At 31.8% G+C, this 57,671-nt stretch carries 52 protein-coding genes (2 of these 52 running past the window's edge); 1 reads left to right on the top strand and 51 read right to left on the bottom strand.

What is annotated here, in order from left to right; genetic code table 11:
- From AYC65_RS00815 to AYC65_RS00570, 49 genes are all read right to left on the bottom strand, one after another.
- Positions 1–5, bottom strand: the 5' portion of a protein-coding gene (locus AYC65_RS00815; protein WP_034870777.1) for an O-fucosyltransferase family protein. Its footprint begins 787 nt before the window's first position; only the first 5 of its 792 coding nucleotides appear in the window; its start codon is at positions 3–5; its stop codon lies beyond the left edge, outside the window.
- On the bottom strand, positions 5–1,078 hold the full coding sequence (locus AYC65_RS00810; protein WP_034870778.1) for a GDP-L-fucose synthase family protein: 1,074 nt from the start codon (positions 1,076–1,078) through the stop codon (positions 5–7). Before AYC65_RS00810 ends, AYC65_RS00815 begins: the two co-directional genes overlap by 1 nt.
- A gap of 3 nt (positions 1,079–1,081) precedes the next feature.
- Positions 1,082–2,143: a GDP-mannose 4,6-dehydratase gene (gmd, locus tag AYC65_RS00805; protein ID WP_059333915.1), complete on the bottom strand. Its 1,062-nt coding sequence runs from the start codon at positions 2,141–2,143 to the stop codon at positions 1,082–1,084.
- 6 nt (positions 2,144–2,149) lie between these two features.
- A complete protein-coding gene (locus AYC65_RS00800) occupies positions 2,150–3,151 on the bottom strand; it encodes a mannose-1-phosphate guanylyltransferase (RefSeq protein WP_059333916.1) in 1,002 nt (333 codons plus the stop codon).
- Positions 3,152–5,533: a GumC family protein gene (locus AYC65_RS00795; protein WP_034870780.1), complete on the bottom strand. Its 2,382-nt coding sequence runs from the start codon at positions 5,531–5,533 to the stop codon at positions 3,152–3,154. It lies immediately after the preceding gene.
- 11 nt (positions 5,534–5,544) lie between these two features.
- A complete protein-coding gene (locus AYC65_RS00790) occupies positions 5,545–6,342 on the bottom strand; it encodes a polysaccharide biosynthesis/export family protein (RefSeq protein WP_034870781.1) in 798 nt (265 codons plus the stop codon).
- A 44-nt stretch (positions 6,343–6,386) separates the two neighbouring features.
- A complete protein-coding gene (locus AYC65_RS00785) occupies positions 6,387–8,321 on the bottom strand; it encodes a polysaccharide biosynthesis protein (RefSeq protein WP_078674683.1) in 1,935 nt (644 codons plus the stop codon).
- A gap of 189 nt (positions 8,322–8,510) precedes the next feature.
- The gene (locus AYC65_RS00780; RefSeq protein WP_034869264.1) at positions 8,511–8,978 is read right to left on the bottom strand and encodes a regulatory protein RecX; all 468 of its coding nucleotides are present in this window, start codon (positions 8,976–8,978) and stop codon (positions 8,511–8,513) included.
- Between the two features lie 85 nt (positions 8,979–9,063).
- Positions 9,064–10,332, bottom strand: a complete 1,269-nt coding sequence (gene glyA, locus AYC65_RS00775; RefSeq protein WP_034869265.1) for a serine hydroxymethyltransferase — start codon at positions 10,330–10,332, stop codon at positions 9,064–9,066.
- Between the two features lie 54 nt (positions 10,333–10,386).
- Positions 10,387–11,274, bottom strand: coding sequence for a DUF72 domain-containing protein (locus AYC65_RS00770; protein WP_034869266.1), 888 nt, complete (start codon positions 11,272–11,274; stop codon positions 10,387–10,389).
- Between the two features lie 123 nt (positions 11,275–11,397).
- Positions 11,398–13,767: a GumC family protein gene (locus AYC65_RS00765; RefSeq protein ID WP_034869267.1), complete on the bottom strand. Its 2,370-nt coding sequence runs from the start codon at positions 13,765–13,767 to the stop codon at positions 11,398–11,400.
- A 7-nt stretch (positions 13,768–13,774) separates the two neighbouring features.
- A complete protein-coding gene (locus AYC65_RS00760; protein WP_234300209.1) occupies positions 13,775–14,572 on the bottom strand; it encodes a polysaccharide biosynthesis/export family protein in 798 nt (265 codons plus the stop codon).
- Positions 14,573–14,576: 4 nt separating this feature from the next.
- Entirely contained in the window at positions 14,577–15,506 is a 930-nt protein-coding gene (locus AYC65_RS00755) for a hypothetical protein (protein WP_034869268.1), read from the bottom strand.
- A 9-nt stretch (positions 15,507–15,515) separates the two neighbouring features.
- Positions 15,516–17,138 (bottom strand): ABC transporter ATP-binding protein, encoded by a 1,623-nt coding sequence (locus AYC65_RS00750; protein ID WP_034869269.1) that lies wholly within the window; start codon positions 17,136–17,138, stop codon positions 15,516–15,518.
- 6 nt (positions 17,139–17,144) lie between these two features.
- Entirely contained in the window at positions 17,145–18,236 is a 1,092-nt protein-coding gene (locus AYC65_RS00745) for a nucleotidyltransferase domain-containing protein (protein ID WP_034869271.1), read from the bottom strand.
- A 5-nt stretch (positions 18,237–18,241) separates the two neighbouring features.
- On the bottom strand, positions 18,242–18,511 hold the full coding sequence (locus tag AYC65_RS00740) for a PqqD family protein (protein WP_034869273.1): 270 nt from the start codon (positions 18,509–18,511) through the stop codon (positions 18,242–18,244).
- A gap of 4 nt (positions 18,512–18,515) precedes the next feature.
- A complete protein-coding gene (locus tag AYC65_RS00735) occupies positions 18,516–18,956 on the bottom strand; it encodes a S24 family peptidase (protein WP_034869276.1) in 441 nt (146 codons plus the stop codon).
- A gap of 195 nt (positions 18,957–19,151) precedes the next feature.
- Positions 19,152–20,267 carry a glycosyltransferase gene (locus AYC65_RS00730; RefSeq protein WP_059333925.1) on the bottom strand — a complete coding sequence of 372 codons (1,116 nt, stop codon included), beginning with the start codon at positions 20,265–20,267 and terminating at the stop codon, positions 19,152–19,154.
- Positions 20,268–20,286: 19 nt separating this feature from the next.
- Positions 20,287–21,402: a glycosyltransferase family 4 protein gene (locus AYC65_RS00725; RefSeq protein ID WP_034869278.1), complete on the bottom strand. Its 1,116-nt coding sequence runs from the start codon at positions 21,400–21,402 to the stop codon at positions 20,287–20,289.
- Complete coding sequence (locus AYC65_RS00720; RefSeq protein WP_034869280.1) at positions 21,399–22,535, bottom strand: glycosyltransferase family 4 protein; 1,137 nt, start codon at positions 22,533–22,535, stop codon at positions 21,399–21,401. Before AYC65_RS00720 ends, AYC65_RS00725 begins: the two co-directional genes overlap by 4 nt.
- A gap of 13 nt (positions 22,536–22,548) precedes the next feature.
- Complete coding sequence (locus tag AYC65_RS00715) at positions 22,549–23,670, bottom strand: glycosyltransferase family 4 protein (RefSeq protein ID WP_034869282.1); 1,122 nt, start codon at positions 23,668–23,670, stop codon at positions 22,549–22,551.
- On the bottom strand, positions 23,667–24,953 hold the full coding sequence (locus AYC65_RS00710) for a hypothetical protein (protein ID WP_068801184.1): 1,287 nt from the start codon (positions 24,951–24,953) through the stop codon (positions 23,667–23,669). Before AYC65_RS00710 ends, AYC65_RS00715 begins: the two co-directional genes overlap by 4 nt.
- Positions 24,954–24,964: 11 nt before the next feature.
- Positions 24,965–25,993, bottom strand: a complete 1,029-nt coding sequence (locus tag AYC65_RS00705) for a glycosyltransferase family 2 protein (protein WP_052114662.1) — start codon at positions 25,991–25,993, stop codon at positions 24,965–24,967.
- A 7-nt stretch (positions 25,994–26,000) separates the two neighbouring features.
- On the bottom strand, positions 26,001–26,993 hold the full coding sequence (locus AYC65_RS00700; RefSeq protein ID WP_034869285.1) for a glycosyltransferase family 2 protein: 993 nt from the start codon (positions 26,991–26,993) through the stop codon (positions 26,001–26,003).
- The gene (locus tag AYC65_RS00695) at positions 26,994–27,917 is read right to left on the bottom strand and encodes a glycosyltransferase family 8 protein (protein ID WP_034869286.1); all 924 of its coding nucleotides are present in this window, start codon (positions 27,915–27,917) and stop codon (positions 26,994–26,996) included.
- 14 nt (positions 27,918–27,931) lie between these two features.
- Complete coding sequence (locus AYC65_RS00690; protein ID WP_034869287.1) at positions 27,932–28,921, bottom strand: glycosyltransferase family 2 protein; 990 nt, start codon at positions 28,919–28,921, stop codon at positions 27,932–27,934.
- A 43-nt stretch (positions 28,922–28,964) separates the two neighbouring features.
- Positions 28,965–29,900, bottom strand: a complete 936-nt coding sequence (locus tag AYC65_RS00685; protein WP_059333920.1) for a glycosyltransferase family 2 protein — start codon at positions 29,898–29,900, stop codon at positions 28,965–28,967.
- Complete coding sequence (locus AYC65_RS00680) at positions 29,893–30,729, bottom strand: glycosyltransferase (protein WP_034869291.1); 837 nt, start codon at positions 30,727–30,729, stop codon at positions 29,893–29,895. Before AYC65_RS00680 ends, AYC65_RS00685 begins: the two co-directional genes overlap by 8 nt.
- Before the next feature lie 29 nt (positions 30,730–30,758).
- On the bottom strand, positions 30,759–31,370 hold the full coding sequence (locus AYC65_RS00675) for an acyltransferase (RefSeq protein WP_108721292.1): 612 nt from the start codon (positions 31,368–31,370) through the stop codon (positions 30,759–30,761).
- Positions 31,371–31,503: 133 nt separating this feature from the next.
- The gene (gene rffA, locus AYC65_RS00670) at positions 31,504–32,649 is read right to left on the bottom strand and encodes a dTDP-4-amino-4,6-dideoxygalactose transaminase (protein WP_034869294.1); all 1,146 of its coding nucleotides are present in this window, start codon (positions 32,647–32,649) and stop codon (positions 31,504–31,506) included.
- Complete coding sequence (gene purN / locus AYC65_RS00665; protein WP_052114664.1) at positions 32,646–33,314, bottom strand: phosphoribosylglycinamide formyltransferase; 669 nt, start codon at positions 33,312–33,314, stop codon at positions 32,646–32,648. Before purN ends, rffA begins: the two co-directional genes overlap by 4 nt.
- A 2-nt stretch (positions 33,315–33,316) precedes the next feature.
- Positions 33,317–34,015, bottom strand: coding sequence for a WbqC family protein (locus AYC65_RS00660; protein WP_059333921.1), 699 nt, complete (start codon positions 34,013–34,015; stop codon positions 33,317–33,319).
- Positions 34,016–34,033: 18 nt separating this feature from the next.
- Complete coding sequence (locus AYC65_RS00655; RefSeq protein WP_059333922.1) at positions 34,034–35,338, bottom strand: glycosyltransferase; 1,305 nt, start codon at positions 35,336–35,338, stop codon at positions 34,034–34,036.
- Positions 35,339–35,342: 4 nt separating this feature from the next.
- Entirely contained in the window at positions 35,343–36,578 is a 1,236-nt protein-coding gene (locus AYC65_RS00650; RefSeq protein ID WP_034866502.1) for an ABC transporter ATP-binding protein, read from the bottom strand.
- A gap of 17 nt (positions 36,579–36,595) precedes the next feature.
- Positions 36,596–37,447 carry an ABC transporter permease gene (locus AYC65_RS00645; protein ID WP_034866663.1) on the bottom strand — a complete coding sequence of 284 codons (852 nt, stop codon included), beginning with the start codon at positions 37,445–37,447 and terminating at the stop codon, positions 36,596–36,598.
- 29 nt (positions 37,448–37,476) lie between these two features.
- Positions 37,477–38,541: a GDP-mannose 4,6-dehydratase gene (gmd, locus tag AYC65_RS00640; RefSeq protein WP_034866503.1), complete on the bottom strand. Its 1,065-nt coding sequence runs from the start codon at positions 38,539–38,541 to the stop codon at positions 37,477–37,479.
- A 21-nt stretch (positions 38,542–38,562) separates the two neighbouring features.
- The gene (locus AYC65_RS00635; protein WP_034866504.1) at positions 38,563–39,516 is read right to left on the bottom strand and encodes a GDP-L-fucose synthase family protein; all 954 of its coding nucleotides are present in this window, start codon (positions 39,514–39,516) and stop codon (positions 38,563–38,565) included.
- Between the two features lie 184 nt (positions 39,517–39,700).
- Positions 39,701–40,618, bottom strand: a complete 918-nt coding sequence (locus AYC65_RS00630; protein ID WP_034866506.1) for a glycosyltransferase family 2 protein — start codon at positions 40,616–40,618, stop codon at positions 39,701–39,703.
- Positions 40,619–40,672: 54 nt separating this feature from the next.
- Positions 40,673–41,614 (bottom strand): hypothetical protein, encoded by a 942-nt coding sequence (locus tag AYC65_RS00625; protein ID WP_034866508.1) that lies wholly within the window; start codon positions 41,612–41,614, stop codon positions 40,673–40,675.
- Between the two features lie 9 nt (positions 41,615–41,623).
- Positions 41,624–42,724, bottom strand: a complete 1,101-nt coding sequence (locus AYC65_RS00620; RefSeq protein ID WP_034866510.1) for a DegT/DnrJ/EryC1/StrS family aminotransferase — start codon at positions 42,722–42,724, stop codon at positions 41,624–41,626.
- Between the two features lie 8 nt (positions 42,725–42,732).
- Complete coding sequence (locus AYC65_RS00615; RefSeq protein ID WP_034866512.1) at positions 42,733–43,443, bottom strand: class I SAM-dependent methyltransferase; 711 nt, start codon at positions 43,441–43,443, stop codon at positions 42,733–42,735.
- A gap of 4 nt (positions 43,444–43,447) precedes the next feature.
- The gene (locus tag AYC65_RS00610) at positions 43,448–44,083 is read right to left on the bottom strand and encodes an HAD family hydrolase (protein WP_034866514.1); all 636 of its coding nucleotides are present in this window, start codon (positions 44,081–44,083) and stop codon (positions 43,448–43,450) included.
- Positions 44,037–44,987, bottom strand: coding sequence for an ATP-grasp domain-containing protein (locus AYC65_RS00605; protein ID WP_059333923.1), 951 nt, complete (start codon positions 44,985–44,987; stop codon positions 44,037–44,039). The genes AYC65_RS00610 and AYC65_RS00605 overlap by 47 nt, the downstream gene beginning before the upstream one ends.
- Positions 44,984–45,400 (bottom strand): sugar 3,4-ketoisomerase, encoded by a 417-nt coding sequence (locus AYC65_RS00600; RefSeq protein ID WP_034866519.1) that lies wholly within the window; start codon positions 45,398–45,400, stop codon positions 44,984–44,986. Before AYC65_RS00600 ends, AYC65_RS00605 begins: the two co-directional genes overlap by 4 nt.
- Positions 45,401–45,684: 284 nt before the next feature.
- Complete coding sequence (locus AYC65_RS00590; RefSeq protein ID WP_034866523.1) at positions 45,685–46,644, bottom strand: NAD-dependent epimerase/dehydratase family protein; 960 nt, start codon at positions 46,642–46,644, stop codon at positions 45,685–45,687.
- 4 nt (positions 46,645–46,648) lie between these two features.
- On the bottom strand, positions 46,649–47,797 hold the full coding sequence (locus AYC65_RS00585; protein ID WP_034866665.1) for an MraY family glycosyltransferase: 1,149 nt from the start codon (positions 47,795–47,797) through the stop codon (positions 46,649–46,651).
- 174 nt (positions 47,798–47,971) lie between these two features.
- Complete coding sequence (locus AYC65_RS00580; protein WP_034866525.1) at positions 47,972–48,877, bottom strand: DUF5106 domain-containing protein; 906 nt, start codon at positions 48,875–48,877, stop codon at positions 47,972–47,974.
- 219 nt (positions 48,878–49,096) lie between these two features.
- Positions 49,097–50,854: a fibrobacter succinogenes major paralogous domain-containing protein gene (locus tag AYC65_RS00575; RefSeq protein WP_236887496.1), complete on the bottom strand. Its 1,758-nt coding sequence runs from the start codon at positions 50,852–50,854 to the stop codon at positions 49,097–49,099.
- A 41-nt stretch (positions 50,855–50,895) separates the two neighbouring features.
- Positions 50,896–51,090: a hypothetical protein gene (locus tag AYC65_RS00570; RefSeq protein WP_034866528.1), complete on the bottom strand. Its 195-nt coding sequence runs from the start codon at positions 51,088–51,090 to the stop codon at positions 50,896–50,898.
- A 990-nt stretch (positions 51,091–52,080) separates the two neighbouring features.
- On the opposite strand from AYC65_RS00570, the gene AYC65_RS00565 reads away from it, so the two are divergent.
- Complete coding sequence (locus AYC65_RS00565; RefSeq protein WP_034866530.1) at positions 52,081–55,269, top strand: TonB-dependent receptor; 3,189 nt, start codon at positions 52,081–52,083, stop codon at positions 55,267–55,269.
- Between the two features lie 566 nt (positions 55,270–55,835).
- Here the strand turns inward: AYC65_RS00565 and AYC65_RS00560 are convergent.
- Both AYC65_RS00560 and AYC65_RS00555 read right to left on the bottom strand, forming a co-directional pair.
- The gene (locus AYC65_RS00560; RefSeq protein ID WP_034866532.1) at positions 55,836–57,491 is read right to left on the bottom strand and encodes a ribonucleoside-diphosphate reductase subunit alpha; all 1,656 of its coding nucleotides are present in this window, start codon (positions 57,489–57,491) and stop codon (positions 55,836–55,838) included.
- 55 nt (positions 57,492–57,546) lie between these two features.
- Positions 57,547–57,671: the end of a hypothetical protein gene (locus tag AYC65_RS00555; protein ID WP_034866534.1), read on the bottom strand. It continues 163 nt past the right edge of the window; the window shows 125 of its 288 coding nt (coding positions 164–288); its start codon lies off the right edge, out of view; its stop codon occupies positions 57,547–57,549.

The following is a 57,671-nucleotide window of genomic DNA, read 5'->3' as shown; positions in this document are numbered from 1 at the left end:
TTCATTAGGAATGTTGAATATACCAGTCAAAAATTTTCTTAACTCCATCCGATATCTCAATCGAATGTTTCCAGCCTAAACTATTTATTTTGGATACATCAACGAGTTTTCTCATGGTACCATCCGGTTTTGAATCATCAAAAGAGATTATCCCATCATATCCAATTGTATGAGCAATCATAGTGGATAGATCTTTTATACTTATATCATTTCCTGTACCGATATTAATATGGGTATTTCTGACTTCTTTTCCTTCTGGTGTAACATTATTGAAATTGATATTTTCCATAACAAAAACACAAGCGTCTCCCATCTCCTCACTCCATAAAAACTCTCGCATTGGTTTTCCTGTACCCCACAATTCTAGCCTATCTTTATATATACCATATTTATTTAATATTATTTCTATGTCTTCCTTAATATGATTACCAGAAATACCTTCGATTGGTCTTTTATGTAAATCTTCTTCTATAATATCCCAATCATTATTCTTCAAAGCCTTAGCTAAATATATTTTCCGGATCATTGCTGGTAAAACATGACTTTTTTCAAGATCAAAATTATCATTCGGACCGTACAAATTGGTGGGCATTACAGAAATAAAATTAGTCCCATATTGCAGATTAAAACTTTCGCACATTTTAATCCCTGCAATTTTAGCAATTGCATAGGGCTCATTCGTGTATTCTAAAGTATCCGTCAATAACTCATTTTCATTAATTGGTTGATGTGCATTTTTCGGATAAATACAGGTACTACCTAAAAATAATAATTTTGTGACATTATTTTTATAAGAATTATAAATTACATTCTGCTGAATTTGAAGATTTTTATATATAAAATCAGCTCTGTATACATTGTTAGCCATAATACCCCCAACATAAGCAGCTGCTAAAAAGACATATTCTGGTTTCTCCTTTTCAAAAAAATTTGCAGTAGCTATTGGATCCAATAAATCTAATTCTTTAGATGTCTTTCCAATAAGATTAGTATATCCTTTAGCATTAAGGTTTTTCCATATAGCAGAGCCTACCAAACCTTTATGTCCTGCTACATATATTTTACTATCTTTCTGCATAACCTATCTATTTTTCTGTGCTAATGCTAAGTCATGTTTTACCATTATTTCAACCAACTCATCAAAACTTGTTTTTGTAGGGTTCCAACCTAATAAAGTCTTCGCTTTTGTAGGGTCTCCAAGTAAAAGTTCCACTTCAGCAGGGCGGAAATATTTAGGATCAACCTCTACCAAGATTTTTCCTGTAGCTTTATCAATACCTTTTTCATTTTCACCAGTTCCTTCCCAAACGATTTCAATACCAGCTACTTTAAAGGATTTGGTAATAAACTCTCTTACAGTATGCATTTCACCTGTTGCAATAACAAAATCTTCAGGGACATCATGCTGTAGCATCAGCCACATACATTCTACATAATCTTTTGCATATCCCCAGTCTCTCAATGCATCTAGATTACCCATATATAATTTTTCTTGAGTACCTGCTACAATTCTTCCCACTGCCAATGTTACTTTTCTTGTAACAAATGTTTCTCCTCTTCTCTCACTTTCATGATTGAACAATATACCGTTTACAGCATACATACCGTATGACTCTCTGTAATTTTTTGTAATCCAAAAACCATATTGTTTAGCAACTCCATAAGGAGACCGCGGATAAAATGGAGTTGTTTCTTTTTGAGGAACCTCTTGTACTAAGCCAAATAATTCTGAAGTTGAGGCTTGATAAATTCTTGTTTTATTTTCCATTCCAAGAATCCTTACTGCCTCTAAAAGCCTAAGAGTACCAACAGCATCAGTTTCTGCTGTATATTCTGGCACATCAAAACTCACTTTAACGTGACTTTGTGCAGCAAGATTATAAATCTCATCGGGTTGAGTAATCTGAATGATACGCATTAATGAGCTTGAATCAGTCATATCTCCATAATGGAGATTAACAAGTCTTTTTTGATGCATATCTCTAACCCATTCATCAAAATATAAATGTTCAATACGATCAGTATTAAAAGAAGAAGACCTTCTTATAATACCATGTACTTCATATCCTTTTTCAATTAAAAATTCTGCCAAGAAAGAACCATCTTGTCCTGTTATACCTGTTATTAAAGCTACTTTTCCCATGTTATTTTATTTTATTAGATTAGAGTTTTTCTGCTCTAACTTTTCATATACTTTTTTTACTTCTTGTGATTTATCTTTTTTAAGAATTAATATTGCATTATCCGTATTTATAAAGATAACTTTTTTTAACCCTAAAAATTCTGTATGAACATCTGTTCCTATTACCATATTACCATATTTATCTACAGGATATCCATTATTTATGAAATAATTATAAAGAGATTCAAACGATCCCATATCAGACCACTGAAATCTTGCTTTAACTGCTTTTATCAACTTAGTTTTTTCTAGTACAGCATAGTCTACTGAAATTGATGGTATTTTTAAACTATCTTCTAATGGAATTAAATTTTTATCTTGAACGTTGAATGCCTTGCATGCTTCTTCATAAACAAAAGGAGCATATTTTTTTAATTCTTGTAAAAATATGCCTGCTTTGAAGCAAAACATTCCAGAATTCCAATAAAAATCACCACTTTTCATAAATTCCTGAGCTGTCTCAAGATTGGGTTTCTCTCTAAAACTTAATACTTCTCCATTTTTAATTTGTATATACCCAAAACCAGTTTCTGGCCTAGTAGGTATTAAACCAAAAGTTACGATATAATTTTCTTTAGCTAATTCAACCGCTTCCAAAACAGATTTCTCATACTCACTTCTACCTTCTATTAAATGATCTGATGGAGTAACTAAAAGAATATCATTTTCTCGTGCAGCAAATGCAGCAAATGCAATAGCAGCCGCGGTATTTCTAGGTGTTGATTCTATAATTTGAGTATATTGATCATATGAAATTTTAGACAGCGCCTCATCAGAAAGTTTGTAATTTTCAATATTACCTAAAACAAAAGCTTTATCACATAATGACTTATTTCTCAAAGCAGTTAGTTGAAACAATGACTTATTATTAAATAAATCAAGATATTGTTTAGGCTTATTCTTTCTGGAAAGAGGCCATAACCGACTTCCTACACCACCTGATAGAATTACATTTATAATTTTAGACATTTATAGCTTATCTTTTATCTTTTCAATCCAGTTTTTTTCTTTAACTCCATAGCCATAGCCATATTTATTTCCATAACCAAAATCATTTCTACCAACATCATTTAAAACAAAACCTACATTTTTGATTTTCGCTTGATCAATATTACTATTTGCAAATTCTATCAAAGCCTTTTCAGTATATTTAGAGCGTGTAACATAAATCGTAGTATCTGCCAGATCTGAAATTAAAAAAGTATCAGTTACTAACATTAGTGGAGCAGTATCAACAATTATATAATCATATTTTTTTCTTAACTCTTCTAACAATTCGTTATAACGTCCATTAGTTAATAACTCTGTTGGATTTGGAGGTATCATTCCTGAATAAATAACATCTAAATAGGGATTAAATGTAGACACATGAATAATATCTTCAAGACGAGTTTGATCTGAGTACAAATATTCAGTAAGTCCTTTTAATCCTTTTCTTGCTGTATTATAACGCTGTAGTTGTGGATTTCTTATATCCGACCCAATAATAATCACCTTTTTATTAGGTGTTGCTAAAGTCAATGATAAATTTACAGATGTGAAAGTCTTCCCCTCACCCTTAACAGTAGAGGTAACAAATATAACCTTACCTTTTTCCCTTTTCGGCAATATAAAATTCATATTTGTAATGAGAATTCTAAAAGCTTCAGCCATTGGAGATAAATCATTCATTTGAACAATATCCGATTCTCCTTTTTCTATACTAGGTATTTCACCAAGTATTGATGCATGAGATAATTTTTCCAAATCATGCTTAGATTTTATTTTATTATTAAAAAGCTCGGATAGATAAATTATAGCAAATGGCAGCAAGATCCCCACAAGAAGCCCTCCTAATAAAAACATTATTTTTTTTGGAGATACAGGTTCTTCTGAAGCATAGGCTTTATCAATAATTCTTGCTTTATCTGCAGTTATTGATTGAGAAATTGCAGTTTCTTCTCTTTTTTGTAATAATAACAAATATAAGTTTTCTTTAATTTGCTGTTGTCGTTCAATTCCTCTAAACATTTTTTCAATAGAGGGTAATTTAGAAATTTTTCCGGATACTTTATTTTGCTCACCTACATATTCGTTTCTAGCCAGCTCTAATCCATTCTTATTTCTCTGTAAGCTTTGCATTACAGATGAACGCATATTATTAATTTGCTTTGTGAGATCTATCACTATGGGATTCTCAGTTGTTGCTGATTCTAACAATCGATTTCTTTGTAATACCAATTGATTATATGCAGAAATACCAGCTATAGCTTCCGGGTTAGCTAAACCAACATTTGAAGGTAAAACCTGATATTGTCCTTGATGAGATACATAGTTAATTAGAGCATTGGTTAATTCAAGTTGTCCATCTAATTCTAATTGCTTAGCTCTGGCTGCAGCAGAACTCTCTAAACTGATTTTGGCTTCAGTTTCTATATCTGTTAATTGGTTTTTTGATTTAAAATTTTCTTTCTCATTCTCTACTTGTCCTAACTCTCCTGATAATTTTTTTATTCTCTCTTCAATAAAAGCTAACGTCTTACTGGATTCAGAATTTTTATCCTGAATTGCATCGTTATTGTATGCTACAACTAAAGCATTCAGAACATCCTTTGCTTTCTGAATCTGAGCATAATTCATTGATAGCCGGATAACTGTAGTTTCTTTACTTGTAAGATTAACCCCTAATAATTTTTGCATATTGGTAACCTTATTCTCCAACGTAATAACATTAAGTTCAAGGTTATTTATATTATCTATATCTTTTATACTTTGTGCATCATATTTATCATTTTTCATAATGATAATATTAGCATATGGTAATCCTATAGTTTTACCGAAGGAAGCTACAATATCTTTATCTAGCTCACTAGAAGAAATAAATAATTGATTACCTTTAATTTGTAATTTCAGTGGCTTTTTAGGAAATTTGACATTTTTCTTCTCATTAACAATTCTGACTTCTATTGGAGATGTTGATTTATATAATTCAACTTTTTTAAGCCCTGCATGAGCAAAAATATCAGTTTGCAAGTTTAAACGATCTACTACATCCTGCATTAATTTTTTAGATTTAAAAATCTCAATCTCGTTATCAACACTATTAGTTTTCATACCTCCAAATCCAGAAAGATCTTGAAGAATATTCATTTCAGCCCCCCCTTGTGCAGAATTATTTTTTGCATCTTTTATTAACACAGTAGATTGAATCTGATAGACAGGAGTTATGAATTTCAATACAAAAAAAGCAATAATTGAAGCTAGAATAGCACAAATAATAAACCATGGCCATCTAAGTAAATATGGTTTAATGATCTCATTAATGTTAACTTCTTTGTTTGTATATTGATTATCTTGTGACGGTGCACTCATTATGCTAAAAATTATTTTTTAAATACTAAGGCTAAAATAGTTACGACAATACTGGCGACTGATATATAAATAGGCATATTTGGATCCAATCGGGATGTTTTCTCTTTAGTTTTATTTGCAGAAACATAGATTACATCTCCTTGTTTTAAATTGTAATATGGAGATTCCATGAAATCAGAACGTGTTAAATCAACACGCACTTTTTCTATTTTACCATCTACAGTTCTAACCAATAAGACATTATCTCTCACACCATATATCGTTAAATCTCCAGCCAATGCCAATGCTTTCATAAAATTAGTTTGTCCATCAGTAATAACGTATTCTCCCGGACGAACAACCTCCCCCATCACTGAAACTCTAAAGTTATTCAACTTAACACTGATAGTTGGTTCTTTAATATAGCGAACAAGTTTATTATATAAACTTTGTTTGAATTGCTCAATAGTCATTTCCTTTGTGTTCAGTTTTCCTAACACCGGAAAATCTATTTCTCCATTAGAATCAACAACATAAGAAGGTCCGGATGCTGTAGGCGTGGTAGGACTTACATTACCTGTTAATTGAGGATTTTGTAGTATTTGGCCAGATGAATAGTTTTGATTAAATGGCTTTACTACATCTAAATCTTTTGCCATAACATTAATTACTAATTGATCTCCTGGCTGTAGAGTATTATTCTCCATTCGGAGTGCCATTTCCGTTGCTGTTTTATCAACATCCTGCAAATAATTAATATCATTACGGGTACGACATGAAACAATTACTAGGGTGGCTAACAACAGCATTAAAAAGCTTCTGATCTTCATATTTTTCTTTAAAATCGAATATTTGCAAATATACAGTTTTTGACTTATTGTTTATCCAGAACTTCAAATATTGAATTGTTACTTTTAAACTCAGGTACAATTATCTTTAATTGGCGCACCACTTCTAATTTATCTCTCCTCACTGCTGCTTTAGTCACCTGATTAGCCAATAGTTCAATATTTTTATATTCCATATTAGGATCTTTAGAAATCATAATTTTCTCATTATGAGTGGGTAGGTTTTTTGTATTATCACTCAATAATTCTTCATACAGCTTTTCTCCAGGTCTTAATCCTGTATAAACAATTTTTATGTCAGTCTCTGGTTCAAAACCCGATAACTTAATCATACGTTTTGCAAGATCTAAAATTTTAACTGGTTCTCCCATATCAAAAACAAAAATCTCACCCCCTTGTCCCATTGTACCAGCCTGTAATACCAACTCACAAGCTTCAGGAATAGTCATAAAATAGCGTACAATTTCTGGGTGCGTAATGGTTATAGGACCACCTTTCTCTATCTGCTTTTTGAAATGAGGAATAACGGAGCCATTTGACCCTAATACATTACCAAAACGGGTTGTAATAAATTTCGTTGTATTTCCTTCAGTATGTTGTAAGGCTTGCACAAAAAGTTCGGCTGTTCTTTTAGACGCTCCCATTACATTTGTAGGATTCACTGCTTTATCAGTAGAAACCATTACAAAGCGATTCACTTTATATTTACTTGATAAACAGGCTAAATTCTTAGAACCTAAAACATTTACCAGTATAGCCTCATGTGGATTTTCTTCAATAAGAGGTACGTGCTTATAGGCTGCAGCATGATACACCATAGAAAACTCATACTTCTGAAATAGTCTTTCTAATCTGTGTCTATTTGAAATATCTGCTAAAACAAATCTAAACTGTACGTGAGGGAACTTTTCTTTCATTTCCAGTTCAATTTCATACAATGGTGTTTCCGCCTGATCCAATACGACAATTAATGAAGGATTAAATTGAGCAACTTGGCACACAATTTCACTTCCAATAGAACCTGCTCCTCCAGTAACTAAAACGCATTTATTAAAATGCCTTTTCTTTACCTCTTCATTATCTAATTTTATAGATTTTCTATTTAAAAGATCTTCAATTTGAAGACTTTTTATATTTGTTCCCAGATCATTTTCTCTCATTTTTTGGACAGAAGGTGCTTTAAGGATCAATAATCCTTTTTCCAAAAATAGATTAACCCACATATTCATTTCATCACGGGTAAGATTCTCTTTAATGATAAGAACTCCTTCAACATCTAAGTCATCTATAGCTAAAGACTTTAATTTATCTTTAGTATATATTGGTTTACCTAATATTTTGGCATTAGTTGTATCATAACGTTGCGTTAAAAAACCTTCTACATAATAAGGCAAGCTAGAATTATCCAAAATAGCGCCAGCCATTGCAATAGATTCTTCCCCAATGCCTAATACTAATATTCTTTTTTTAAGAGAACTTCTTTTATATTCTCTTAACATATGGAAAGACTCTTTAACAACAAGTCTAAATAAAAACAGAAAAGCAAAAGATGTTGCAAAATAAAATCCCAAAAGAGGAATCAGAATAAGATGTTTACCTGTTATAGTAAAATAACTATAATTAATAACAATTACTACTATTGTTGTACAAACGCTTGCCGTAAACAATTTAAACAAATCCATAAAAGTAGAATGTCGAATAATTCCTGAATACGTTTTAAACATATACATAAACAGAACATTCACTGAAATAACCATCAAAAATTTCTGAAAGACACTTATTGACGGATATGGTTTAACATTTAGAGCTTCAACAATAACAAAGGAAAGTGCAAGTGAGAAAATAAGGATAAGGACATCAATAAATAGAACTATCCATCTTGGCAGATATCGTATATCCGTAAGATTTACCAGGTTATTCCCTGAATAAATCTTACGTTGCACATTTTTTATTTTATTCATTAATTTGGTTAGTGTTTGTGTGTGTTTTTAACGTTAAATTGTCAAATATATTTTCTAATATTAAAAATTTTATTTAACAAAATTTACACCAAAAAAACATTATTCTCAAGACAATACTTGTTCTTTTTACAAGTAGATAATACTTGAGTCTATTAGCGTGTAAAGATACATATAATTTGGTATTTTTACTTATTTAGTAATATTTTCTATAATCAACTCATATTCATAACCTTTTGTCACTAGAAAGCGAATTAATTTATTTTTCTTTTGAAAATCATTGAGCCCTTTATAGGTAGGCAATAGTTTTTCAGCGAAGATTTGTATCTGTTTTGTATAGTCATCCTCATAAATTTCATCCATACAATTCTGAATTAATTTTTCAGAAATGCCCTTCATTTTAAGTTGCAGCTTGATTTTTTGTTTTCCCCAGTGCTTTATATAAAATTTACCTCTAATATAGCTTCGTGTAAAGCGTTCTTCATTTAGATAATTTTCATTTATCAGATATAATAATATTTCATCTTTAGCTTCAGGAATCAGTAAAAAACTCTGCATCTTTTCCTCCACTTCTTTATGACATCTATCCTGATAAACACAGTAATTCACCAACTTTTGTTTAATCTCCTGAAAAGTAAAACTTGTGTGTTCGTTTTGCATTTTTTAATCTTAATCTCGGTCAAGAAAAATAAAAGAACAGCCGCAAAGCTATTCTTTTATTTATAGATAAATATATTAAGCTTTATTAATAATTAAACAAAGACTTTCCTTCCATTAATTTATTTACTTTTCCCTTTACAGCATCTAGCACTTCATCATTCTTTATGTTATCTACCACTTCTGAAATTAATCCAGCAATAGTTTCCATATCATTTTCTTTTAGACCTCTTGTTGTAATAGCAGCAGTTCCTAAGCGGATTCCTGAAGTAGTAAATGGTGATTTATCATCAAACGGAACCATATTTTTATTACAAGTAATATCAGCTTTTACTAAAGCTTTTTCAGTTTCTTTACCATTAACATTTTTATTACGAAGATCGATTAGCATCAAGTGATTATCAGTTCCACCACTTACAATATCAAAACCATTATCTATCATAGCTTTTGCAAGAGCTTGTGCATTTGATTTAACTTGCTTTGCATACACAGTAAACTTATCATCCAGAGCTTCTCCAAAAGCAACAGCTTTACCAGCAATAACATGCTCTAGTGGCCCTCCCTGAATTCCCGGAAATACAGCTCCGTCCAGAACCTGACTCATCATTTTGATCTCTCCTTTTGGCGTTTTATGTCCATAAGCATTTTCAAAATCTTTCCCCATCATAATCATACCTCCTCTTGGACCTCTTAGTGTTTTATGAGTAGTAGTGGTTACTACATGACAGTGCTCAAATGGGTTATTTAATAAACCTTTTGCAACTAAACCAGCAGGGTGAGCAATATCAGCCCATAGCGTAGCTCCGATCTCATCTGCGATTTCTCTGAACTTTACATAATCTAGATCTCTTGAATAAGCCGAAAAGCCAGCAATCATCATTTTTGGTCTTTCTCTAAGAGCGACCTCCCTCATTTGATTATAGTCTATAAGCCCTGTTTCTTTTTCAACTCCATAAGAAACAACTTCGTATTGTATTCCTGAAAAATTCACAGAAGAACCATGAGTTAAGTGTCCTCCCATGGACAAATCCATTCCCATTATTTTATCTCCAGGCTTCAGAACTGCTAAATAAATTGCAGCATTAGCCTGAGAGCCTGAATGAGGTTGAACATTTACATATTCCACACCAAAAAGCTCTTTTGCTCTATTAATTGCCAAAGTTTCGACCTCGTCTACCACTTCACAACCTCCGTAATATCTTTTTCCGGGATAGCCTTCTGCATATTTATTTGTCAACACACTCCCCATTGCTCTCATTACATTATCCGAAACAAAATTCTCGGAAGCAATAAGCTCCAGTCCGTGGCTTTGTCTCTCTCTTTCTTTTTCTATCAGGTCAAAAATGATATCACTCATAATTTAATTTAGGTATTTCAAGTTTTAATATTTCAAAATTACTGATTATTTTTATTAAAATAAAGTCGGTTGTGAATCTGCCATTTTTGGAATTAAGAGTTCAGATCCAATTTCTTTATTTAGATTATCTATAAAATGTGCCGACAAAAGAGGAGATGCTTTTTCTATATTCTGATGAATAAAGAAATATAAATTGAGCAAACCTTCTCCTTTCCATTGTGCAATCTTTTGCACCCATTCATCAAGACGGCTATAATCACTATCTGCATTAGCTCCAACATAACGAACAAAAGCAGTCGGAGTTGTTAGTCGCATATGCATCATATCTCTGCGTCCTGCTGTGTCAACAATAATATTTGTAATATTATGTCGTTCAAATAATTCACAAGTTTCATTAAAAATGTTTTCATCTGTAAACCATTCTGCATTTCGTAACTCTATTGCCAAAGGAACCTCAACAGGCCAATCTTTTATAAATTTCTTTAGACGATCAAAGTCTTTGGGTTTAAAATTGTCATGCAACTGCAGAAACACCATTCCAAGCTTTTCCTCAAAATTCATGATAGCTGAAGCAAACTGCGTAACAGGTTCCGTTACATCTTTTAGTCGTCTGAAATGAGATACAGTATTTGTTATTTTTGGGAAAAATTTAAATGAATCCGGAGCCTTATTCTTCCAAACAGTTACCTGATCTGGAGTAGGCATCCCATAAAAAGTAGCATTCATTTCTATAGAATTAAATTGTGTGGAATAATAGCTTAACTCATCTTTCGTCCCTTTAGGATAGAATCCTTTAAGATCAGTTTTATTCCATTTAGCACAACCTACAAATATTTCTTTAAGACCTTCTTTATTCTTTTCTAATACTAATGACGTATTTACATGATCTTGTGGAATAGTAAAATCTATTAAAGAAGGATTCTCTACTTGCCCGAATTTCATTTTTTTCGATCTTAAAAATTAACGTTTAAAGGTAAGGATTTATTAAAGAATATAAGTGTTTTAAGATTCAAAAAGGGAGCAACGCGATTAAATTGCTCCCTTAATATTCAAATAGAATTATTTCTATAGTCTTTTAAACCAATCAAATATAGTTTTCTTCTTCTCCTCACCATAGCCGTAACCATAACTTCCATAACCATAACTTCCATAACCATATCCATAACCATTTAACTTAAGTCCATTTAATACTATTGCCAGATTCGAAAGTTTTTTCTCTTGGTAAATTTTTTCAATTTCCGGAAGTTGTCTACGATCCATCTTACCTATCCTGATAATAAATAATGTAAGATCTGCCACACGATCTATAATACTTGCATCAGCTACTATTCCTACTGGAACACCATCAATGATTACATAATCATAGCGTGCCTTTAACTCATTAATCAATTCATCTAAGCGTTTACTTAGTAATAATTCAACAGGATTCGGTGCTATAGCTCCAATAGGTATAAAGTCAACACCATCAACAATATCACTCTTATGTATTATTTCATCAATACTAATAGATGGACTTGAAAGATAATGACTGGTTCCTTTTCCATGTAAAAGATCTACGCGAGAACTCAAGGTTCCTTTTCTCAAATCTAAATCAATGGCTATTACTTTTTTATCCAAATAAGATAACGTTGTGGCAAGATTTAAAACACTAAATGTTTTCCCAACACCTGCACTAAATGAGGTAAATGTAAATACCTTTGGAGGAGCCCCATCTTTTGCCATAAAACTGATATTGGTACGTAAAATCCGGAATGATTCTGTTATAGGATCACGTCCCGATTTACTTACCAGTACATCTCCCTTACTTTGTTTTTTATTTCTAACCAAAGGTATTTCACCTAAAAACGGAACACTCAATACATTTTCTATATCCTGACGACCTCTTACCCCTGTATTTAACATCATCATAGAAATTAATATAACTACTGGCAAAGTAACACCAATTGCAATACCTGTTGCTATTTTTTTTAAGCGGTTGGGATATATTGGAGATCCTTTTCCTGTCGGAGGGTCAACAATTCTAAGATTAGCTTCGGTAACAGCTTCATTCAATGCATTTTCTTCTCTTTTATTAAGCAAGAACATGTATAAATCTTCTTTTACTCTGCGTTGCCGCTCTATAGAAAGCATTGATCTTTCTTTTTGAGGCATTTGCAATACTTTACCCTGAGCCAAAGCTTCTTCTTTCTGGGCATTATTTAGCTTAATTTTTAATCCCCTAAGAGAATTATCTATTGCTCGATTAATATTATTACGCATTGCAGTTAATGCATCATCCATATCTATTACTACGGGATTTAGAGAATTACCTCCTTCTGCTAACCGATTTCTTTTCAGCAAAGCCATATTATATTCTGCTATTTGCCCTTCAACATTTCCTTCTATCAATCCTGTATTGTTAGGGATCAGACTATTTTGTTTTCCTTTATTAGAAATATAAGAACGCATCATTTCTGCTAATCTCATATCAGTTTCTATCTTGGATCCTTCCGTTTTATATTGATTTTTTTCAGATATATACATGCTCCCAGCCGAAGCTATATCTATACCTTGATTTGCTATTTTTATTTCTTCAATATTTGATTCAACAGAACCTAACTCTCCTTCTATTAGTGCCAATCTGTCTTTTATAAAGCTAGCTGTATTCTCTGCGATTTTATTCTTATCTTGTAAATAAACATCATTATACACAGTAATCAGAGCTTGCAATATATCAGCTGCTCTTTCCGGAGATTGATCTTCAATATTGACTTGTAACAGTGCTGCATCTTCGTCTATCTGACTAACATTAAGACTTCCTATAAACTGCCCCATCATTGCTTCTCTAGGAATCTTTGAAACCAAAATATCAACTCCATAATAATCTGATTTATAATATTTACTAGGAGTCACTAAAATTTTCCCAATAGGTGTCTGCACCCACTTATTTAACATTACCTTTAATTCTTGATCTTTCCCATTCTTTATCAGAACATTGTTCGCATCTACAGGAGTCACAATAAGTTCATAGCTCCCTTCGGAAGAAACTCCAGCAACTTTTACCTGGATTGGCGAGGATTTATACAATTCATGATTTCTAAGCCCCGAAGAAATTTTATAACTCATATCTGCTCCAGTTCTATCTACAACTAATCTCATCAATTCTTTTGATCTTAATTGTATCATCTCATCTTTTACGCTGGCTCCTCCCCCATAAGACCTTGTTATCCTAGCCGTAGTAGGTGTATTTGAAGATGTTTTAATCATTACAACTTCTGACTGGCTATACATAAAAGGTGTTTTGCTATATTGATAGTAAAAATAGCCTCCAAATATTAAAATGGATAATGCAAACCATTTCCAGTGATGTAAAAAATAGTTTAGAAGGTCAAGAACATTAACAGATTGCTCTTTTTTGCTTCTTATTATATAATCTTTTTGATGTATTGTATCCATACTTTAGTTATTTAGTTACTTTAATCAGAGTTAATACAGATATAATTGTACCTACGAGTCCTGTTCCTATACCAAAATATCTCCAAAACCTATCTTCTCTAGGAGTAACCTCTGGTGTTCGGGGCTCAACAAAAACCATATCGTTCTGTTTTAAATAATAAGCCGGAGAATTATAAATCTCCTTAGATCTGATATTTGTAACTATTTTATGACGAACTCCATCTTCTTCGCGAATTACAGTAATTCTGTCAGGTGCTGCATTAGACCCCATCCCTCCAGCTTTAGTAATAGCTTCAATCAGGGTTATCTTACCATCTGGAACTTCTAGCACTCTATTTCCTATAGCTCCAGCAAGGCTTATTTTAAAATTCAAGATTTCAACTTTTACAATAGGTTCATTGATCAATCGTCCGTTAATTAATTTATTACGTATCAAATCTCTCACCTCTTCTAAAGTCAAGTTCTCTACATGAAGAGTCCCTAAAACAGGAAATGCAATATTCCCGTCTCTGTCAATTAAATATCCTTGAGCATTTGACGAAAGATCTATTCCTGTTGAAACATTTCCATCGGTCCCAACTTTATAAGTACCTGCTACAGTATTAAATGGAGCAGCTAATTCAAGTGACTTAGCACTCACTTGAATACTTAATCGGTCATTTTTTTGTAATTTAAGTGCGGGAGCTTCTGCAATCGGGTATTCTACATCTGGTATCATATCCTCAGCATATACCACTTTTTTGGATACACAGGAATTTAGCAAAATAAGGCTAAACAGAGTCAATCCTAAGATAAATTTATTCATCACGTTATAATTTATTATTTTTTATTAGTTCTTGACTACATAAATATGCAGCATTTTGATCAGGTAAGCAAGATAATTGCCCTACATTTACATTTGTTATTATTTTCTCTAGACTATTAAGCATTTGATCAAATAAATTTCTGTTCCAGCGAATTGCAGTACAGCTTGGTAGAACAGAGAGCAGCGCTTCTTTTCCCGATACTTTTTTCCATTGATTTTCCGGAGCCTGACGCAAGCGCACTAATCCTTCTAACAAAACACCTACATTCCTATAACAAGGCGTTTTACCACTCCATGGCGTCCCATAAATCACAATCCTTTCATCTTCCATAATCCGCACAGCAGGATTATCATCATTCAATAATTTTGTATCCGATATATATTTCAACCATAACCGACTATGTGTACTTTTACCTGTTCCACTCTTCCCTAAAAAAGCATAGCCACTACCATCTTTCTCGATTACAGACGCATGGAATAATACAGTATTATATTTCAGCATAGCCTGGCCGAAAGCTACCATTAGCAACCAGCTGAGAATTGAGGTAGTATATAACTCTTCTTCTAATACATAGATTGTGGATTGGCTAAAGTCTTTGGTACTAAACATCTTCCATTCTCTGCTTTTTTCTTCACTTTGAACAGAAGTTATATAGTTCTCTGAGGATTCTTCAAAACGAAATCGGTCCCCCCAGACAATAGAAACATCACTTAATAATTTGGTTTCTCCGATACTTTCTTGTAATGAATTTAATTCTAGTTTAACCTTAATTTTCACAGTTCCAGATGGCCTCTCTGTAATAAAGTCAATAAATGAAGGTAAACAACGATTTATCTGGATCTGCATAGGCAGAATCAGCTCCATAATATGGTCTGCTATCTGAAAATAGACAGACTTTAGATCATTGTGAAATTTCATTTTATCATTCTGCATTTTTTCTCATTATATATAAATAGTCTGTTGACATTTTCCTGCCAACTTCATATCATGTGTTACAAATACTAATATTTTATTTTTTCCGGCTTCCAATAGACGTTCTATTAACTTTCCTCCTGTATCAGGATCAAGAGCAGATGTCACTTCATCAAAAAGCCAAATATTACAGTCCCGCATTAGTGCTCGTGCTACAGCAATACGTTGTGCCTGTCCTTCAGAAAGTCCATAACCCGATTCTCCTACAATTGTATCTAATCCATCCGGCAAATCATATACAAATTCAGCGCATGCCAGATATAAAACTTCTCTAAGTTTACTGTCTGAAACTTCTTGCTCTCCTAACTGTAAGTTTTCTTTTATACTTCCACTAAACAATTTATCGCCTTGCGGTACATATGCTATATTAATACGATGCTTATTGGATAAAGGTAGATGCTCCGCATCGGTATTAATAAATACTTCTCCTTTATCTGGTTTTATTAGTGCCAGCAATAACCTTATGAGTGTTGTTTTACCTTTCCCACTAGATCCTATTACTGCTGAAGGGTTTCCTGCGATGAATTTAGCATTAAGATCTTTTATGACCAATTTATCATCATAACGGAAACTCAATTGATTAATTTCTATATTCTGAGGCTCAGTAATATATTCCTGTTCTACTTCTTCTTCTACTTCCACCAATTGTAACTCCTGTACTCTGTCAACAGCTGTTCTGAAACGAATAAATAATGGCACAAATCCCATCATCAGTAATATTGGAGCCTGAATACGGCCTACTAATTGTAAAAATGCGGTCATCGTTCCAAATGAAATTTCGGATGCATGCAAACGATATACTCCCCAACCAAATGTTAATAAGAATCCGGCATTAATAGTCAGCTTCATTATTCCTTGGGATACGGTTGAAAAATTCAACAGTCTGACTTTTAAATCATATATATCACCTTGGCTTTTTTCAACTTTTTGCCAACGTGCAAACTGCACTCCCAATGCCCTTATAGACATCCTAAATCGCAGATTCTCCTGTACTACATTTCCAAATTTACTTTCTGCAGTTTTTAACTCTCTGTTTAATGTTCTTAGCTTTTTAAAATATATTTTTGAAAAGAGGAATAACGGAGATATTGCCACAATTAAAATAGCCAGCATTGGATCCATTAACCATAAGAAGCCAAAAGAAGCCAAAAGCCTTATTGTAGTTAGTATAAATGAGACTGAAGAGAAGCCTACCATTTGTACAATTTCCTGACAGTCATTATTAATTCTCACCTGTACGTCTCCTGTATGCCAGTGCTTGCCAACCTTCCAAGTCGACAACATTTGGGATTTAATTAAAGTATTCTGCAGAGAAATCATCATCTTCATTCTCGTTTTTTCATTTAACCATCCCGAGTAACTTCTCATCAGAAGAGCTATAATTACACTGCAGACAGATAAGATTAAAGCTTTTTGTAAATCGGATGTACTACCATCTACTGCAAAATCAACAGCTTTTTTCGACCAGAATACAAATAATAATGAAAATGCAATCGCTGCCAATTCTAATATAAAATACAGCAATAGCTCTCCACGACTATTTTTAGCAAGAAGCCATGCCCATTTTAATTGATATGATAAATTTGTATTCAATAAATTTTATTTTTTTACTAACCCTGAATAAAAATGCACTAAAGGAAAGCTTAGTGCTTCCATTGGTGCATAAGGAACATATTTTATAAAGCTACTCCATAGCCTTCTCTTGGTTCCTTCTCTTTTTCCAGAATTTTCGTTTTGATATCTTTCGTCATGAAATCCAAAATTTCCAGATTTCCATATTTCTTCCATCATCCAATCTGCAGATTGCTGTCGTTTGGACGGGAAAGGTAAATTTTCTTCAGACAGACCTATATATTTCACCAAAACTTCATGTAATAATTCAATCCATTTTATAATTTTCAGTTTTGTATAAACTACTTTCAGAACATTACCATCAACCTGATTACGATATGTTTTATATAACCTTGCAGCGTCACATAATTGTCTTATTCCTATTCCGAATGACAATAGATGCTTCAGGATATGTGCGTTTACTTGCAGCATCTGTAGCAAAGGAGACGGGAGTACTATCTCTTCTTTCTGTATACTAATTCTTACACTACGTTTTTTTTCATGTTGCTGTAAATGTTTCAAATAGCCTAATAAGAATGGATTATGTATATCAAATAACTTCTGATGATGATCTATTTCGCAGTCTCTCCATAAATAAAAACTACTATAACCAGCTGTTGCTTCTGTTACAATACCGTATTTTGCAAGCAATCTATCAGCTTTATAAAACTCATCAGTTGTTTGAAAATACCAATCTATATCTCCACAAACTCTTCTGCCCGGATTCTCATAACAAATAGCCAACCCTTGTCCTTTTAACAATATTGGCTGTATGCTTTCTTTAGAAAAAAAAGCAACCTGTTCGGCAAGAATATCATTCATCCATCGGTTTCTTTGTTCAATCTTCTCTACCCTTACTAACCATTTAATATGCATTTCACGAGGTGGAAGAAGATCTGAACTCAACATTTGTATCCCGTCGAACACAATGCCTTCTACTGTTTGTTGTATAGAAATACGGAATAATGTATCCCAGTCGGCTTTAGACAATGGGAAACAATCTATAGCATCTATAGATCTATTCCAGAGTCCTGCACGCAAAAGCGCGAAGAAAGCCTTAGAAACTTTATCCTCTAACATAATTATTAATCCGTTAGTAATCCTTGTTTTTCAAAATCCTGTACAAGCCTTTGAGCATCCTTTTCTGCTATTGCATAGTCCACATTATAATAAGCTAACAATACTTCTGTCACAGTCTCAACATTGAATTCTTTTCCCTGTAATTCTTTCCATAAAAAAGCAGCTGTTTCATTCAAAGTATATACTTTAGACATATCTATCATATCCTGTTCCGGATCGATTATAACATATTCATCACCTAAATGTCGCAACATTAAATCCTCCCTTAATTTCATATTTTTATTTTATTCCGAATATTTTACTATATACAGCTCTGATTACACGTAACTTGTACCAAATTTGTCCTAGTAATGTATTAATACTTAATTCTTTTTCTCCCCGGTATGCCTGGATTACAACTGCCAGTATATCTTTATCTGTGATTATTTCTACCTGTTGTATATTACCATCACCAGCAAGTGTAACAGTATTTTCTTTGATTCTGACAATCCGGTGCAATACATAAGCATTATTAAAATATGCTAATACAATTTTTCCGTTCACTAAATCATTCTCCTCAAATCTCTTCAGCACTACCAAATCCCCGTTTTGCAAAAATGGTTCCATACTTCTTCCAGCTACAGGAATTTTCACTTTCTGACCGGCATCTAATCTTTCTTTTACCTGTTCAAAAAAAAGATCATTAGGAATTATCCTCTTACTCAGGATCTTTTTCTCCATACCTACTATATACTAAAAACTGAATCATATCTCGATCAAATATACAATTTAATATAAACCTATAAAAGGCATCACTATTCCGTAACTAAAAAACAAAATTTTCCTAAAATTAAAAAAATAATTCAATAATAATTTATATTTATTACATTTAATACAATTATTATATTTTGTAAATATTTATCAATTTATAAGCACTTATTTTAATACATCTTTATAAATATCCAAGCACTTCTCTGTCATTTTTTTTCGGGTAAAATATTCTTCATAACGATTTTTACTCCCCTCTGACAATTTCTTCTGAAGATTTGCATCTGTACTTATACGTTTAATCGCATCCGCTAATGCTACTTCATTTTCTGCTTCAACTACTAAACCAGAAACTTCATCTTTGTTTACCCAACTAACTCCTGAAGCCGGTATATGTGCACAAACTATAGGTTTTCCACAAGACATAGCTTCAATTTGCACGATTGCAAAAGCTTCGGTCTTCCATATAGAACTCAAACAGAACATATCACATACTTCGAAATAACTCGAAATATCTTCATCTTCTACAAACCCTAATAGTGTTACTCTATCCTGAACTCCCAATTCTGCAATAAGATTTGTAAGAGACTCCATTAATGGTCCTTTTCCTCCTATTATAATTTGATAATTTTCATCCAGATACTGAGCTGCTCTAATAAGGTATTCATATCCTTTATACTCTACAAGTCTGCCTAGCGAAAATATTATATGCTTATTTTTATATTTTTCTTTTAATTTCTCGGCTTTTCCTTTATCGGCTAATAAAGGCTCCACACCAATCGGGATATAATCTATTTTATGTTGAACCTTGTTCAAAAAAGGAGATTCTTTAACATATATGGGAGTTGTCCCCACAATTCTGTCCGCTCTTTTGATTAACCAATTTTGCAATGGCTCATACAGCTTTAATAATGTCTTTTGTTTCAGTATATCACTATGCCAGTGAAGTATCACCTTTCCCTTATAGTCTGAAAGAAACAATGCTAAGCTAGCCATTGGATCAGGATGATGAATGTGAATAATATCATAATCCTTTACAATTTTGCGTAGTTTAACAATTAAACTTGGTGCCAACATTGTTGCTGCTAACTTTACTTTTGTAGCCTCTATAATTAATTTAGCATATGGATTGATGTTAATTATACCTGCAGGATAATCCTCTGTAGATGCACAAAGCATATCACAATACACTCTTTCCCCAGAAAGCCCTAACATCAGATCATACATCACTTTCTCCACTCCTCCCCGAATAGGATAAAACTTTCCAAGCTGTAATATTTTCATTTGATTATTATTTCTCATATTAAGCTCCAAATAAAAGTGTTTGAAACAATCCACCCCAAGAATGAGTTACTGGTTCTTCCAGAACTTTCTTAGGTATTATATTCAAAGATGAAGTATCTCCCTGTATTAACAATTTCATTCGCCCAGCTAACTCTTTAGGATCATTTGGATTAAAAAAAGCAACCTGCTGGCTTCCTGCAGCTGTTTCCTGAGCATAAGAAAGATCTGCCAGTAACATTGGTTTATTAAATTCTGAGAATTCCGAAATAGGCAGCCCCCAAGTTTCTATTTTAGAAGGAAAAACCAGACAATCACATCTTTCATATTGCCGAAAAAGAGATTTTCTATTTTGAAAACCAATCCACTCTATAGATTTCACAATTTTACCATATCTCTTATAAAGCCAGATTGCATATTTATTCTCATTTCCGGAAAGTGTTATATTAACTTTAAAATTATTAATTCCCTCATTTTCCAAAATTTTAGTAGCATGACAAAGACATTCAAAATTTTTATGGCTATTTGGTGAAGCTGCATATATAAATTCATAAACAGAATCAGTATTTTTTTTAAGACTACCATCCATATCTTCATTCTTTGGAGAATTAGGTAATGCCACAATTATCTTATCCGATTTCAGTTTAAACAATTTTTTAAACTCATCTTTCAGCCATTGTTGCTGAACAATAACAAAAGTATTTTTATTAATATTCTTTTTATAAATAAACTTTGAGAATAAAGATAACAGTACTATTTTGGGAGCGAATAAGCATTCCCGCCACCTCCATTCATAAAATGGAAATGGATTATGACAATACACAGCCTGCTTTTTAGCAAATACATTAGGTGTTGTATCATGCAATGATAGCCACAAATCCACGGGAGCCAGTTCTTTGGATATCTTTTTCATACTGACATATTCGTACCATAACCGATTTATCCATCTTTTTTTGGGCCATTGATTTTCAATATATTCAATATTGGGAAAGTCTGCCAGTTCTTTTTTGTGAACAATAGCAATCACTCTATAATTCTTTTCTATAGAAAATTCTGAAAGAAAGCTTAAGCAATCCCTCAGTATAGTAAGAGTTCCTCCTACATTTAAGTTTATAGCTGATACTACTATCGTCTTCATTGATTTTCTTTTGTTACTTCATTGAAGAGATTAACCCACTTTTTCATAATCCTATTCTCGGAGAAATTTTCCGAGAATTTTTTCCCCATATGCCCCATCTCTTTTCTTAGTTCATAATTTCCAATAAGATTTAATATTTTTTCCACCATCATTTGAGAATCTCTTTCTGGTACCAGATAACCATTTATACCATCCTGAATAATATCTTTTGGCCCACACTTACATGCATAAGCTACCAGAGGTAAACCACAAGTCTGGGCTTCTAAAAGAACCATACCTAGACCTTCATATCGTGAAGTCAGTACCATAATTGAACTTTTCAGATACTCTTCTTTAATTTTTTTTGTAGAGGGGTATAAGTTTATTGTTTCTGAAAGGTTCATTTTTTTAATTAAACATTGTAATTCTTCTTTTAATGGGCCATCTCCAAAAATATCTAATCTCCATTCAGGATTTTTCACATGTATTCTTTCCCACATTTTTATTAATTCGTCAAATCCCTTCTGATAATCATAACGTCCTACCGCTATAACTCTTTTGTAGCTTAAAGAAGATTGTTCTGATGAAGTAAAACTATTAGCATTAGGAATAACTTCTATATTGGGCATATTTCCCCAATAACCTTTATCTTCATTTGTTAACACTACAAAACGGTCATATTTTTGTACCAATTTATAATCATTATTACTTCTTATTTTATCTATAATTTTCCATATACCTTTGCGTCCATACTGAAGACGTTTGAATCGTGAAAAGTGAATCTCAACAATTTTTTTACTACCGTCTTTTATATCATGTACAAAAGAAACATCATGATCAAACATAGAAATAACAACATCTGCCTTCAGATCATACAATATCCCTTCTAGTCTTTGTTTATGTTTTTTTTGCTTTAAAAGGTAGGACAGACTTTTTTTATAAACTCCTTTATCAATATCATCACGATAATTTATATCCAAATCTATATACTTAATCTTCGGATTCATTTCAAAGTAGGCACTCCTCCCCTTTTGGTCCGTAGTAATAATAGTAATATCATAACCAGAGTTGACAAGATAGTTTGCCTTATTGGCAAGAACACGTTCCATCCCTCCGGAATTAAATGTTCCTAAAATATTATATACTACCTTCATAAATATTATTAATTTATTTACTTATTTTTTGAAAAAGGTCATTCCATTTTTTCATAACAATTTCTTCAGAAAATCTTTTTGAGTACAACTTTGCTTTCTTTCCCATCTCGAATCTTAAATCATCATTCTCAATAAGCCTAAGAATTCTATCAGCCAGCATTTCGACATTTCCTATTTCTACCAGAAATCCATTTTCTCCATCCACAATAATATCTTTTGGTCCACATTTACATTCGTAAGCCACCAATGGCACTCCACAGGCTTGTCCCTCCAGTAATACCATTGGCAAGCCTTCAAAAAGAGAAGGCAATACAACAATAGAACTATTAAGGTATTCCTGCATTATAAGTGGAGTAGTAGGTTTTAAAGAAATAACTTCTGTTAATCCTGAATTTTGAATTTGTTTCTGAAGAGCGCCCTTCATGGGTCCGTCTCCTATAATATTTAATTTCCACTCAGGAAATTTTCTATTTATAATTTCCCATGCTCGGATCAGGTCATCAAATTTTTTACTATCAAAATAACGCCCAACAGCTACAACAACTCTATTTGTTAGTGTAGATGACTCTTCCGGTTCAAAACTATTCGCATTTGGTATTACTTCCAGATTAGATACTCCATTCCAATGGGCTTTATCCTCATTAGTTAAAATAACAAATCTATCATACTTTCTTATAACATACTGATCTAACCAATTTTGAAATCTTCCAATAATTCCTCTCTCAGCTCTTGCGAGCAACCATGTATATCTAGATGTATGGATTTCTAATATTTTTTTGCTTCCGTCTTTTATACCTGGTATAATATAAACATCTTTCGTAAACATAGAAATCACAATATCCGGTCTCAATTCTTTCAGAATTTCAGACAATTTCTTTCTATGCCCTAAAATATTCTTTATAAAACCCATAAGTCTTATAGGAAAAGATTTTTGGTCATACTGAAAATAATTAAAATTCAAATCAATTTGATGAACCCTATCAGACAGTGGATAATGAGGTTTATATTCCAGTTGTTCTGTAGTAATAATATATACATCATGCCCTTCTTCTGCTAAGGAATTGGCTTTATTAGTCAATACTCTGGTCATACCACCTGCATACCATGTATTATTTATACAGTAAACTATCTTCATTTCAGGTATTTATTTTTTTCTTCATTATCTAAACAATAAAACAAGGCATAGATAATAAAAAGATCTGTTGCCACTTTAAGCCAGATAATAAATGAAAGCCCCAATAACATAATAAAAAAGAAAGTATAGGCTGGAAATTTTCGAGTACACGCCCATGCATTATACACAAAAAATAAAGAAAAAGTGATTAACCCTAAAAGTCCGTTATAAAAAATGAAACGACAATACCCAATATCTGTTCCTATAATATGCCAGTCTGCAAAAACAGCTCTCCCAATTATCCATGTCTTTAAATCATTTTGATTTGGCCATATCCACATTTCAGTATTGAGTTTGTCTGTTGAATCTGTTTTCCATTCTCCTTCTTCTACCCAATTAAAAAAACCTTCAAAACCAAAACGAAGCTGTTCTCGTATTTCTCCATATGTATTATAAAAAAATACAGTCACCAAAATCAGAAGAAAACTCACAATAAGAATACTTCTCCAGAATTTCAGCTTATTAAACGAAATTTCACTAGTTATCAATTTAGAATTCAAAAATAAGTAAACTAACGCTAGTACCATTCCTATTGTTGTAGTTCTGGAAATCATATTCCCAACAACCCCAATGATAACAAAAGCAGCCCAATAAACAACAGTATTACCTCTTCCTTCAGCACTTACCCTTGCCATTACTGCAACTAAGCCAATCAGAATAATAGAAAACCTTGTTCCTGCCACATCAACAGCAGCTCCAATCCCATATAGCCTCTTTGCCTCATTTAAAAATTTAACATCTGCCACTGTAGCCTGTGAAATATAATTATCCACAAAAGTTTTTACGAATAATACATTATCTATTAGAAGCGCAAGAATACATTGTATAACACAAACAGCAATTAAATAATTCATTATCAGTCGAAAATCAACATATCCATGAATATACCGAATGAATCTATATGTAGCATAAGCACCAAAAAGCCAAACTGAGAAAGAACTAATGTAAGAAGCATAAGTATAATCATCTGTGTGATTAATATCTACAGAAATAAAACCTATTATACTGAACAAAATCGCAAGTAATATTGCGGGAATTAATTCTTTATTGATTTCAATTTTGTCTTTCTGGATACTGGTTATAACTCCACAAAGCAAACCTATTACGGCAAGCATAATCTTAGTATTTATTCCCCTAGGCAAAAAAGTAAATTCAAAGGGAAAAAAGTAACAACTTACAATAATCCCTGTCAATATATAATAAATGACTGAAATTCTATTTTCCTCTGTTTGCTGTATTATCATAAAAAATATTCTTATCGATAAATAAAACCATACACAATTTTTGTGAATAGTAAATTATACATTTTAATAACCCAATCCTGTTTCTTTAATGCTGCATATTGTAATAGTTGAATACGCAATGAGAAATCTGGATTTTTTCTGATATAAGCATTAGCTTCAGGATACCAATTTCTCCATAAATCATACATATTATAATCTGATCCAATTAGTAATGGAAGCTTAACGTTCAGTTTAAAATATTGTATTTCATTTTTATAACAATCAATTTTCCCTTCTTCTTTTATATAATGAATAATGTCATCTGTATTCTGATGAATTTGCTCTAGCTGTGGTACAGACACTTGCTTTGTATAAGCATTCGGGTTTGTTTGCATATAGTGATAAAAAGCCTTCTGTATATATGAGATGTTTTTTGCTTTTATAAATAGCTTAATTATTGTCATATCCTCTCCCATACTTCTTCCATCTGGAAATGTAATCTGGTTATCTAAATACAGACTTCTCTTGATGAGCTTATTCCAAACATTAAACTTCATTTGCCCACTTAGTATTTTACGAATAGCTTCTTCTATCGTAGAACATATAGGTTGCTTCATATAACGTTCATTTTTATTAAAAGATAAATAATAATCACAATATACAATATCTGATTTTTCCATGATAGCTCTTTGGATAAGTACTTCAATCATGTCTATATCAATCCAATCATCACTGTCACAATGAAAAATATACTCTCCCTCCGCAACATTTAATCCTGTATTACGTGCTGTGGGTAATCCTTTATTTTCTCTATGAGAAATGATTCTAACCTTATTCTTTTTTTCAGGGTAGCTTTCAACAATATTTTTAACTATATCAATACTATTATCTGGAGTAGCATCATTTACAAATATATATTCAATATTATTGTAACTTTGTTCCATTAAAGAACGGGTGCACTTCTCCACATGAGATGCTACTTTAAAAACAGGAATAATAACAGATACTAAAGGTGTATTCGTTATGATAATGTCATTATATATGGATGGTATTATACTCATGATTATATTACTTTTTCAGAGCTTTCACTTTTATTTTCTTGATAAAAATCCAGCTTTTTATTATTCCAAAATATTCTTTAGATGCACACCAACCTAATACTCTTAAATGAAAGGGTAGATAAGCAAATGAAAATATATACTCATTGGCTTCAGGAAAAATTTGATTCCACCTTTTGAAATCATTAATATTCAAAGAAAAAAGAATAAATCTTTTAGATGCCAATTTTAAAAGATTTACAGAGTGGTTAATTTCACTATACCATTCTTTTTGTATTAGAAAAGAAACAATAGCTTCTGTATTTATTACAGCATCACTCATATTTCTCATAAAATCCCTTGAGCTGACAGATTGTATATTACAAATATTGTAATGATAAAAAGCACTTTTTATATAATTAATCTTCATTGCAGCCCCAAAAGCCTGAACAGAAAAATATAAATCTTCCCACAGGTCAGCTCCTGCATTAAAACGGATATCATGCTTCAAAAGAAAGGTGCATTTAAACATTTTGTTCCATAATGCTCCGTGCATTTTTTCTTCTAATAAAGCCCGTATACAAGAAATATTATCTTCACCATAATTTTGACTACTATATGTTTCTTTACCATCACCTGTAACATAAAAGTCACTCCATATAATATCCGAATCATATTTTATAGCCTCTAAGTAAAGTTTCTCATACGCATCATTTTCCAACCAATCATCTGAGTCACAAAATGTAATGTATTTCCCTTCTGAGACTGATAGGCCTTTATTTCTTGAAGATGCAGCCCCAATATTATTTTCATTATTATATATCCTGACCCTTTTTTTACAGTCTGGATATTTTTCCAAAATATTATGAAGTAAATCCAGACTATTATCTGAACTACAATCATTAATAAAAATAAACTCAGTATCAAGCAATGTTTGTCTAAATAAACTATTTGCACATTTTTCGATATACTTCTCTGCATTATAAACAGGTATGATTACAGAAATCTTAAATCTTGCTTCCATTTATAATTTTTTCTTCCCGTTCTTAAAGTAACGAATCAATATTTTTATTCTTTTCCATAAGGAAAGGCGATCATATTCATCTAATTTATTATAATAAAAATCATAATAAAATTTAGGATCGAAATAAATAGATCTTCTGTAATACTCCCACCATATATCGAAGTTAAGACACCACGTGTTCCAGGGTTTAGCTCCGTTGTAATGAACGATTCCATATTTCAGTGCATATTCGGCTACTTCTTTTGAAAAATATGGTTGACTTACATCACTTAATATTTCTGAAGTTGTCCCAACAATACAAAAAGAAGGGGGCATATATTTTATTTTTCCTTTACAAACAATATTAATAACATCCATATCCTGAAAAACCCATTCTTTTTTTGAAACCTCTATAAATTTAGAAACCAAACCATCTTCTAATATTTTTTCAGAATTCAAAATAATATTTCCGGCTGCTATATACTGACATGGCTCTACTCCTATAACCTTTTTCATATATTCTTCGAGATCAGAATAAGGAGTAGCTACACCAGCTACATATACATCATTCAGATCAGTATTGATAAAGATATCTGTCAGATCATCTCTAAAAATTATATCAACATCATGATACATAATTTTACCATATTCAGGAATCAATTGTGGTATTAATAACCTATAATAAGTTGCAACAGTAATACCTCTAATCTGAAATGCATCCTTAAATATATCCCCTACGCTCCGATAAGTAATATTACAATTAGAATATTGAAACATCAACTTATCCAAAAAACCACTATAAGGAAATTTAACATTATCATCATGAATCACAAAAATATCATAAAAGGTATCTTTTTTTGCATTTTCAAGCAAAGAGGTTATACAAACACCTGCCTGCATAACCAAATTATCATCAAAACAAAAAGCTATTGGAATTTTATTCATTTCAATACAATCAACTAACTAAAAATATTATGCCTTATACGCTTTGCCTGTATCCATAATCTGGGAATTATCCATACATTCCGCATTATAGCCCATGTAATTATTCTATGACGGAATAAAAGATTAAGCTTTACAATATATGCATTAGACTCCGGAAACACATTTTTCCATAGTATAAAATCATTTATACTATTACCACTAAGCAACAGATTCTGTTTTGACACCAGCTTCAAAAATGCAATATTTTCTCTCATTTCTGCCAATCCCTTTTCTTCAATAAAATTTTCAATACCTTTTATATTTTCCATCCATTCAATATTTAATTTTGGTGTAGTGATATGACTTACACTAATTGAATCTTGACGGTATTTGACATAATGATAAAATGCTTTTTCAATATGAGCTACCCTTTCAGCATAATAAAAAAGCTGAACACATACTCTTAAATCTTCACATATATTCAAGCCATCTGGAAATCTTATCTGATGCCTTATAAATAAATCTCTTAAAATTAATTTATTACACATCCCTCCGAGCATCCTACTTGTAAACATTCCCTCAAGCCCAGCCAATGGAGTTTCTTCACATTTCTGGCTAATATAATCATGACGATCTTTATATTCATTATAATAATCACACCAGACAATATCAGCGTTTCTATCTTCGGCCAGATTATACATTTGTTTCAGCATATCAGGATCAATCCAATCATCCGGATCTATAGATGCGATATACTTACCTTTGGCTAAAGACAAGCCTGTATTCCTAGCTGTTGCCACTCCTTTATTTTGTTTATGACGAATAAGTTGTATCTTGTATTTAGCGACTTCACTTCGTGAGACTATTTCCGAAAGAATCTTAAAACTATTATCTGTACTATAATCATCTACAAAAATATATTCCATGTTTTCACATGTTTGCTCTAATAAAGAATTAACACATTTTACAATATACTCTTGCACATTGTAAATGGGTACTATAACGGAGACAAACGGATTATTCATCTTATATAAATTATTTATTAGACATGTGTCTATTTTATATTTTTTAACCTTGAATCTTTGATATTACCCCTTGGGGCAATAAACACTTACAAAAGAGTTTCAATCTGTATACTTTATAATATAGCCTCCCTCGAAAACCATTTTCATAATAAATATATTTCAAATTTTCCATTCCTAAATTTTCTTTTTCCTTTCTAAGACTTTTCAAAAATATCCTTTTATAATGCCAGGGAATATTTTCGATATTCATGTACGAAGAAAAATCCCTAAAAAAAAGTTCAGATGCTTTTCGTTTCAAATCTGAATAATGACTCCCACCAGTAATACTCTCTGAAAAAATTCTTATATAAACGCATGTACTGTTGATAAAATAAAAATTTTTAAGATTACTCATTTGCAAAAGAAACATATCATCAGAATGCCATGCAAGAGGGTAATGTTTGAATCCTATCTCTCTGTATTTCTTAGTGCGAAATATATGTTCACTAAGACTACTGTTTGTATGCCCCCTAAATTTATGGAGTAATACATTAAGCATATTATAGGTACCTGAAGCTAAATGTTCATAATAGCTTTCGTTTGTCAGACGACTTCCTTCTGCATCACATGTTATATTTTTCACTTTAACAACATTAATTTCCGATGCTATGTTTTTATAGTGTTTAGAAAACTCTTCAACAAAATCTTGGCTTATAAAATCATCATCTCCCAAAATTTGAAACCATTCCTCATTAACATTTTTTAAAATTCTTTCCCATTGAAGTAGCAGATTTTTACCACCATAGTTTTCTTGGTAATCAAAGTATTGATACTGATCTTCCAACAAGTATTTTTCTATGAGAGGTAATGGATTATTTACACTCTTATCATTACCTATATAAAGCATAAAATTCTTATCTGTTTGCCCAGCAACAGACTTTAGTGTTTCCTCAAAATAGTCTATCTTATAATAAGGAATAACTATAGCTAGTTTATGCATTAATCAATGGTTTTATCAATTGTTTTAATATGCGAATATTCATTAGTCCCTTTAATTTAAAATATGGAAAAAAATGTAAACTTATCAATAATGATTTTATACTAATTCCATTATACTTATAATTATCTTCTATAAAAAGACTATAGGCACCATATTCTGCTTCATAATCAATTTCATCACTAATTATATTATTATATTTCTTCCGAATTTCTATATTTTTTTTAAACCATTCTATATTAGGGTTACCTGGTGAAAAATGCTCTAATATAATATCTCCCAATACATAATTTTTATACTTCCCCAAAAGTCTTATGCATAATTCTGTATCGTATCCGTGGAATCCTCCATTATCGTTTGCAAATTTATACAGATTGAATATGTCTTTCTTAATTGCTAGAAAAACACCGTCAACTATCTTAACTTCTTTAGTAAGGGAATCAAAAGTTTTAATCATATTCTTCATACCTGATCTTTCATGTTGATATATATTGATCATAGCATTTGCTTCGTTGGTGTACCAACCTGAGGGTACAGTTGGAATATAGGTACCTCCGGCAACTCCTAATACTCCGGGATTTGACAATTTTTTAAAATGATTAATTATAATATCTCCCCATGAATTAGTATGATACTTTACATCTTCATGACAAAAAATCAGATAGGGGTATATCGCTTTTTTTGCACCAGAATTGTATGCTTCACATATTCCCATTACTCCAGGATTCCAGATTTGAATAATTTCATACTCTATCCCTATAGTTTCAGAAATATTTTTTGAAAACTGATTAAAATACTCTTGATTATATGAAGACACAATGATAGAAATCATAATAATTAAATATTTTCAATAAATTATATTTATATTAGTTGTTTTATTATCCTAGCAGGAACTCCTCCAACTATTGTATTCGCAGGAATATCTTTTGTTATTACAGAGTTACTTCCAATAATAGCATTTTCGCCTATAACAACTCCAGGTAGAATCACAACTCCCTCACCAATCCATACATTCTTTTTGATTATAACATCTCCTTTACTATACAATTTTCTTTTTATTGGAGGAAGTTTAAAATCAGATAGATTATTTGTATTTCCATGAAAATGATCTGTAATAAAGACTCTGCTCGCTATTAAAACATTATCTTCAATGACGACTCTGTTAATCGCACCTATATGACAAAATTGTTGGATTATAACATTATTACCGATAATTATTTCTGGAGTATAAACTTCATTTTCATAAGCATTTATTGCTTCAATTCTAAAGTTGTCTAATGCAGAAAAATTATCACCTATACTTACATACTCCAATCCGTAATATTTTATAGGTAACTCCAATCTTATATTCTCTCCTCTTCTTTTCAGCTTATTAATAATGATATTTAGCTCTACTTGACGAGAGTATTTAATTGATGTATTAACAATCTTATATAGAATTTTTTTCACACTATATTTCAAATCAAAAATCATCTTTGTTTTTTATTACAGATTATATAATTATACAATATTTTATCAATATATTTATAGCCATCCTGAAAAAATAATTCTTTAAAATCATGATATAAATGATTCATTAATTATACTACTTATAATACAGTATAAATTAGTTTATTTTATAAAAATCAAACATTGTAGAAATTATCATATCTTGATCTGTAGTACTAAGTTCATAATAAAATGGTAATCTTAATAAGCAATCTGTGAAATGATCAGAATTGGGGATATCTATCTGTGGATTATTCGCTAAAAAAAAGTCACTTTTATTCAAACTTAAATAATGAAATACAGGATGAATATCTTTTGATTTCATGTATTGTATTAATTTTGTCCTTTCTTCTAGATCACGACAAACAATATAAAACATATGAGCATTATTAGTTGCATAATCAAATATTTTTGGTAATTGGATATAACCTTTTTCTGCTAATTGCCTCAATCCATCATTATAAACATTCCATATTGTCACTCTCTTTCTTTGTATTTTATCTATATTCTCAATTTGTGCATATAAAAATGCAGAAATAATTTCAGATGGTAGAAATGATGAACCAAGGTCGACCCAGCCATATTTATTGACCTCACCACGGAAGAATGCAGAACGATTTGTTCCTTTTTCTCTTATAATTTCTGCACGATCAAAATATTTTTCATCATTAATAACTAACATTCCCCCTTCTCCTGCAATAATATTTTTAGTTTCATGAAATGAAAAAGCAGCAAAATGACCTATAGCACCCAAAGCTTTTTTTGTACCATCTGAAAAAGTATAATAACTGTCTATTGCTTGTGCAGCATCCTCTACAACATATAACTTATATTGGTTAGCTAACTTCATAATTGTTTCCATATCACATGCTACTCCCGCATAATGTACTGGTACAATTACTTTAGTTTTTGGAGTTATATGTTTTTCAATTTCTAAAGGGTCTATATTTGGATGGTCATGACAAGAATCTACAAAAACAATTTTTGCTCCCCTAAGCGCAAATGCATTCGCCGATGAAACAAATGTATAACTCGGTACTATTACTTCATCTCCGGGCTTAATATCACACAGAATAGCGGCCATTTCTAATGCATCAGTACAAGACGTTGTCATCAGTACTTTAGGGAAATTATATTTTTTCTCAAAATATTCCTGACACTTTTTAGTAAAAATACCATCACCGGAAATCTTTCCACTTTGTACTGCTTCTTGGATATATTTTAATTCATCACCTATAATAAAAGGTTTGTTAAATGGTATCATGCTAATTGTTTTATTTTGTTCCAAAATTCATCATTAAGTTTCGATGTATCAAAACTTAATGATGGTGAAAATATTATGTCTTTATCATTTAATGTTATAGAATATACTCCTTTTTCAGGTATCCCATAGCTTAGCAATAGAGTATTCAATAGACATAAACATCCTGATTTAAAGATTAAATCTTCTATTTGATTATCTTTTTCCCAATCAACTGAAATACAACTTTGAGCTAAAATTTTACCATTGTCTACAATCTCATCAACAAGATGTGTCGTGGTTCCAATAAGTTTTGAATTTCTTTTTTTAGCTGCCTCTACGGTTTTCATTCCGATAAGACCTCCAAAACTCGGCAATAGAGAGTAATGTAAGTTTATTAATTTTGGCTGAAATAAATTTACAATTTCAGCATCAATCACTTTATGAAAATTTGTCACAATAATATCGGGATCTATTTCTAAAAGTTTATTTTTTAAATCAATGTTATTTTCTCTATTATATCTAATTATATCTGAGAATATACTATTTTCCTGGGCATAATTTAAAGCATTACAATCTCTATCACCTATAACTGCTACAATTTTTATTGGCAATTTTAGTAATCTAATCATTTCACTTATAAATATAAGTGTCCCCCCGCCTCCTGAAACTAAAAAAACAATTCTCATTATTAGTCTTTTATTGAAAAAAATTCTTTTGAACACTCTCCCATATTAAATAATAAATCAAGAATAGTTACACTTGGTAAAAATGCTCCGTATAATTGATTGTACTCTTTATATCCGTTGTAATTCATCCATTCTACTTCTATCCCATTCCTTGAAAACAATTCCTCGTCTACATATATTTTAGCGGCAGGTCCTGATAAATAGACGTTAGCATCAAGTTGTTTACATATATTTATTAATTTAGAATTTCGATCACCTTCAATAAGTAAATCTCGGTCTCTTAAAATTTTCGTTTTTATATTTAAATAATCACAAATTTCTTTTATCAAAATTTCATTAATATCTGTTAGTTTACTTAGTCCATTTATTTTATTTAAATAAATATCCTCTAACCAAGGGAAAACACTTTTGAAATACTTCGATTTTGAATAGTTCTGTTTTAATATCTTTAAATGTTTTATATTCCATTTATTTTTAATTCTGCTTATACAAGTTTCATCTATTAGTTGTGTTAATGAATAATTTTCAACAGGAATAGTAATCCATTCCCCTCCTTGAGCTGTTTTAATAACATTTCGATTTCTCCAATCTCCTTTTGTATACTGAACACTATCATATAAAATAAAATAGTCCACAGAGGATATCATATCAAAATAGCCCCTCCATGGAATATAGTTTGATTGAGAAATTGCAACTTTCATAAAGTTATTTTTTATAAATTAATTAAGTATTTTACTAAATATCTCCTTTGCATATTCAAAAGATGAATACTCTTTTACTTGTTTAACAGCATTATCAGAAAACATTTGATATTGTTCAGTATTAAGTTTTAAAATTTTTAAAATACCTTCTGCTAATTTATGACTGTTAGCCATTGGAATTTTATATCCATTATAATCATCAATGACCATATTGGTAATTACTCCAGTATCAAATCCAACTACTGGAGTACCACATGCCAGCGCTTCAGAAACCATCATAGGACCAGAATCTTCAATAGATGAATTAACATATAAATCAGTTGCTTGATACAATAAAGAAAGTAACCTATAATCTTTAATATAATTAATTTTATGTTTCTTAAATTTCAATTTTTCAAATTCGTTTGATACCTCATTTGAAACAACTACTATAACTATTTTTTCTAAATCCTCAGAACGTATGGTGGCTTCTAAAATAGATAAGGCCTCCAATAAATATTTAAACCCTTTACGCAAATCGTTCATATTTTGAGCACCCGATAAAATATAAAACTTATCTTTTTCAAAATTAAAAATCTGTTTTGCTACTTTACGATTTCTTGGAGATAACAATTCTGTATCGATCAAACTATTTACATTATATATTATATCCTGATTTTTATATATCTTCGACATTTCAGCTTGTTCTAAGGTTAATCCAGAACCAGCAATAACCTTAAAATTTGCTTTTTGTGCATTTTTATATTTAATATCAAAATTTTGTTTTGCTAATAGTTTTTGATCTTCATTAAGAATTGCAGGACAAGTATCTGAACAGCCATAAATATACCCCTCACATCCCCATGAAAAATGACAACCTCCTGTGAAATGATTCATATCAACTGTTATATTGTATACTTCAGCACCAGTTTTATTATATATATTCAATAAATCAGTACTATTTAAAAAGTCAATTGTCATTCCAGTAAATATAAACTCAGGAATAAATCCAATTTTTTTTATTAAATGATCAGCATTAATATTTTCAGATTTCTCATCTTTACTGAAAAAACCATATTTACTATCTATAAGTAAAACTTGTTTTAACTTTACTTTATATAAAATAGATTGTATAGTATGAAAAAATATTCTCCTAATCCTACTAACAGTTTTAGTATTATTATATTCTATAATAAAATCATCAGTCTTTGTTTTATTTTTAACACATAAGACTACATCATGATTCATAGATTTCAGAATACAAGCAATTTTATACATTGCCTCATATGCACCATTCACATCTCCTGTTGAAAGAATAAGTATTTTCTTATGTTTTAGGTTCATCAGTTTATTTCCATATTAAAGGTGATATAATAATCCCATTGTCAATGTCCCCATTTAAACTTAAGTTATTTCCCGTATCAATAACTTCAAACTTCAACCCATTTTTTATAATATCATATAATTCCACTCCGGGATTATCTACAGCAACAGAAATTTTATAACTACCTGGTACCATTGTATTTCCTTTCAAAACGCCTTCAAATACGTTAATATTTTGTTTTAATTCCATTCTATTAATAAAAAGTACACGATCATATTGATCCATAATTGCAATATTTAATCTTGCATTATTAGAACTTCTAGAGATAATTTTAATCATAATATTTATATCTTCTCGATGATTAAATTCAGTTGCATTTTTTTTATTATTATTGAATAATTTCACATCTATAATCTGTGCTTTTTTAGAGAGGTTTTCTATGTATTCAAAGTCTAATATTGTTTTGGAATCAAATTTCACATATTGATCCAAAATTGGATTAATATATCCATGATTAATAACTGTACCATTAGACATCAGTATTCCTGTATTACACAATTGTTTAACAGACGCCATATTATGACTTACAAAAAGAACTGTTCTTCCTTCACCTTTACTTACATCACCCATTTTCCCTAAGCATTTTTTTTGGAACTCGGCATCTCCTACGGCTAAAACTTCATCAACAATCAATATTTCGGATTCCAGATATGCAGCTACTGCAAAAGCTAACCTCACATACATTCCTGAAGAATAACGTTTCACAGGTGTATCTATATAACGTTCTATACCTGCAAAATCAACAATTTCATCAAATTTAGATTTTATCTCTTTTCTTGTCATTCCCAGAATAGCTCCGTTTAGAAAGATATTCTCTCTACCGGTCATCTCAGGATGAAACCCCGTTCCAACTTCTAATAGAGATGCTATTCTACCTTTTACTTTTATACTTCCGGTTGTGGGTTTAGTAACTTTTGAAAGTAATTTCAACAATGTCGATTTACCAGCACCGTTACGACCAATAATACCGACAGCATCACCTTGCTCAATTTTAAAATTAACATCCTGAAGAGCCCAAACATAATCTGATTCTCCAGATGTTGTACGGTCATTAACTTCACCAACTGTCAGATAGGGATCTTTTTTACCTCTAATCTTATACCACCATCTGTTTAAATCATGGGTTAATGTTCCGGTACCAACCTGCCCTAATCTGTACTGTTTGGATAAATTCTCTACTTCTAGTGCTATATCTTTCATCTATCTTTATGCTAAAATTAAATTGTATCCATAAATCCTTTCTGCACACGGTTGAATACAATTGCTCCTATAACCAAAAATATACTTATTACAATAAAGGAGTAACCTAACATTTCAACATTAGGGTTCCCTATGCCTAAAAATGCATACCTGAAATTTTCAATAATTGATGTTAAAGGATTCAATTCTACAAGGTACTTATACTTATTATTAATACTTGACAGTGGGTAAATTATCGGTGTTGCATACATAAACAGCTGTACTCCAAAAGTTAACAACATAGTCATATCTTTGTATTTGGTTGTCATACTGGAAAAAATCATTCCAACTCCCAATGCAAATGCTGCCATCAACATGATTAAAAGAGGAGTAATCAAAACAAAAATATTAGGATGTAACTGCCCTTGATATGTATAATAAATTACAATTATTACAAAAAGTAAAAACTGTATTCCAAATTGCATTAGATTAGAAACAACACTAGATAATGGCATAATTAATCTTGGAAAATAGACTTTACCAAAGATAGGAGCATTCACTGTAAATACAGTTGATATTTGGGTTAAGCTTGTTGAAAAATAATTCCACATAACCACACCCGATAAATAGAATGCTATTTTTGGTGCACCATTTGTCGAAATTCCGGCTATATTACCAAAAACAAGTGTGTAAATAACAGTTGTAAGAATTGGATTAATAAAAAACCATATGGGACCTAATATTGTTTGTTTAAAATAAGTTACAAAATCTCTTTTAACTAAAAGCAGTAGTAAATCTCTATAACGCCATACTTCTTTTAAATTAAGATCCAATAAATTAGATTGAGGCTCAATTATTTCGGTCCATTTATTTTGCCTATTATCTTCCATGTTATTCATTTTAAAATAATGATTATTATTTACACTAATTTTAAATCATTTACTACCATCTCCCCGATTAGTCCATCTAAAGTGTATTTAGCCTGCCATCCAAGTTTTTGAAATGCTCTGGACGGATCACCAATTAATAAATCTACTTCTGTTGGTCTATAATAGTTAGCGTCAACTTTAACCACAACTCTGCCTATAGCCAACTGATAATCGGGATGAGTACATTTTATAACTTTAGCAATTTCATATTCTTCTTTTCCTTCAAATCCTAATTCAATACCACATTCCAGAAATGCTTTACGAACAAAGTCCCTTACAGTAGTAGTTTTCCCGGTAGCTATCACAAAGTCCTCCGCTTGTTCTTGTTGTAACATAAGCCAAATAGCTTCTACATAATCTTTTGCATGTCCCCACCAATCTCTTTGAGCATTAAGATTCCCCAAATACAAACAATCTTGTTTTCCCTTTGCAATGTTGGCAACTGCCATAGTAATTTTTCTGGTTACAAAAGTTTCACCTCTTCTAGGCGATTCATGATTAAACAAAATACCATTACACGCATACATATTATAGGCCTCACGATAATTTTTAGTAATCCAAAAGCCATAAATTTTAGCTACTCCATAAGGAGAACGCGGATAAAATGCAGATCTCTCATCATAAAAACCATTTTCATTTTTATTATCTGCAAGGCCTCCATATAATTCTGAGGTTGAAGCCTGATATACCCTCGTTTTTTTCTCTAACCCTAATTCCAAAATACGTAACGTTCCTATTCCATCAACATTAACCACATATTCCGGGGAGTCAAAGGAGACTTTCACATGGGACATGGCTCCTAGGTTATATATTTCATCAGGTTGAATCTCTTGTATAATTCTAATAATATTTGTTGAATCTGTTAAATCACCATAATGAAGTTTAAAATTAATATATTCTTCATGCTGGTCTACATATAAATGATCTATACGCTGTGTATTAAAAGATGATGCTCTTCTCTTAATGCCATGTACCATATATCCCTTTTCCAACAACAACTCTGCTAAATAAGAACCATCTTGTCCTGTAACCCCTGTAATTAATGCTTTTTTCATATCAATTAGATTTTTTAGAAGTTATTTGTCAATTTTAACTTCTTTATAACTATTCTGATTCTCAAGAAACCATCGATAAGTACGTCTGATACCTTCTTTTAAATCCACCTTGTAACTCCAGCCTAATTTATTAAGTTTAGATACATCCATTAACTTTCTAGGGGTACCATCCGGTTTTGACTCATCCCATATAATATCTCCATGATGTCCTACAATAGATTGAATTAACAATGCCAAGTCTTTAATTGTCAAATCTTCACCTACGCCTACATTATATAAATATTCCGGTAATTTATTATTCAAGGCAAAATATACAGCCTCTGCCATATCATCAACAAATAAAAATTCTCTTAATGGTGTTCCTGTTCCCCAAAGTGTAACAGGAGCATGACTATTTTCTTTAGCATCATGAAACTTACGAATCATTGCCGGAAGTACATGAGAACTTGTTAAATCAAAATTATCATGTGTCCCGTATAGATTTGTTGGCATTAAGCTCACAAAATCCTTACCATATTGACTTCTGATTGCCTGACAGGCCTTGACTCCTGTTATTTTTGCAATAGCATACCACTCATTTGTCGGCTCTAAAGCTCCGGTTAATAAACTCTCTTCTTTTAATGGTTGTTCTGCAAACTTTGGATAGATACAGGATGAGCCTAAAAAAATAAATTTCTCAACATTAAAACGATGCGCTCCATCAATAAGATTATTTTGTATTTGTATATTATCCATTAAAAACTGATAAGGATATGTACTGTTTGCCATAATACCACCTACTTTTGCTGCTGCATCTATAACAATCTCTGGCTGTTCTTTAATAAAAAAGCTTTTAACGTCCTCCCGATTTCTCAAATCCAATTCGGCAGAACTTTTAACAATCAGGTTTTTATATCCATACTGGAATAATCTCTGATAAATTGCAGAGCCTACCATTCCTTTATGTCCAGCAATAAATATCTTTTTATTTTTCATTTCAATTTCGATATATTTTCATACAATAATATTTATACTCCTATTTAAAATTGCATGCATCTTCTCTTATCAGAATTTTATTCTATCAGTATAAAATAATATAAATTAGCTATGTTCTATTTTACATTATTAACAGAATAAGAAATTAATTCTTTTTTATTCTATAAGTGTGACTGCATAATATTTACTTCATTAGCTTATTCAATTTTCTATATACAAAAGAAAGTGGAATATAGATAAAACCTGTTTGAATAAGACTTGCTGCTAATACCTTATTTCTATATGAATATTTATTATATGATTTTAATATTTCAGTATCAATTTTATTTTTTTGTATTCTCTCCTTTATTAAATAATTACGAATAACATTTCGGGCAATACCGTTCCTGTCAAACATAATTTTTAGACTTATATCATCTTTTTTTATTCTGTCAGCTTTTAAAATTGTAACATTAGAATTATGCCAGCGATAAAAAGCTAATTTTTCTGGTATATATGCAATTTTATACAATTGTGCTATCTTAAGCCATCTACAATAATCTTCAACAATAAATTTATCATCATAAACACCTGTCTCAACCAGAACTGATGTGCGCATAACAACTGATAATGCCAGAATTCTGTTTCTGAGAACTAGCAAGTCATAAAATTTTTCTGAATCCGCATTATATAAAGCGGTACAATCCATAATATCTGCCTGAATTTTAGATTTTTCATTAATTGTATAAGCATCTGTATAAATCATTCCATAATCATCTCCCAAATTTTCCAATTCAGAAATGCATTTTTCTATGGCATTTTCGTGTAAAAAATCATCGGCAGCTATTATTTTAATATACTCCCCTGTTGCCATTTCAATACACTCATTAAGAATCGTTACCACGCCGGTATTTTTACTGTGGAAATTTCTATTTGCTACATAATTATTTTCTGTCAGCCATTGTTCAAAAATTTTTCTACTATTATCTTCAGAAGCATCATCTGCTACAATAAGCTCTATATTAGCATAACTCTGAGATTTTATACTATCAAGATTTTCCCTTATGTATGCCTCTTGATTATAACTAATAACTATAATACTTACCAGTGGCAGTTCATTCATGTTAAAAATATTTTATTTGAATTTTCTAAAAATAACAAATCACTATTTCTTAATTCAGGTTCTATTTATAAAGTTATATTTCTTAACTTCTGCCTCGGAAACTTTAAGCCCAAAAAATTCCTTATAATCAATTCGTTTATTTTCATTCCATAATACTAATAATTCTTCTAAAGAAAAATAACCCAGAATGTTATTATATCCTTCTGTTTGTGTTAAATTAGTATGAACACAGGGTGTTGCGACATTTTCAAGACATACCCCTCCTCTTGTATCAAAATATGGCAAAAATTTCTGTAAATTGTGTTCCAGAGAATTAGGAGCCTTAAAATCGGTAACTTTAATCATTGCCATAATCTCTTGACGGGAAAACATATACCCTGAAACTCCAATTGGATATGTCCAGTCAGAAAATTCACTAATTTCATTCCATTTAAACCGATATAAATTATTAGAAATCTTACTAAATGAAGGAATTTCCTGCTTCATCGCTAATGCTGTACTATAGTTTAGATCTCTTCCTCTGGAAAGGCTTACAATATCTAGTAAAGGGTCTACTTCTTTTAACCAGTTATAATCTACTTTTTGAGAAAATAACATATCATCCACGTAAAAGATAATTCTGTCTTCATTTGCTTTTTCCAAAATTCCTATAAGATCATTTCTAAAATTTGTCTCTGGTATAAATTCTACCGGAAACTCAGCATATATCCGTTCCAAATCTTTATAAGAATTCCTATGCTCCTCATTGCTTACATGAAATAAAACTTTTACAGAAGAATAGTTATCAACATTTTCAAAATAACTTGCTAAAAATCCGTCAAGCTGCATAGCCCTGTCTTTTGAAAAAATTAAAGAAACAATTTCCTTATTAGCAGGGGCAAATATATCTTTCATCTGATGATATAGAGCAATCTTTGGATCAGCTCCTATAGGTTTTCTCTGGAAACCTTTCTTGTCAAGAAAGGCTAAAATTTTAGATTTAATTATTTTTTTCATAAAATATCACTAGAAAGCATTTAAAACTTTGATAATTTCATCAACTTCAAATTCAGTCACTACAGAACTTATAGGTATACTTAAAACCTCTTTGTGCATTTTTTCGGTAATTGGAAAAGAAAGATGATTAAGCTCTGAGTAAGCCTCTTGCTGATGTGGTGGAATCGGATAATGAATAATTGTTTGGATTCCATTTATTGTTAAATATTTTTGTATAGCGTCTCGCTCTTCACTGCGTATAACAAAAACATGCCATACGTGTTCATTTTCATCCAATGGATTTTCGGGTAAGATGATTTTAGGATTATTAATTTCAGAAATAAAACGTTTTGCTATTTTACGACGTGTTTTATTTTCATTATCAATATATTTCAATTTCACATTCAAAACTGCAGCTTGTAATTCATCTAGACGAGAGTTTAATCCTTTATAAATATTCACATATTTTTGGTTGGAGCCATAGTTAGCTATTGCTCGAATACTTTTTGCTAAGTTTTCGTTATTGGTAGTAACAGCTCCTGCATCCCCCAAGGCGCCGAGATTTTTTCCGGGGTAAAAACTAAAACCGGCAGCATCTCCGAGGTTCCCCGATTTAATACCTTTCAGTTCCGCACCGATTGCCTGTGCGTTATCTTCAACAAGCTTTAAATTATATCTTTCAGCCAAACCCCTAAGCTTTTCTGAAAAGACAATTCTTCCTTGCAAATGAACAATTAAAATAGCCTTTGTTTTAGGTGTAATAGATACTTCAATTTTGTTAATGTCAAGATTAAAAGTTTTGTCATCAGGCTCAACCAAAACAGGAATTAATCCGTTGTCTGACAATGCCAAAATAGAAGCAATATAGGTATTCGCCGGGACAATTACTTCATCTCCAGCCTTCATGAAGCCTAATTCCATATAAGCGCGAAAAATCAGACGCAATGCATCTAAACCATTAGCTACTCCAATAGCATGCTGAGCACCAATATACTTAGCCAGGTTATTTTCAAAGTTCTCAACTTCTTTACCCATCAAGTACCATCCTGAGCGGAAAACCTCTATTAATTTCTTTTCAATAGCTTCCTGATGACACATATTAACCCTCTGTAAATCTAAAAACTTAATCATTGGTCAATTTATAAAGTTGCAACTATATATATTTCTCCTGCTATGTCTGGGTAAAATTCACCTAATTTCATAAATCCCCTTAACATACTTTTGTCTAAAACACTTTCTAATTGTTTATCTGTTAAGGGTTTCAACCAGTAACCTCCTTTATTCTTTATTTTATATCCTGATTGCAGAAAATCGCGTTGCAAAGTTTCCGGAGTATAAATTCTCATATGCCCATGATGAATATCTTTTTTACTCATTTCAAAAATACTCTCTATAAAACCTATTTCTACTGCCGCTTGTCGGTGTAATGATCTTGCATTAGGAACAGCACATAAAATAACTCCTCCATCTTTTAGCCACGGCTTAATATAATTCAATAGTTTATCCGGATCTTCAACATGTTCTAAGACGTGTCCTAATATAATATTATCAAATTGTTTATCTAACTGAACATCTTCAAACAATGCTTGGATAACGTTAATTGTTGGAAATTTAAGTTTTAATTGATCTGCAAATATTTTTGAACCTTCAATAACAGTTAAATTAGGGTCAATATCTTTTAAATAATTAGTCATTAAGCCCTCTGCAGGTCCTAATTCCAATATTGATCCCGGTTTAAGAAATCTATTAAATACTTCAAAGGAATACTCTATTGTCATTGAATTGGTGAATGTTGTATACAAACTATTCTCAGCTACATTTTCTAACTTTTCCTGGCTAAATTTTTTCATATTCTTATATAAGTTTTTCTAAGTACACGTTAATATTATCTAAGATATTCAAATTCTCTGGTAAAATAAATAATCCTGTGCCTACTCCAATAAAATCTACTCCACTTTCTCTAGCTGCTTCATAATCATTTATAGAATCTCCAACAAAAGTAATTTCCTGAGTTTGCAATTTCAGATTATTCAATACTTCTATTTTGGGGTTATAAATTTCATGTTTTACAAACAAAATTTCATTAAAACAATCTTTAAGACCAAGTTTAATTAATTGCTTTATTCCTTGTTCCCGAGAAGACCTTAATGATAGCAGTACTAAATTTATTTTCGTCGAAACTTTTCTGATAAGGTTAAGATCAACAATTAATTGATCATATCTTAAAAAGACATCTGACTCTATATTTTTAATAAAATAATCTCTGTATGTATTTTTTAAATCTGAATTAGTGATAAATCTATTTGCAAAATTTACATTAGTTGCCTTAAAAGTTTTTCTATAATCAATATATTCATCAAATGGATCAATCACAATATTATAACCATCAAAAAAAGATTTAATTACCTCATATTGACGCCTATTTGTACTAATTAATGTATCATCAAAGTCTAATACTATGGTTGGCTCCATTAAAAAAGGTTTCTTCATAATATCTTACCATTTTATTTCCAATTTGTAAAGACGCCTTGGGTGTTACTATACTATTACAAAGTTCTTGTATTGTAAATAAAGGAAAGTTATAACCTGACTTATATGTCAGTATTCCAGCACCTGCAAATCTGGGATTAATTTCTATAAAGTATGGTATATTATCCTGTACAATAAATTGTATATTAGACACTCCTTTATATTGTAAGAATTGATGTATTTTCTTACAATATCCGCCTATTAACGGATGATCTATAATTTCACTTTTCACACTCATTCCTGACTTGGTTTCAATCCTTTTTCTAACAGAATAATAAAATACCTCCTCATTAATGTAGCTTGTAAAACAGTCTACCGTATATTCTTCTCCTTTAATATATTGTTGAATTATTTTATTACTAATATCTATATCAACAAGCTCTTCCTTACTATAAGCAATAAAGATATTTCTGCTACTAACCCCATCATTATCTTTAACAATAACAGGAAAGTTTTTAATTGAATTTACATCCTGATACATTATCGGAACCTGGATAAAATCCATTAAATAGCTATTAATCAAAGCTTTATCATTGCACAATTCATTTACATCAAAAGGATTCGTTGCAATTTTTACATTTTTTATAATCCCTGCATCATTTAGTTTTGATATCACTTCTATTTCTTTATCATGAATTGGTATAATACAATCTATCTTATATTTTTCAATCAGGCTAAGTAGAACATCCTTATACAAAGGATCATTATAATAAGGCAATAACTCAATTTCATCTGCAAATGCATAACCATTACATTCATAATAAGGATTACTATCTGTACCAACTATGAAGCATGTGTCTTTAAGACATTTTGCAACACCAATACTTGTATTTGAACCAAACGATGTTATCAGAACATTCATCATTTATTAATATTTTTAAATTCCTGATAGTCTCTAAAATAATCCTCTTCACCATAATATTCTGAAGCTAAACATAATAATACCGCATTATGTGTAAAATGAATATCACGCCAAATCAAGTTAGGGATATATAATCCTTTTGCCGGATGATCTAATATAAATTGTTCTTTATTCCCATTCTTATCTTCAGTATTGAATGTAATTATTCCAGACACAGCAAAAATAACTTGTTGAAGATTTTTATGCGCGTGACCACCCCGTATAACATCCTGAGGTGTATAATAAGTCCAATACACCCGTTTAATATTAAACGGTATATTTTTTTGAGTTTCAGCAATAGTTATATACCCTAATTCTGAAGAACCAATTTTATCAAATATAATTATATATGGTTTAGAACTTATAATATTTTCCATAGTTATTTCATAATAATATTATAATCAAAAGCTAATCGAATAATAATTCAATACTACTTTAGATAAATAAAACAATATTCCAGAAGTTCCATTTGTTACAACCCTGATTACATTTCCAAAAAAGATCACAGATGTAGTTTTTTTTAAAATAAGCTGCAAATTCTCTGTTAATTAAAAGCAATAACAAATCTCTATGATGACAAACTTCTTTCAAATTAAGACTAAGAAAACCAGACTGAAAATCTATTCCTTTATTTTCCAAACTATTAAATTATTAAACAGTTTTATTTTACAAATTCCTGACTTAACATATTTTTCAGACCTTCTTCCATTGTATAAGGAGGCGTAAATCCGGATGCCATGACTTTTGAAGAATCATACCGCGTAATCGCACAGAATTTCTTAACTCTTATTGAACTTATATTTAGTCTTTTTCCGGAAATCCAAGCTAATACATCAAAACCATATCCTCCAAGCATACCCAGCCAATAAGGAATATAGATTGTAGGAATATTTTTATTCAGAATCTTACTCGTATGATGAACAAGATCATTCGTTGTAAAATCTGGTTTATCAACATAATTATAAATGTTATAGCCCGTCTTTTTTTCTTCAATTAAAAACTTGATAAAAGCTATAACATTTCTTATATATGACATTGATTTCTGATTATTACCTTTTCCTATCATCATAAATTTACCATTAGCAATCTGGTTTAGTAAGTTATAAACATTCCCCCTGTTTCCCTCTCCAAATATTACTGTGGGACGGATTATATTGATATTCCAGTCATTATGTTTTTTATACCATTCCTGTAATACCTCCTCAGCTTTCCATTTACTTTTTCCATAATGATTAAACGGGTCAGCCGGAAAAGTTTCATCTGGATTATTTTTATCTAATCCATAAACCGCAACAGTACTTGTAAATACAATACGTTTTACATCATTAGCTTTCATTGCTTCTAACGTATTACGCATCCCCTCAACATTAATATCATAATATAGAGAAACAGGTTTTACATCATCCCTATGTTCCGCCGCAAGCAATATAACAACATCAGTCCCTCGCAACTTGGTGGTTAATATATTCTTATCCATAACATTACCAATTATAGTAATATTAGGGAATTTTTCACTTATATTTTTGTCTATATTAAGCAGATCATACTGAGCTGATGATAGTAATAAATCCATCAGGCGTGTCCCTACAAAACCCGATCCTCCTATAACAACAATTTTCATAATCTTAATTTTCAGTCAAATTAATTACTTCAATTTTCTTTTGCTTATGTGTCTTCATTTTTCTTGCAAACACTTTATCAAAAATATAATGAAAAGATATCCATAATAAGATATCACATACTACCACTACATTATTGCTAATTATTTCTACCATTACTATATTAAAGATACAAAAAAACAGTGCCAATCCCAATATAGATACCATAGCTATACGATGAGACATTCCTGAACGAAGAAATTTATGATGCAAATGATTACGATCAGCAGAAAACATTGACTTTCCAGCTCTCCATCGTACGTACATAACCCTCGCTACATCCAGAATAGGAACGATAAGCGTAGAGAAAGCAACAACAATTGCACCTTCAGAGAAGGGCTTTATATAATGATTATTCATTGCAAAACTTATTGCCAGAAAAGCAACAGAATATCCTAATGTCATACTACCAGTGTCTCCCATAAATATTTGACGTCGGCGTCGAGCGGTTCCATAGACATTATAATAAAAGAATGGCACCAAAACTCCTGCAGTAATAAACGCAAACAATGCATGTAACCATGCGCCATAATATATAAACAAACTTCCTAGCACAATACATCCTAGCCCTACTAACCCTGAGCATAATCCATCTAGGCCATCCATAAGATTTATTGCATTGATAATAAGTACCACGACAAATACGGTCAAAGGCATTCCAGCCCAGGCTGGCAAAGAGATAAGAAAACCTAATCCGTATAAATCATTAATCCAAAGATCACTTAGTGGGAAAAGACTTGCTACAAATATCTGTGTCAAAAATTTCGTTCTGTAATTTACCCCTATTAGATCATCCCCAAGGCCTACAATAAACAAAATTACCAAACCACACAAAAGCATCATTATACTAGGCACTAACGCCCACGATTCAATTTGTAAGTTTACATTAATTATATTAAGTTTATAGATACTCATAAATGTAATAACTAATAAACAGCACTGTATTGGAGCAAAAGCAACACCACCTAGCCTGGGGACTATCCGTTTATGTAATTTTCTTGAATCGATAGGATCGAAAAGTCTCTTTTTATACGAAATGAGAAGAATATACGGAATCATTACCCCGCTTAGTAACATGGCAATAATAAAAGGTACAAATACTATTAATAATTTCATATCCATTAAAGATAAACTACTAACAAAAAAGTGCTGCATTTCACTCTGTACACTATCTTCTGCATTTTCAGAGCATTAAAATGTTAGTAAAGTTACTTAACTGAAGAAGTAACAGAAATTTATAAAATTAAAATCAATAATTAAAAAAAATAATCGTTTATTATAAAATCATCTTCAGATCTTAAACAAACTCAAAACTTGTTCCAGACTAGTATCTTTCAGAACAACTTCATTATTTTCATCAAGCAGATAGATAGTAGGAAAAGCCTTGATATCGTAAAGCTCTTTTTGTTTCAAATCGCCTTTCTTATCAAAACCATTAATCCACTTTGTGGGTATATTAGCCTGATATGCTTTCCATTTATTAATATCTTCAACAGGACTCACTGCAACAACTTTCAGCTTTGCCTGATTAAGAAGCGTATTAATCCTCACGTCCTGACTCATTTGCTTAATAGCTTCTGCGCAGTGTGAACATTCAGGATCATAAAAAACAAGTAATTTTTCCGGTGCTTTAATCTCATGAAGATTTTGGCTTTTACCTGAAGAATCTATAAATTCAAAATCAGTTGCTACTGATCCCGGCATATTCTTATTCACCAGTTTCAGCAACATTCTGTATCTTATTTTTTCCGTATCATTAAGATGCTTTGTATTTACCAAGTACTCTAGTACTGGCAAAAAATACACATCATTATGTAACGGAGAATTAGGATCATAAAGATACTTTTCATATCCATCTTTGAAAAAACTGAATACCTCTTTATTTACAGAAGCCTTTTCAAACATTGCATTGATAGACTGAGAAATCTGTTTCTGGTTTGCATCCGGAAACAAGGCAATAAAATCTACCAGAGCCTGTTCTGCCTGAGCAGGATCTTTAATAGCATTTGTATCGGCAAAATTGTAATGATCCCAGTAATTAGCAACTGAACGACTTACATTATCCTTGGATATATCAGTTTCGTTCCCGGCAATTTCTTGTTGTTGTGTTATTTTTTGCTCTTCTTTTTTAGTACATGAAAAAAGCAGTACACAGGAGCAATAAAAAACTGAAAAACTATTAAGTTTTAATTTCATTATTTTTTTTCATATTTTCTTTCATCATATTTTTGTTTGGCGCAAAACTACATATTATTTCCCTGACTAGAAAAAATATTATCAATTTTTAACCTTTTTCCTCTCGTTATTTACCATTTATTCAAAACACTCTTCCAATTAACAATAAATGGAGTAATTGGAAACTCCAAATTACCCCATTTATGATATATATATTGTGAAGTGATTGTAAATAAATTATTAACTTCTTACACAGCGGACACTCATCCCCTTACCGGGTGCTCCCTCAACAGGAGTAGAATATCCGGAATCTAGACATACAACAGCCAATACTGTAGTCAAACTTCTGAAAAATTTCACTCCATTTCCCGTTGAGCCTGAAGACCAATAATTAGAGGTAACAGAAGCTGCAACAAGCGGAATAAGACTACTTGGTGTATCCATAATAGTACCAGTTGATGCACGATAGCCATACATTGGCATAAACAACCGTTGAGAATGTACCGGAAAAGCAGAATCAACAGTCCCTGGAATTGGCCATACCCCCCCAAAAAGAGCATTAGCAATTACTCCATTCCCTACATCGACATAACGTCCTGAAGCGGTGTTATCCGATCCTAAAGAAGTAAATTCTGCCTGCGTAGGAGTTCTCCATTTACCTGCCGGATACACTAAAGCACATGGATCACCACTTCCTGCCGTTCCCGTAGGCGTTGTAGCATTCCAGTTCCAATATAGATTTGTAATCTTATTGTTAAATGTATTTCCATTCAACCCTAATTGCACCAGATCAAGAATATTAAGCAATGCATTTATTGGAATATCATTAGTGGGAAGAAAACGGTACTTATCCACAGCACTATCCATATACTGTAAATTTGTACGTGCCCATGTAGCTGTTCCCTGTTGAATCCCTGATTCTATCATTCGGGCGCTTAATGAATATTGAGTACCAATTACTGGTGTTATTGCACTATTAGTATAGACAACTGATGCTCCTGTAAAAGTTCTGAGAGTATTATCGTCCATATTCACCCCTAACGTACCGAGTCTTACACTAAGACTAGCAGGTATAGCATTAGCACTGGCATCCACCGTATAAAAAGAAGCTGTTTTTGTTGCACCGACATCGCCTTGTGCTCCCACAGTATTCACCAGACTACTACCCGGTATCAACGCAGTTACAGCCTGTATATTAGTATAAGCACCCGTAAATATATTCAGGTCTCCGGATTTAACAACACTTGCAAACGACCCTCCTGTCCCTGTACCAAGCTCTACAGTTGTCGAGTTATCGACTTTACCAAAAAGCCCCCGGGTATCTACATTTACATCTACCCGAACCGTATTACGGTGAAAGGAAACAGCTAAATCATTTTGCCCGTTCTGAACACTAACAGGAGCAGCACTTTTAGCATATAATACATCTTTATTAGCAATCGTTGAACTACTTATAACCCCATTATTAATAACAGGTGCTGTAGCGTCATTCGTAGAAAACACATACCAGTCATAAGACTGCCCTGCAGGTACAGTAATTGCAGGACTTGGCGTTGTACCAGCCGTAGCCACCTGGCTAACAACGGGATTCGTAGTCGTTCCTGCAACATAAACCTGGATAAGATATTTAACACCTGCGGCCATTGGTTGAGTTGCCGCCAGAGCACCTTTCACTCCATTTGATGAAGCTACTGCACCTAAACCACCAACCTTCTCCATACTGGTTAGCACATCAAAATCTTTAAGGGAAACCATATTTTCCTTTGCAATAACAGAAGAACCTGCCAAAACACTCCCTTGCCTACCAACGGAAGCATTTGCAGATATATCCCCCCCTTCGATACCTACGATATTAAAATTCAATGTAGCTTTAGCAGTAGGGACGAGTTCTTCAGACTTATCGTCTCTGGAAGAACACGAGTTAACACTTATAAAAACAACACTTCCAAGTGCTATTCCTTTTATTATTTTTGTAAAGTTTTCAGATATAGATTTCATTTCAATTCATTTTTAATTAATAAAATTTAGCTTCTAAAACTTTACAAATCAGAATCTCCACTTCCCCATGAACCGCCATTATTCCAGTCATCTACCTGAGGTGTATCTTCAGACCCTGCAGCCCCGATTCTAAGTGTGGCTGAACCAGCTGCAATTCCTTGTTCAATTTCTATGAGAACACAATTTAGCTCAGGAGCAATGTATTCTCTTTTAGTATTATTATTCATTTCTTTCATTTATTATTTATTTGTAAAAAGGTGTTGACAATTATTATATGCAATAAATAAAAACACTTATACAAGATGCTATTCATCATCTTCACTCTCATTCACCAGTTAGTAATAACATCCATGTAATAATTTTTTTTTAAAGCATTCAATAAAAACAGCATAGGATAAACCTCTAAAAATTCGACCTGATAACTATCCGACTCCAAGACAATAAAATATACCACGGAAACATAATCATCAGCGTAAAAAATCAAACCAGAAACAAAACATACACGAAACGTATGTTATTTTTTTCTTTAACTCTATAAGTTTGACAGAAATAATATGAAATTGTCAAACAGTTTTCAGAAATCTTAAAATATAGTATCCCCCATAAGCAGTCTAAATTACGACGTTTCTATAATGAAACATTATTAAACATATATTCTTATTTATAAATATTATTAACTAATAAAGTAATTACACTGAATTCTCAATAAAATTAATAAAAAAAACAATACGCAAAATATTTATTTTAAATATTTAATAATTAATTATAGATATATTTATAAATAACAATATATATAAACAAATATTATTAAATAATACACAATCATAAACCACCTAAAATAGGCACTTTTCAAGATAAAACAAGAGAATAAAAGAACTTAAAAATTGAATATTAAAATAATTAAACAGTCAAATAAAAAACTAACGAAACACTTAATAACAAATAGATAATAGCTAAATAATAATTAAATACAATACAAAAAATCATATTTATAACTTCATTAACCAATTCGTAAAATTAAATTACGAAATCAATAAATCACTAATAACTATGCTATATACTACTATACAGGATGTATTACCAAACATTATTCATTTATCAGTTTTCATAATCATTAAGTTTTTTTTAAGAAAAAGTTAAATTATCATTTACACAATGTTAATTTTCAGTTTCCTAATTCTTTAATACAGCCATTTATTTTTGCGCTAGAATTTGAACTATTCGATATGAAGAAAAGAATTATTTGCGCTATTGCCCTTTTATCTTTTGGCATAGCATTCTCACAGGAAACTACTTCCAAAATTCTTGGAAGACTAAAAGGTTCCGGTTCGGAAGTAACAGTAAGAGTAACTCACTTACCTACTAACAGTACTTTCGAAACAAAAAGCAACAACAAAGGAATATACAGCCTGGACAACCTCCAGCCTGGTGGACCGTACAAGATTGAGATCACTGAAGGCTCTAATCTTATCTACTCCAACAGCAACCTTCAGCTTTCATTAGGAAACAACGATTTACCTGTAGTAGAAGTAAATTCTTCTAAAGAAAAAACAATTGACGAAGTAAAGCTGACTGCTAACAAAAAAACAGCAGTAAAATACGGAGTAGGAATTAGCCAGTCTCAAATATCTGGACTTCCAAACATCAACAGAGGTATACAGGATGTTACAAAATTAATTCCTCAGAGTGCAAACAACTCTTTTAACGGAACCAACTTCCGCTACAACAATGTTACCATAGACGGATCTATAAACAATGATGCAATTGGCTTCAGCCCATCATTAGGAGGACAGACAGGAACTTCCGGAATGCCTGGAAGCAGTACACGTTCCAATTCTATCAGCTTGGACGCTATTCAGGATGTACAGGTATATATCGCTCCTTACGATGTAAAACTAGGAAACTTCTTAGGTGGTAGTATAAATGCTGTAACCCGAAGCGGAAGCAACAATGTTGACGGATCTATTTATTTCTATGGAAGAAATGCAGCTATTACTGGTAAAAACAGAGTAGGTGACAATTCTAAAATGCCAAGTTCTTTTGAAGACTATATTGCCGGTGGAAGAATAGGGCTACCTGTTGTAAAAGACAAAGTATTTTTATTCACAAACTTTGAATACACTAAAAGAACGGATCCTGTTTTTTATAACGCGGGTGATCCCGGATCTTTAGTCGACAATGCTACAGCAGCAAGAATAGCGAGAGACGTACAAAATCGTTATGGGTTTGATATTGGAAGCTACAATCAGTACAATAACTTTTCTGAAAGTGGAAAGCTTTTCACAAAATTGGACTGGAAATTAAACGACAAACATTCCCTTTCCATCAAAAACAACACTGTATTCTCTCAAGCATCAAACCTGGAAAGGGATGGAGCAAACTTCCGTTTTTCAAGCATAGATTTCACACAAAGAAATACTGCATCAACAACAACATTAGAACTAAAAAGCCGTTTCAACAGCAAATGGAGCAACAACTTAATCGTGGGATATTCATCTATCCATGATTACAGAGATCCATCTTCTCAGAACAAGATGTTCCCTCAAGTTGAAGTATCTTACAATGGTGGAACAATATTATTTGGAAACGATAGAGAAGCAACTGTGTTCAATATGAAACAGAAAACTTTCGAAATCACGAATAACTTAACATACAAAACAGGTATACACAATTTCTTATTAGGAACCCATAACGAATTATACAATATCGATTATGGTTTTGTAAATGCATTAAACGGAAGAATATCTTATAAAAATCTAGATGATTTCTTTGCATCAAAGCCTGCCAGAATAAGAGGAACATATCCTTTTAATGGTGACAACAGAGAAACACTATTCAACAATCCTTATGCACATTACAAGGTTAATATGTTCTCTCTATACCTTCAGGATGAAATCAATTTAGGAAGACTGAGATTATCACCTGGTATCAGAGTTGACTATACAGACCTTCCAAACAAGCCACAATTAAGTTCATTGGTAAACGCCTCTCCAAACGATCCAAATTATGGCAATACTTATACCTATACGCCGCTTAGCCAACTTACCAACAAATACCTTAGCAAACCAACTTTATCTCCAAGACTTGGTTTCAATTTAGATATTACAGAAAACAAATCTGTTGTATTAAGAGGAGGTTCTGGGATTTTTGTAGGAAGAATTCCATTTGCATGGCTTGGATATGCATATTACAATGATGGCGTAGGATTTGGAAGCTACGATTACAACCCACCTACACCAGCTCAACTAACGACAAATGGAGACCCTTTAGTAAGCGGAAACTTCGCAAAATGGCAAAACTCATCTAAAGTTCAGGTAGACTTAATTGACAATAATTTCAAAATGCCACGTGTATGGAGAAGTTCACTTGCTTTAGATTATACACTTGCAGGCTATAAGCTGACATTAGAAGGTATCTATACTAAAGTAATATATGATCTAATGTTCCAGCAGGTAAACAAAACAGACAAGGTTACTTACTTCAGCTATGATACCAATCATGAGATGCCGGTTTACACAACCAACATCAACAGTAACTTCTCTAATGCATACATGCTGTCCAATACCAAAGAAGGATACCGTTATAACCTGACAGTACAGTTGGCTAAATCATATAACTTTGGTTTCAATTTCTTCGCAGCCTATACTTATGGTGATGCTAAAGATATTACCAACGGTATCAGAAACTCAATGGAAAGTAACTGGCAGATGAACCAATCTTTAACACCTAACAACCCAGCATTGGCAACATCTAACTTTGCTATCAAAAACAGAATTGTTGCTAATTTAGGTTATGGCATCAATTTATCTGAGACTAACAGACTTTCTGCTAACGTTTACTTCAATGCACAGTCTGGTAACCCATTCTCTTGGGGATTTGTTAACAGTACCATTGCCAATACAGGACAAGCAGCTGGTTTAGCTTATATCTTCAAAGATGCTGCAGAAGCTGCTAAATACCTTGTTTCCTACAAAGACGGAGCAGGTAATACAGTAAGCGTACAACAACAGGTATCCGATTATGAAAACTTCATCAACAGCAACAAATACCTAAGCAGCAGAAGAGGTAAATTTACTGAACGTAATGGTGACTTCACACCTTGGAATGTTCAGGCTGACTTTAGAATAATGGACGAGATAAAACTGAGCAATAAGAATAAAAATACGATTCAGATCTCATTCAGCATTATGAATATTACCAATTTACTTAACAAAGATTGGGGTAAAGTATACTTCGTACCAAATACATTCAACTCTACAGCAAGTGTAGGCTTAACTAAAGTAGGTAATGTTACAGGTAATGTTCCGGAAGCCGGAGACCCAACCTACAACTTCAAAACCCCTGGAACCCCATATACAATAGATCAGTTTGCATCCAGATTCCAGGGACAACTAGGAATCAGATACAACTTCTAGGTTTCAGAATAATTTTTCATTTTATTTTACAGAGAAAATCCCTACAACAAATAGTTGTAGGGATTTTTAGTTATAAAATACTAAAGGCTCCCAATGGAAGCCTTTAGTACAGCAATCCTATAAAGGATGCTCTAACTTGATATGAAAAACTAATTAACACTGCAAATTTATTTAAAGCTTATCTAAATAAAAATGTGATTATTATCACTTTCTAAAAATTGCAAATCAATTTAATTAGCTATTGCAGTACAATGCAATATAAATAACATATTTTAAAATCCATTAATTTAACAATACAACAACACAATAACTTAAATATATGAATAATTAATAAAAATAACCTTTTAAAATAAAAATAAAGCAACACCCTGCCAACAAGCATTTTAAACATAGATATGTAGTTTTTCAATATTGGACATGATATAATTCATCATACCAAATCCTCATTTTATAAGTCATTTTAAAAGGATAAAAACAGAAAATTCACAAATCTATTTCTACATCAAATAAAAAAGCACGGAAATAATTTCCGTGCTTTTTTTAGTATAATTAAACTAAACGCTTATTTACGCTTCACATGAAGAACAAGAAACAAAGTTTACCATTAATTCTTTAGAAACTGAAGAACTTCTCTGGTAGTATAATGTTTTTACTCCTTTCTTCCATGCCTCTATATAAAGATAATTAACATCCTTAACAGGCATTGTAGATGGTATTTGTAAATTAAGTGACTGTGCCTGATCAATATATTGTTGTCTTTGTGCAGCCTGAGAAATAATCTCCATTGGGGAAATTTCTTTAAAGGTCTTGAATACCGCTTTTTCTTCCTCCGTAAGTTCCGCAAGATGCTGAACAGAACCATGGTTTAACATAATTGTTCTCCATGTTTCTTCATTATCAATACCTTTTTCCCCCAGTAACTTTGCCAGATATTTGTTCTTACGCATAAAGTTACCTTTCGCAAGACCTGCCTTATAATAGTTAGAAGCAAATGGCTCAATTCCCGGAGATGTTTGTCCTAAAATTGCTGAACTGGATGTTGTCGGAGCAATAGCCATAGTGGTTGTATTTCTTACACCATAACCTTTTAGCAATTCAGGCTCACCATAAATATTAGCCAATTCTCTTGAAGCTTGTTCCGCTTGCTCTTTAATATGTCTAAACGCTCTTGCATTGAACTGAGTAGCCTCGAAGCTTTCAAATGGAATCATGTTCTTCTGCAAGTAAGAGTGGTATCCTAACACACCTAAACCTAAAGCTCTGTGACGCATTGCAAAGTTTCTTGCACCCTGTAGATAGTAGTTACCCTCGGTTTTATCAATAAACTCAGATAAAACAGCATCCAGGAAGTAAATTGCAAGCTTTACAGCATCTGTATCTTTCCATTCATCATATAATTCAAGATTCATAGAAGACAAACAGCAAATAAATGATTCTTCCATAGAAGAAGGCAACATAATTTCAGAGCAAAGGTTACTTGCATTAACTGTTAATCCTAAATCTTTATATACCTGAGGTTTATTTCTGTTTACGTTATCACTGAAGAAAATATATGGTAATCCTTTCTGTTGGCGACTCTCTAATACTCTCGCCCAGATTTTACGCTTTTCATTGTCTCCATCAATCATATCCTGCATCCAATAATCTGGTACACAAACACCGGTAAACAAGTTCTGGATTGGACTACCTATATCTTTAATGGAAAGGAATTCTTCAATATCACCATGGTCTATATCAAGATACGCAGCGAAAGCTCCACGACGAACTCCACCCTGAGAAACTACATCCATGGCTGTATCGAAAAGCTTCATAAAAGAAACTGCGCCGGAAGATTTTCCGTTGTCAGTTACTGCAGTACCACGATTACGAAGTTCTCCAAAGTACCCTGAAGTACCTCCACCAATCTTCGTCTGCATAATAACCTCTCCCATTTTGTGAGTGATACCTTCTATACTGTCAGGAATATGAACATTAAAACATGAAATAGGCAAACCTCTCTGCGTTCCCATATTAGCCCATACCGGAGAAGAAAAGCTTATCCAGCCTTTTGTAATCATTTCTTCAAAAGCCGGTTGCAATTCTGGCTTATACAGTCTTTTTGCCGCAGCAGTTGTAATTCTTTCGATGGCACCTTTTACAGTTTCTCCTTTCAGCAAATATCCTCTGTTCAGCATTTGCTCGGACTCTTCATTCAGCCACCATATGTTTTGTTCTTCCATAATATTTTTATTTTTACGAATTCCGGTTAATCACAACCCCGCCGAAATTCTGTTTTTGTTATATTGATTGTAAAAAATTAACCTGATGCGAGCCATTTAATCCGCTCTCATCTCTCAGCCTTTGGAACTCTTTAAAGGAAGGTACATTCAGCACTTCATGCTGTACTCCTTCGTTTTCATAGT

Origin of the sequence: Elizabethkingia bruuniana (assembly GCF_002024805.1) — a bacterium.
Classification (GTDB): domain Bacteria; phylum Bacteroidota; class Bacteroidia; order Flavobacteriales; family Weeksellaceae; genus Elizabethkingia; species Elizabethkingia bruuniana.
Note: the sequence above shows the minus strand (reverse complement) of the source record. Positions and strands in the feature narration are given on the sequence as shown.

Excerpts from the sequence above, each read along its gene's own strand:
- AYC65_RS00705 (WP_052114662.1), bottom strand. The coding sequence starts at position 25,993 with ATGAGTATAATACCATCCATATATAATGACATTATCATAACGAATACA.
- AYC65_RS00735 (WP_034869276.1), bottom strand. The coding sequence starts at position 18,956 with ATGGAGAAAAAGATCCTGAGTAAGAGGATAATTCCTAATGATCTTTTT.
- AYC65_RS00770 (WP_034869266.1), bottom strand. The coding sequence starts at position 11,274 with ATGAAATTCGGGCAAGTAGAGAATCCTTCTTTAATAGATTTTACTATT.
- AYC65_RS00760 (WP_234300209.1), bottom strand. The coding sequence starts at position 14,572 with ATGAATAAATTTATCTTAGGATTGACTCTGTTTAGCCTTATTTTGCTA.
- gmd (WP_034866503.1), bottom strand. The coding sequence starts at position 38,541 with ATGAAAAAAGCATTAATTACAGGGGTTACAGGACAAGATGGTTCTTAT.
- AYC65_RS00600 (WP_034866519.1), bottom strand. The coding sequence starts at position 45,400 with ATGGAAAATATTATAAGTTCTAAACCATATATAATTATATTTGATAAA.
- AYC65_RS00620 (WP_034866510.1), bottom strand. The coding sequence starts at position 42,724 with ATGATTAAGTTTTTAGATTTACAGAGGGTTAATATGTGTCATCAGGAA.
- glyA (WP_034869265.1), bottom strand. The coding sequence starts at position 10,332 with ATGAGTGATATCATTTTTGACCTGATAGAAAAAGAAAGAGAGAGACAA.
- AYC65_RS00590 (WP_034866523.1), bottom strand. The coding sequence starts at position 46,644 with ATGAAAATTGTTGTTATAGGAGGATCGGGTTTTGTAGGGACACGCCTG.
- AYC65_RS00675 (WP_108721292.1), bottom strand. The coding sequence starts at position 31,370 with ATGATTTTTGATTTGAAATATAGTGTGAAAAAAATTCTATATAAGATT.
- AYC65_RS00745 (WP_034869271.1), bottom strand. The coding sequence starts at position 18,236 with ATGTTAGAGGATAAAGTTTCTAAGGCTTTCTTCGCGCTTTTGCGTGCA.
- AYC65_RS00800 (WP_059333916.1), bottom strand. The coding sequence starts at position 3,151 with ATGTCTAAAATTATAAATGTAATTCTATCAGGTGGTGTAGGAAGTCGG.
- AYC65_RS00680 (WP_034869291.1), bottom strand. The coding sequence starts at position 30,729 with ATGATTTCTATCATTGTGTCTTCATATAATCAAGAGTATTTTAATCAG.
- AYC65_RS00700 (WP_034869285.1), bottom strand. The coding sequence starts at position 26,993 with ATGGAAGCAAGATTTAAGATTTCTGTAATCATACCTGTTTATAATGCA.
- AYC65_RS00715 (WP_034869282.1), bottom strand. The coding sequence starts at position 23,670 with ATGAAGATAGTTTACTGTATAAATAATACATGGTATGCAGGTGGTATG.
- AYC65_RS00605 (WP_059333923.1), bottom strand. The coding sequence starts at position 44,987 with ATGATGAATGTTCTGATAACATCGTTTGGTTCAAATACAAGTATTGGT.
- AYC65_RS00740 (WP_034869273.1), bottom strand. The coding sequence starts at position 18,511 with ATGAAATTAAGGGAGGATTTAATGTTGCGACATTTAGGTGATGAATAT.
- AYC65_RS00730 (WP_059333925.1), bottom strand. The coding sequence starts at position 20,267 with ATGAAAATATTACAGCTTGGAAAGTTTTATCCTATTCGGGGAGGAGTG.
- AYC65_RS00785 (WP_078674683.1), bottom strand. The coding sequence starts at position 8,321 with ATGAATAAAATAAAAAATGTGCAACGTAAGATTTATTCAGGGAATAAC.
- rffA (WP_034869294.1), bottom strand. The coding sequence starts at position 32,649 with ATGATACCATTTAACAAACCTTTTATTATAGGTGATGAATTAAAATAT.
- AYC65_RS00710 (WP_068801184.1), bottom strand. The coding sequence starts at position 24,953 with ATGATAATACAGCAAACAGAGGAAAATAGAATTTCAGTCATTTATTAT.
- AYC65_RS00795 (WP_034870780.1), bottom strand. The coding sequence starts at position 5,533 with ATGAGTGCACCGTCACAAGATAATCAATATACAAACAAAGAAGTTAAC.
- AYC65_RS00765 (WP_034869267.1), bottom strand. The coding sequence starts at position 13,767 with ATGGATACAATACATCAAAAAGATTATATAATAAGAAGCAAAAAAGAG.
- AYC65_RS00650 (WP_034866502.1), bottom strand. The coding sequence starts at position 36,578 with ATGAAAGATATAGCACTAGAAGTAGAGAATTTATCCAAACAGTACAGA.
- AYC65_RS00610 (WP_034866514.1), bottom strand. The coding sequence starts at position 44,083 with ATGAAGAAACCTTTTTTAATGGAGCCAACCATAGTATTAGACTTTGAT.
- AYC65_RS00615 (WP_034866512.1), bottom strand. The coding sequence starts at position 43,443 with ATGAAAAAATTTAGCCAGGAAAAGTTAGAAAATGTAGCTGAGAATAGT.
- AYC65_RS00565 (WP_034866530.1), top strand. The coding sequence starts at position 52,081 with ATGAAGAAAAGAATTATTTGCGCTATTGCCCTTTTATCTTTTGGCATA.
- AYC65_RS00810 (WP_034870778.1), bottom strand. The coding sequence starts at position 1,078 with ATGCAGAAAGATAGTAAAATATATGTAGCAGGACATAAAGGTTTGGTA.
- AYC65_RS00580 (WP_034866525.1), bottom strand. The coding sequence starts at position 48,877 with ATGAAATTAAAACTTAATAGTTTTTCAGTTTTTTATTGCTCCTGTGTA.
- AYC65_RS00570 (WP_034866528.1), bottom strand. The coding sequence starts at position 51,090 with ATGAAAGAAATGAATAATAATACTAAAAGAGAATACATTGCTCCTGAG.
- AYC65_RS00630 (WP_034866506.1), bottom strand. The coding sequence starts at position 40,618 with ATGAATGAACTGCCACTGGTAAGTATTATAGTTATTAGTTATAATCAA.
- AYC65_RS00790 (WP_034870781.1), bottom strand. The coding sequence starts at position 6,342 with ATGAAGATCAGAAGCTTTTTAATGCTGTTGTTAGCCACCCTAGTAATT.
- AYC65_RS00655 (WP_059333922.1), bottom strand. The coding sequence starts at position 35,338 with ATGAACCTAAAACATAAGAAAATACTTATTCTTTCAACAGGAGATGTG.
- purN (WP_052114664.1), bottom strand. The coding sequence starts at position 33,314 with ATGAGAATTGTTTTTTTAGTTTCAGGAGGCGGGGGGACACTTATATTT.
- AYC65_RS00685 (WP_059333920.1), bottom strand. The coding sequence starts at position 29,900 with ATGCATAAACTAGCTATAGTTATTCCTTATTATAAGATAGACTATTTT.
- AYC65_RS00755 (WP_034869268.1), bottom strand. The coding sequence starts at position 15,506 with ATGCAGAATGATAAAATGAAATTTCACAATGATCTAAAGTCTGTCTAT.
- AYC65_RS00720 (WP_034869280.1), bottom strand. The coding sequence starts at position 22,535 with ATGAAGGTAGTATATAATATTTTAGGAACATTTAATTCCGGAGGGATG.
- AYC65_RS00575 (WP_236887496.1), bottom strand. The coding sequence starts at position 50,854 with ATGAAATCTATATCTGAAAACTTTACAAAAATAATAAAAGGAATAGCA.
- AYC65_RS00625 (WP_034866508.1), bottom strand. The coding sequence starts at position 41,614 with ATGAAAAAAATAATTAAATCTAAAATTTTAGCCTTTCTTGACAAGAAA.
- AYC65_RS00725 (WP_034869278.1), bottom strand. The coding sequence starts at position 21,402 with ATGAAGACGATAGTAGTATCAGCTATAAACTTAAATGTAGGAGGAACT.
- AYC65_RS00635 (WP_034866504.1), bottom strand. The coding sequence starts at position 39,516 with ATGAAAAATAAAAAGATATTTATTGCTGGACATAAAGGAATGGTAGGC.
- AYC65_RS00690 (WP_034869287.1), bottom strand. The coding sequence starts at position 28,921 with ATGAATAATCCGTTTGTCTCCGTTATAGTACCCATTTACAATGTGCAA.
- AYC65_RS00585 (WP_034866665.1), bottom strand. The coding sequence starts at position 47,797 with ATGAAATTATTAATAGTATTTGTACCTTTTATTATTGCCATGTTACTA.
- gmd (WP_059333915.1), bottom strand. The coding sequence starts at position 2,143 with ATGGGAAAAGTAGCTTTAATAACAGGTATAACAGGACAAGATGGTTCT.
- AYC65_RS00695 (WP_034869286.1), bottom strand. The coding sequence starts at position 27,917 with ATGAATAAAATTCCAATAGCTTTTTGTTTTGATGATAATTTGGTTATG.
- AYC65_RS00780 (WP_034869264.1), bottom strand. The coding sequence starts at position 8,978 with ATGCAAAACGAACACACAAGTTTTACTTTTCAGGAGATTAAACAAAAG.
- AYC65_RS00660 (WP_059333921.1), bottom strand. The coding sequence starts at position 34,015 with ATGAAAGTTGCAATTTCTCAATCAAACTATATTCCATGGAGGGGCTAT.
- AYC65_RS00645 (WP_034866663.1), bottom strand. The coding sequence starts at position 37,447 with ATGGAAGATAATAGGCAAAATAAATGGACCGAAATAATTGAGCCTCAA.